Origin of the sequence: Acinetobacter variabilis (assembly GCF_000369625.1) — a bacterium.
Classification (GTDB): Bacteria; Pseudomonadota; Gammaproteobacteria; order Pseudomonadales; family Moraxellaceae; genus Acinetobacter; species Acinetobacter variabilis.
Genome location: NZ_KB850117.1, coordinates 57,672 through 115,342, shown reverse-complemented (window position 1 = coordinate 115,342; position 57,671 = coordinate 57,672). Strand labels below are relative to the sequence as shown.

Sequence of the window (57,671 nt, the reverse complement as noted above, 5' to 3'; positions counted from 1 at the left end):
CAAAACGACCGAAACCAATCATCAATACTTTTCCAGAAAGCCCTTCGGCAATACGGATATTTTCTAAAGAAGTTTGTTCTGTAGTTTGGGTAAAACGTTTAAATAAAAAGCCAATAATCGGGGTCAAAATCATCGATAAGACTACAATCGCAGTCAGGTTTGAGCGTTCAACAGCACTAATGACTTGAGCACTCATGGCGGCAGTAAAGAGTACAAAAGCAAACTCACCCCCTTGAGCCATCAGTAATGCGCGATCGAATGCTTCGGAGTGTGAACTTTTGGTCATGCGTGCAATCAGGTAAATCATGGATGCTTTGACAAACATCAGCAGAAGTACAGCACTTAAGATTAACACCCAGTTATTTTTTACGACGTTAAGGTCTAGTGACATGCCTACACCTAGAAAAAATAATCCGAGCAATATGCCACGAAACGGTTCAATATCTGCTTCAATCTGATGGCGAAAAGTGGATTCGGAGAGTAATACCCCTGCAAGGAATGCCCCCATTGCCATCGATAAGCCAGTGACTTGCATCAGTAATGCTGCGCCGAGCACCACCAAGAGTGCTGCTGCAGTCATGACTTCACGGGCTTTGGCTGCAGCTAATAAGCGAAATAAAGGATTAAGCAACCAATAGCCTGCAGCGATTAAACCTGCAATTGAAATTAAACCAATTCCGATGCTCTGCAAACGCGTAGAAGTACTTTCAACAACATGATTCGGTGCGATAAAAGCGACAATTGCCAATAAAGGGACAATCAACAAGTCTTCAAACAGCAGAATCGAGACAATTTTTTGTCCTCGTGGTTGAGCAATGTCTCCACGATCTCCCAAAAGTTGCATTACAATTGCAGTTGAGGTGAGTACAAAGCCTGCAGCACACACAAAACTCACTTGCCAAGAATAGCCATAGACCAAGCCTACAGCCGTTAGCCCTAATGAACAGGCACTAATTTGTAATGTACCTAATCCAAAAATTTCTTTTCTTAAATTCCATAAATACAATGGACGCATTTCTAGTCCAATCACAAACAGATACATCACAATACCAAGCTCAGCGATATGCAAAATAGACGCAGAATCGTAGAAAAATGCCAGTCCAAATGGACCAATAATTAATCCTGCAATTAAATATCCCAATACCGAGCTTAATCCTAGGCGCTTGATTAAGGGGACTGCGATCACTGCAGCCGTGAGCAATATGACAGGGGATAAAAGGCTGATAGATGTGGCTTCTGCACTCATATATTTCTCAGATTTTGTATTGGGGCTGTTGACATTGCAAGTATAGAATTTACCCGATAAAGGTAGCCAAATATATATATACAGGCTTCAAGCTAATGCAACTGCAGAGCCTGTAAATAATTTTGTGTAATTGCTTTTCATAAATTTAAAGGTGATCACTTAGAACCTATCCAGAATATTTTCTATGCAAAAGGGCTTTGTTGCACAAAGATTTAAAAGACAGCACCTGCTTATCTGAACAGAACTCAAGTGACAACTTGGGTATGAGGACGACCTAATTCTGTAAATCTGTTTAATACTGCTATGCGTGCATGAATCTCATTGACCTGACTAGGAAAACTCCTTGCTGTTAATTTATCGCCTAATCATTTGATGCAATGCATCTTGGTTTCGACCAAACTTCGACGATGATAACCAGACCATTTTTTCCAAAGCATTCTTCCTAAACGTTTCACTGTTTTTAATAATTCATTTCGCTCTAAAGATCTCAATTTCTGATCTTCCCATGGTTTTGCATTTTTTCTTGGTGGAATGACCGCATGTGCATCTCGATCTAAAATGACTTGTCTGCATTACTTGGTGTCATAAGAGCCTTCGGTATAGACAGAGTCAATCCGTTCATCTTATGGAGTTTGATCAAGTAAATCACCGAGTACTTGTGAATTGCTCACATTATTTGTAGTGAGCTGTACTGCACGTATTTGCAAGGTGTCGGCATCAATACCAATATGAAGCTTACGCCATTGGCGACGATATTCAGGTCCATGTTTCTTACGTTTCCATTCACCTTCACCTAGAAACTTCAAACCAGTTGAGTCTACGAGTAGATGTAGCCCATCGCTACTTTTTTGATAGCTAATCGCAATATCAATATGTTTTTGTCTTCGACAAAGCGTGCTGTACGAATATCGCTGATATTCGGAGCAGCTCATTTACACAGTTTAATCAAACTTTGAACAAAACCTGTGACCATGCGTAAAGAGAGTCTGAATAGAGATTTGATCATTAAACAGCATTGAATAGCGGTATCAGAGTAAGTTTGATTTCGACCTTGCTTGCCTTATGGTTGTGCATACCACTGAGTGTTTGGATCAAACCAAATGGAAATATTACCTCGGTTAATGAGGGCACGATTGTAGGAAGACCAGTTAGTTGTACGATAGATTTTAGGAGCAGGTTTATTCATATTGAAATTATAGGACTGAATAATCTTTCTAGGCTAGGTTTATGCAACAAAGCCCTTTAGAGTTGAAGTAACAAATCAAATTTAAATCAGATTTGAAAAATAATTACGGTAGTTGCTGTCCTGTGGTAATAATTCTAATAAACGCTGTACAGCATCAATACGATCATGTGTTTGCCCAATAATCCGTAATAATTGATCGGTATCCTTTATTTGATAAATCAACTGGCTTAAACGGGCATCAAAACAATGTCTCCAAGTACTGAGTAAAGGGCTTTCTGATTTAGATAAAAAGCTACCTTTATATAGCGAGAATGTACTCGAAATAAGATTTGCATTTAATGATTGTTCAGCACGTAAAAAATCACATTGGACTTCACAGGTAAGCCTATAAATGCGAGCCTCAATTGAATGAGGTAATAGGCTACGAAGTTGTGAAAGCTCAGCCTTTAAGGTTTTTAGGCTGACATTACGCTCACCATAAAGGGCATAGTGTAACTCTTCTAAACCAATGCCGTACGGATACAAAGCTAAAATGCAAAGTATTTCAATTTGACGGTGAGTCAAGTTCAAAGTATGCCCATTAAATTGAACCCAGGGCGAACCTAGCGCTTTAATGTATAAAAAATTTTTCTGTTCAAATTTTATTGCTCGCTGTATTAAGTCTGCACAGCGTTCCACAGCAAGAATGCCTAGAGGGGTATGTTTTTTATATTTTGTGGAAAGATTGATAATGCCATGAAATTGACCTGAAGTCGGATCCCAGATAGGTGCTGCATAACAGACCCAATCACGAACGCTGTCCATTTGGTTTTCATGAGAATATACACAACTTGATGTTTGACTATTTAATGTCATACCAATCGCATTGGTCCCAACCGCCTGCGTTGACCAATGGCCACCTTCAATAAAATGTACCTGTTCAGCAGAAGAAAGCATCGCGGAACTACTCCAGGTCCATAACAGAGTACCATGGTGATCTGTAAGACCAATTGCCATATCGGAATCATTAGCAATTCTTAATAAATCGGCATAATTATGCTGAATAGAGCGGCGGAATAGGGAAGTCTGATCTTCTTGAGGCAAAGCCAAAACGGGTGCAGCCTGAACAATATGCTGATTAATTAAATGTGTTGTTTGCAGCTTTTTTGCTAGTGCTGTATTGAACAGGTTCATATCATATTCCTTTATGATTAGACTGTAATATCTTTAAACTTCAGAAATCAATTTCCAGATCTATACTCATTCAATCTTTTCTTACGTGTACCAAATCATTTTTCTTGGATTCGTTAAATAACCTTTTTTGGGTTTTACCAGCCTTTTAACTACTTTAAAAGTGTTGTTATGGACTGGAAATGACTATTTTTATCTGAAGTGTTAATAAAAGTAACCATTATGTTGATAAATAGGATCCTTTAAATGATGAAAATGTCATTCACGCACGTAGGGCACAGGTACAGCCTCACCATAATACTGGCGGTCAGCAAAATAACTCGATCGCACTAATGGTGCACTCCAAATATTCTTAAACTCTAAGTGCTCTCCATGAGTTTGATAATGTTTAAACTCTTGCAATGTAACAAAACGATGAATTGGCGCATGTGATTTGGATGGCTGTAGGTATTGGCCGATTGTGACATAATCAATTTGATAATCTTTCAAATCATTTAATAACGCAATAACCTCAGCTTCAATCTCTCCTAAACCCACCATCAAACCACATTTCGTTGGGATATCAGGGCAGTAGTGTTTAAATTTCTTAAGTAAATTCAATGAATGCTGATAGTCAGCGCCTGGTCGCATGGCTTTATACAGGCGTGGCACGGTTTCAATATTGTGATTAAAGACATCAGGTGGATTTTTGCTCAAAATTTTAAGTGCAATATCTGCGCGACCACGAAAATCAGGAACCAAAACTTCAATCAAAGTGCCTGGACTAGTTTGACGAATTTCTCGAATGCAATCTGCAAAATGCTGTGCACCGCCATCTTTTAAATCATCTCGGTCAACGGAAGTAATCACAACATACTTTAAGTTTAGATTCTTCACTGTTTCAGCCAAATGCAGTGGCTCGTTAATATCTAAGGCATTAGGACGGCCATGCGAGACATCACAGAATGGACAGCGTCGAGTACAGATATCACCCATAATCATGAATGTTGCTGTTCCACTACCGAAACATTGCGGCAAGTTAGGACAAGCCGCTTCTTCGCAAACGGTATGTAGTTTTTGTTGTCTTAATAAATCCTTAATGATTTGGACTTCCTCAGGTTGACTAATTTTAGTCCGGATCCATTCTGGCTTTTTCGGTATCGTTTCCGTTGGAACAACTTTAATTGGAATACGCGCCATTTTTTTAGCGCCACGTAGCTTCTTTCCAGTTAATACTGGGTTATTTAAATCCATTTCAAACACTCCGTCGTTTAAAATAATTAATATTGAGCCTGATATTAAATAAGCTGCTTTAAATGCATTAATAATATTAAAACAGGGCAAAAAACTTATCATATAAAACAAAGGTTGGTTAAAGGTTTGTTTTTGTATATAGCTGAATAATATTAAAAAATTTACAAATTTTTTAATATTATAAACCACTGTTTTTAATGTTTATCTTATGTTTTTATGCATTATATTTTTTTAGTCTAATATGAAATTAAATAAAAATATTCTTATATAAATATACGATTTAAAAATCCAGTTATTCAATTTGGGATTTTCTTTTAAGCGTAGTTAATAAGGAATAAATATATGCAATTAACGGAAGAGCAATTGCTAGCAGCATACAAAAGAATGCGCGACATTCGTGAATTTGAGGATCGACTTCACGATGAAAACAATACAGGTGATATCCCAGGTTTCATCCATCTTTATAGCGGTGAGGAAGCTGTTGCCGTAGGGATCTGTGAAAATTTAACAGATAAGGACTTCATTACCTCAACACATCGTGGTCACGGACATTGTATTGCAAAGGGCTGTGACATTCACGCCATGATGCTAGAAATTTTTGGCAAAGATGATGGTTTGTGTCGTGGTAAAGGCGGCTCAATGCACATTGCGGACTTAGATAAAGGCATGCTCGGTGCAAACGGTATTGTGGGTGGTGGTCCACCTTTGGCTATTGGGGCAGCTTTAAGTGCTAAAACACTCAAAAATGGTGGGATTGGTCTATCTTTTACCGGTGATGGTGGTTCAAATCAGGGCTTAACTTTTGAAGCCATTAATATGGCTGTTGTGTTAAAGCTTCCTGTCATTTTTGTTTTTGAAAATAACGGTTTTGGTGAAGGTACTGCACATGATTATGCCGTAGGCAGTAAAGATATTGCAGGCCGAGCAGCAGGTTTTGGCTTACCCGCTGAAAAAGTAGATGGAACAGACTTTTTTGCTGTGTATGAAGTTGCACAAAAAGCCATTGAACGTGCCCGCCGTGGTGAAGGTCCGAGTGTGATTGAAACGGTAACCAACCGTTTTTATGGACATTTTGAAGGTGATCCGGGACTTATTCGTTCCAAAGAAGAACTGGATTATGTCAAAGAACATAAGGATCCATTGAAAATATTCCGTGAAAAAGTTAAAGGCAAAATTGAGGAAGCCAAACTCGATGCGATTGACGCCCAGTCTAAAGCCAATGTAGACGATGCCGTTGCAAAAGCACGCGCAGCTAAGTACCCAGAAGTCTCTCAGTTACTTACTGATGTTTATGTCTCTTACTAAAGGAATAGTAGAAAAATGCCAAATAAAAGTTATCGAAACGCGATTAAAGAAGCAATTGAATTAGAAATGCGCCGAGACCCAAGTGTCATTGTGGTCGGTGAAGATGTTCGTGGTGGGCATGGTGGCAAAAATACCGATGACAATAAACTGGAAGGTTTTGGCGGTGTACTTGGTGTAACCAAAGGCTTATGGACTGAATTTGGTTCTGAACGAGTCATTGATACTCCAATTACAGAATCAGCGATTATTGGTATGGCGGCAGGTGCTGCTGCAACGGGTTTAAGACCTGTGGCAGATTTAATGTTTATGGATTTTTACGGCGTGTGTTATGACATGCTGTATAACCAAGCAGCTAAATTTCGCTACATGTTTGGTGGCAAAGCCAAAGCGCCACTCGTTGTACGAGGCATGATCGGTGCAGGTTTTTCTGCCGCAGCACAGCATTCTCAGTCGCCATATAACGTGTTTGCCTCAGTACCTGGCTTAAAAGTGGTGGTGCCTTCGAGCGCCTATGATGTGAAAGGGTTATTGATTCAAGCCATTCGAGATGATGACCCAGTAGTCTTTTGTGAACACAAGTTATTGTACGACATTAAGGGCGAAGTACCAGATGAGGCCTACACTATTCCTTTTGGTGTCGCAAATTACACACGTGAAGGTACTGATATCACCATTATTGCCTTAAGCCTGATGGTGCATCGTGCCAATGAAGTTGCTGACAAGCTCGCAAAAGAAGGCATTTCGGTTGAAGTGGTTGACCCTCGAACCATTTCTCCATTAGACGAAGATGGCATTTTAGAGTCAGTGGCTTCAACAGGTCGCGTAGTTATTGTGGATGAATCAGCAGCGCGTTGTGGTTTCGGACATGATGTGGCTGCCCTCATTGCACAGAAGGGCTTTCATTATCTTAAAGCACCAATCGAGTTAGTCACTCCACCACACTCACCCGTACCATTTTCACCAGTATTAGAAAAAGAATGGCTACCAAGTGTAGAACGCATCGAACAGGCTGTACGCAAGACGTTGGAGGCTTAGGATGAGCGAAATTAAAACTTTAGAAATCCCAAAATGGGGTTTGTCCATGGAAGAGGGTACGATTGCCCAATGGCTGATTCAGGAAGGTACCCAATTTAGTAAAGGACAGGAAATTTGTGAAATTGAAACCACAAAAATCGTCAATGTATTGGAAGCACCTTTTGATGGCCTGCTACGAAAAATTATTGCTAACGATGGTGACACACTGGTCGTAGGTGGAATCATTGCAATCTGTGCAGACGCTCAAGTTTCTGATGCAGAAGTTGAAGCATTTGCACAGTCTTTAGGTGGAACACCTGCTGTAACTGAAAATAAAGCGGTAGCAGCGGTTCCTGAAAAAGTCGATGTGGCTCAAGTTGAAACCAAAGTACAAGCTGCTCCTAAACAGAACAGTGTTGGTAATGGATCAAAAGCGGTGACTCAGGGCGGATATTCTATTCCTGATGAGTTACAAGGCTACCAACAAAGCGATGATATTTTTGCAACGCCACATGCCTTGAAATTGGCTGAAAAGCATAATGTAAACTTGGCTCAGATTACAGGTTCTGGACGTGAAGGCCGTATCAGTGTTCAAGATATTCAGGCCGCAGTTCAAGCTGCTGGTGGTTCTTGGCCAGATGTACGTCATCAAGCCAGCACGAAAGCCGCAAAATCTAAAGCAGATGATAGTGATGTTCTAGCAACACCTGTTGCTCGCCGTTTGGCAAAACAATGGGGTATTAATTTGCATGATTGTCGTGCATCGGGTTCACGTGGACGAGTCTGTAAGGAAGATGTTGAAGCTGTATATCAACGTGAAAACCCTGTACAAGCTCAACATACTGAGTACGCGCATCCAACAGAGTCAGCAAAATTCACCACCATAGCTATGAATGGTATGCGTAAAGCAATCGCTGCACGGCTACAAGCGGCAAAACGCAATGCACCACATTTTCGCTTAACGATAGACTTAAATGTTGAGTCGGTTCAGGCTTTGCGTCAGCAAATTAACAGTACTGTACCGCAAGTCAAACTGTCCATTAACGATATGCTGATTAAAGCTGCTGCTGCTGCACTGATTAAAGTTCCACAAGTTAATGTTCAGTTTGATGAAGAGAATCAGCAGATTTTACAGTTTGAACAAGCTGATATTTCGGTTGCTGTGGCCATCGAAAATGGACTGATCACACCAATCATTAAAGCAGCGAACCGTAAATCTTTGGCGCAAATTTCCAATGATATGCGTGATCTGGCAACACGTGCCAAAACTGGAAAATTAGCACCTGATGAGTTTCAAGGCGGTAGTTTCAGTATTTCCAATTTGGGAATGCTGGGTATTCAACAATTTGATGCCATTATTAACCCACCTCAAGGTGCAATTCTGGCCTTAGGTATAGCAGAGAAACGTGCTGTCGTTGAAAATGATGAGATTGTTGTTCGTGAAATGGTGACCGCAACATTGTCTTGTGATCATCGTGTCATTGATGGTGCGTTGGGTGCTCAATTCCTATCGGTATTGAAGCAGTTTGTCGATAATCCTGCATTAATTTTGGTGTAGGAGGAATAGTCATGTCAGATACACAATTTGATCTTGTGGTTATTGGTGCTGGTCCTGGAGGATATGTCGCTGCGATTCGCGCAGCGCAACTGGGATTAAAAACTGCAATCGTTGAAAAACAACACTTAGGTGGAGTGTGTCTTAATTGGGGATGTATTCCAACCAAGGCTTTATTGAGCGGAGCTGCGCTTGCACAGCACTTCAAACACGCAGAGCAGTTTGGCTTTACGCTTAACGCGGTTGATTTTGACATTCAAAAACTGGTCCATCATAGCAGACAGGTTTCTGAGCAACTGGTGCAAGGTATCGGTCAACTATTGAAAAAAAATCAAATCACTGTTTTTAACGCAGCAGCCCAGTTTATTGCCAAAGAGCAATTAGAGCTTACAGATGCGAATGGTCAAAAACAGCAGATTTCTGCACCGCATATTATTGTCGCAACAGGCGCACGTGCGGCCAATTTGCCTCATATTCCTGTAGATGGCCATCAGGTCTGGAGTTATAAAGAGGCTTTAGTTCCAGAGCAATTACCAAAGTCTTTACTGGTCATTGGTTCGGGTGCTATAGGCAGTGAGTTTGCAAGCCTATACCAAGACTTAGGCTGCCAAGTCACCTTGGTTGATATTGCCAAGCAGATTCTCCCTAGTGAAGACATTGAAGTTGCGAAGTATGTACAAAAGCAATTTGAACAGCAGGGGATGCAGGTTTTAACCGAAGCAACGGTAAAAAAAATAGAAACTGATCAGGCTCAAGTGCATTGTCATATTGAAACTTTAGCAGGTGTGCAAATCATTAGCGTTGAAAAGGTGCTTTCAGCTATTGGCGTGAAACCGAATGCGGAAAATCTTGGCCTAGACGATTTGGGTGTTGAATTTGAAAATGGTTTTATCAAAGTTGACTCATGGTGTAAAACCAATGTCGTGGGTGTTTATGCAATTGGCGATGTCGCAGGTGCACCCTGTTTGGCACACAAAGCCAGTCATGAAGCCATTCTTTGTGTGGAGAAAATTGCAGGCCTAAGTCATGCACATGTTTTAGATCGTACACAAATTCCTGGCTGTATTTTTACTCATCCGCAAGTGGCCAGTATTGGTTTGACAGAACAGAAAGCGAAAGCTGCGGGCTTGAATATCAATGTGGGTAAGTTCCCTTTACAAGCCAATGGTAAGGCATTGGCTTTGGGCGATAGCGCAGGATTTGTTAAAACCATTTTTAGTCAGGAAACGGGGGAATTGTTGGGTGCTCACATGGTCGGACATGAAGTCACCGAACACATTCAAGGTTTTGCTATAGCAAAATACCTAGAAGCTACGGATGAAAGCTTAGCACAGGTCATTTTCCCTCATCCTACTTTATCTGAGGCGATGCATGAGTCGGTATTGTCGGCAATGCAACGTGCAATTCATATTTAAGGAGTCGCAACATGCCTAGAGGTTTAAACAATAAAGTTGCATTAATTACGGGTGCAGCACAAGGAATTGGACATGGTATTGCCTTACGTTTGGCACAAGAAGGTGTTCATATTGCATTGGTCGATCTTCATCAAGAAAAGCTAAATACTGTTCAACAAGAGATCGAAGCCTTTGGCGTAAAAGCCACCACATTTATTGCAGATATTTCAGATCCAATACAAGTCAGTCATGCAATTGATCATGCAGAATCGACACTTAATGGCTTTGATATCATGATCAATAATGCAGGGATTGCACAAGTTAAAGCGTTGGCAGAAGTAACGCCGAGTGAATTTAACCAAATCATGAACATCAATGTCGGTGGTGTACTTTGGGGGATTCAAGCCGCAGCAAATAAATTTAAACAACGCCAACAGGCTGGAAAAATTATTAATGCCTGCTCAATCGCAGGTCATGAGGGTTTTGCTCTCCTCGGTGTTTATTCAGCAACTAAATTTGCAGTTCGTGCATTGACACAAGCTGCAGCTAAAGAATATGCCAGTGCTGACATTACTGTAAATAGTTATTGTCCGGGTGTTGTTGGTACAGATATGTGGGTCGAAATAGATGAGCGTTTCTCTGAAATTACAGGCGCACCAGTTGGTCAAACGTATAAAAAATATGTAGATGGTATTGCTTTAGGACGTGCTGAAACACCAGATGACGTGGCTGCATTAGTTGCATTTTTAGCCAGCGAGGATGCAAACTACATTACAGGGCAGTCTATTTTGACAGATGGTGGAATGGTGTACCGTTAATATCAACATAAGGAATACATAATGAAAGCAGCTCGTTTTTATGACCGAGGGGATATTCGGATTGAAGATATTCCTGAACCGAAAGTAGTTCCAGGCACAGTTGGAATTCAAGTTGCATGGTGCGGTATTTGCGGTACAGATTTACATGAATTCATGGAAGGCCCTATTTTTATTCCACCTTGTGGTCATCCACATCCAATTTCAGGAGAATCTGCACCTGTAACAATGGGACATGAATTTTCAGGCGTAGTTTATGCAGTTGGTGAGGGAGTAGATGATATTCAAATTGGGCAACATGTCGTAGTTGAACCCTACATTATTGCGGATGATGTACCGACTGGGCCGAATGATAAATATCATTTATCAAAAAATATGAACTTTATTGGTTTAGGCGGACGCGGCGGCGGTCTTTCTGAAAAAATTGCGGTTCAGCGCCGTTGGGTACATCCTATCTCAAATGATATTCCCTTAGACCAAGCAGCATTGATAGAACCTTTGTCCGTTGGTCATCATGCCTATGTACGAAGTGGTGCAAAAGCTGGTGATATCGCACTGGTTGGTGGAGCAGGCCCAATAGGTTTACTCTTATCAGCCATTTTAAAGGCTAAAGGTCTCACGGTGATCATCACTGAACTGAGTGCAAAACGTAAAGAAAAAGCGATAGAAGCGGGCGTTGCAGATTATGTACTAGACCCATCACAAGTTGATGTAGTTGCCGAAGTAATGAAAATTACGGAAGACCACGGTGTTGATGTCGCTTTTGAATGTAGTAGTGTTAATAAAGTCATGGATACACTGGTGACGGCGATAAAACCAACAGGGCTAGTCGTCATTGTTTCTATTTGGAGCCATCCTGCCACAATTAATGTGCATAGTGTGGTCATGAAAGAGCTCGATATTCGTGGCACGATTGCTTATGTCAATGACCATCAGGAAACCATCCGTTTAGTCGAGCAAGGTAAGATTAATCTGGAACCTTTTATTACCCAACGTATTGCATTAGATGATCTTGTTTCTAAAGGCTTTGAAACATTGATTCATAATAATGAGTCTGCTGTAAAAATTATTGTTCATCCGTAGTAACGCCTAATTTCAAAGACAAATTTGAATAAGCTAGAGATAAACTCTATGTAGCTATTTTTAATATTTATAGCGATAGGAAATGAGTCTGTATTTACAAACTCATTCTCATAATAGTGATTGGAAAACTCTATTTTTTAAGAAGAAATTGACAACACATAATGTATAATTTAATTTATATCAATATTAATGAATTTAATACCGAAATTCGTCTACTTAACTTATGTTTACCTAAAGTCTAGTTCATCAATTAAATAGTTAATATTTCATTAATAACCAATGAATTACAAGATAATTTATTTGAATGTAAAAAACTTGATTCATGAACTTGTGAATTTTGACCATTTTAGAATACATATAGCTAAACGATTCCTATTGGTAGATAAACTCAATGCTAGAAATTTTATAGTCAAGCCCAATAGATTTATGCACCTTGCGCAGTAGTACTACTCATGTCTTAAATAAGTTTACAGAATTAGGCCGACCTCACACCCAAGTTGTCACTTAAATTTAAGTAATTTACGAAAATTCTATTTTAAGTCTTTATGCAACAAAGCCGGTTTATTTACGAATAGGAAATGTCTACAGAATCTATTTTATTTATGCAACTTCACTAAAATACTCTTTATACCCTTATAATTTCTGTATTAAAAAGATATACGAAGAGAATCACGGATGGCGACAACGATCGCAAAATCAGGCTCCACAAACTTAGCCAATATCATTTACCAACAAATCAAAGACGATATTTTTAGTTTTCAACTTAAACCAGGACAACGCTTCACTGAAACGGATATTGCTGAAAAATATCAAGTGAGTCGCACGCCTATTCGTCAAGTCCTCTATCGTTTAGAGCAAGAAGGTTATGTGAATGTGCATTTTCGCAGTGGTTGGGAAATTAAACCCTTAGACTTTAATTTCTATCAAGAGTTGTTTGATTTACGCATGATCTTGGAAAAAGAGGCAGTCAAACGCTTATGTATGCTGGATCATGAACAGTCGTTAGAACTACAAAAGCTCAAACAACTCTGGTTGGTCGAACCAAGAGCCTATAATCAGAACATTAAAGAATTGGTATTACAAAGTGAAGATTTTCACTGTGCTTTAGTGCGGGCTGCAGGGAACAACCAAATTGCGAAGATCCATCACGAGATCAGCGAGAAGATTCGAATTGTACTGAGTTTGGGTGCCATGCGTGAATTTGATATTCAACATGCCTATGAAGATCACGGGGCAATTTTACGACGTATTCTAAATCGTGATGCTGAGGGTGCAATTCATCTCGCTGAACATCATGTCCTGCATAGTATCGAAGATGTAAAAAATATTACCTTGCATATGATTTCTAATCTTTAATTAAAACTTATAAATAGATGAATTTGAATACCAATTCCCAAAGTTGGCATTTTTTTTGCTTGTAATACCACCATCTTGTATACAAGAGTGTATTCAACTCTAAGCTGATGCTTATTTGAATATATATGCTTATATTTGGTGCACAAATCAAATGAATAATGCACCCAAAGTATTCTAATTTTATTTATGCATTTTTTTTGTGCATAAAGCCGAGGGTGGTTGTAGTGAGTTTGCGTTTAGTTGTATTGATGAGTGGTGTTGGCGTGAGTACGTTAGTGATGGCTGATGAGGTGAATCGTTTAGATACCATCACCGTGACTGCAACGGGCACAACCGAATCAGAATCCTCATCCAAATCAATCACTAAATTTCAGCATGAATTATTGGATGTCCCATTTAATAAAACACATTTAGCTGAAGACATTTTAAAACAGCAGGATATTCAACGGATTGATCAAGCATTGAATTTGGTCAGTGGGGTATCGAACAATAATAGCTATGGCGGTGGTTTTTGGGATAATTATTCATTCCGTGGTTTTGAAGGTAATCCAAATACAGGCGTGGAATATATCCGCAATGGCCTAAGTGTGAACCGTGGCATATCTGCACCACGTGATATGGTCAATATTGCATCTTTGGATTTTTTAAAGGGGCCAAATGCGGCTCTGTATGGAAGGGGTGAAATTGGCGGTGCATTAAACGTCACCACAAAAAAACCAAGCTGGCAAAGTGCGACAGCACTTAATCTACGTGCTTCAAGTCAAGAAGAATATCGCATTAGTGCTGAACATACTGCACCGATTACTGAACAAGTGGCGTATCGCTTAGGAATTGCCGTAGAGGATAATCAATCCTTCCGTGATCATGTTAGCTCAGAACGGTTATTTGTTGCACCACAACTCACTTGGAAAATCTCACCAGACACACAACTTGATCTGGATACTGAATTTAGTCAGCATCTTGGCACCTTTGATCGTGGGCTGACTGCGGTCAATAATCAAATCACCATGGACAAGCACACCTTTACCGGTGAACCGCATGATGGTGATATGCGTGTCAAAGACAATTTATATCAACTGCGTTTAGCACATCGCTTCAATGATACTTGGAAAATGAATGGTGCACTCAGTTATAAAGATGCACAAATGGTCGGTTTTTCCACTGAACCACGTAAGATTCAAGCCGATTTACGCACTTTAGAACGCCAACGTCGCTATCGTGACTATCAGACCGAAGATGTGATGGCGCAGGTCGAGGCTTTAGGACAGTTCGAAACGCAAGCTTTGGTACATGAGTTGGTCCTTGGTCTTGAAGTGGGTCGTTTTCACTTTATGCAACAGCAGTACCGTCTGAATCATTCTGCGAGCAACCCGAATTGGATCGATATTTATCGTCCAGTCTATGGGCAGTTTAATCCTGATATGCCACTGCATACCAACAGTGATGAGAACCAGCGTTATGTTGCGGTAAATGTTCAAGACCAAATGTTCTTCAATGATCAATGGAATCTACTCATGGGATTACGTTGGGATCGTGTTGAGCAAGATTTTCAGAATCACATGAAAGGCTTAGAGGATCAAACCACGCATGCGCAATTGAGCCCACGCATCGGGATTAACTACCGTCCAAGTGCAACATGGTCTCTCTATGCCAATTATGGCGAAGCCTTTTCCATGAACAATGGCATGAGTCGAACTTTAGAAACCTTTGAACCTGAAACAGCCAAAAGCTATGAAGTGGGTGCCAAATGGCAATGCTCAGATACCGATGCTTTGAGCTTGGCGTGGTTTGATATGCGTAAAAACAATGTGTTGATGACCGATGCCATCGATCCTAACTATGAGGCGGCGGTAGGTGAAATTTCAAGCCGTGGGATTGAATTCGATCTGAGCGTTCAATTGCATGATCAACTTAAGCTTTCTGCTAATTACGCATGGGTCAATGCTGAGGTAAGTAAGGATGAGCTGATTTCGAGTGGTGCGCCTCTGACTAATGTACCAGAACATTCTGCCAATCTAAATGTAGCGTATGACCCTTGGCAAAATGCAGGCCTGATGGCGAATCTCAGTTATGTCGGCTCACGCAGTGGCGACAGTCCAAGCAATGTCATGAATGGTTTCCGTTTACCAGCCTATCAGGTGGTGGATGTTGGCGCTTATTACCAAGCCAATCCACAACTGCGTTATCAGTTGAATATTCACAACCTATTTAATGAACACTATTACCGTTCGAGTTACAGCCATTTATGGGTGCAGACGGGTGAGCCAATCAAGGCATCAATGTCTGTGCAATGGGCATTCTAATGCGCAGCCATATCTTTATTTTGGGGATGGTGACAAGTGTATTGATGGGTTGTCAGTCTCCAAAACCACCACAAGATAATGTTGTATCCGCCTCAGCCAATCAACGTTGCGTTGTAGACAGTTCAGCGACAAAGGTCTGTGTTGATCAACCTGCACAGCGTATTGTTTCGCTATTTGAGTCGGGCTTAGATGGTTTATATATGTTGGGACAAGGACCGAAAGTGGTCGGTATTCCTGCAGAAATTTATCTTCAACCTTTGTTGTTTGATGCCTATTCCAAAATGGATGCCCGCATTGCCCAGAAACAACTTGCGACACCCTCACAAGGCTCTAATGCCACCAATATTGAAAGCTTAATGGCACTGAAGCCTGACTTGGTAGTCTTGGTCAGTGGGCAAACCCAAACCATTGAATTATTGAGGCAGTTTGGCATTGCGGTGTATGTAATGGAATCGGGAACATTTAAACAAGTTAAAGAAGAACTTGCTGAAATTGCCGTACTGACCGGTGCAGAACAACGGTCGCAGGAGATTTTACAGTTTGCCGATAATATTGTGGCAGAAGTGGCTGAGAAAACCTCAAGACAGCCTGAGCGACAATCGATTTACTATGCTTGGTCAGGGGGGCGGATTTATTCCACTTCGGGGCGTAAATCCATCACCAATGATTTTATTGAATTGGCAGGGGCATACAACATTGTTGAAACTGAGACCAATCAACCGAATGTGAATCCAGAAACGCTGATTGAATGGAATCCGGACAATATTGTGCTGTGGAATACTAATCCAGAACTGATTTATCAGCGTGAAGAATTAAAAGGTTTAAACGCAGTCAAACAACAAAAGGTTTTTAATTTAACGCCTGCATTTATTTATAACCCACATACCATCAAAATTATTGTGACCGCTATTCATCTTAATCACAGTATTTATCCAGAACAATCGGACTTACCTGTAGATACATTGAAACTGAGAATATTAAGCAAGCTGTATGGCGCAAGTTTGGCAAAGGAGCTGATGTAATGACACTGCAATCCTTAAAATATACCTGGTTTTATCCAGTGCCATTGCTCCTGATTTTTTTATCGCTCTTAATTGGACCGAGCCAAAGTCTAAATGCATGGGATTATGTGCTGTGGTGTGTGCAATTTTTATTTGGTACACCTTATTACGATGCGGAACAATTTCTATTGATGCAAAACATTCTAGTCAATGTCCGTATGCCACGTATTTTACTGACCTTTATGGTCGGTGCAGCCTTAGCCACTGCGGGGAATGGTTTACAAGCTTTATTTAGAAATCCATTAGTCGATTCGTATGTTTTAGGGATTTCCTCAGGTGCAGCTTTTGGTGCCGCCTTAGCACTGACTTTAAGTTGGCTTTCGCCGAATTTATCCGCATTTATTTTTGGTGTCTGTGCTGTGGCATTGACCTACTTATTTGCCCAACAAAAACATGAAAGCCAAACTGCGCTGGTGATGGTGATTTTATCAGGGATGATCGTATCGGGTCTATTTTTGGCAGGTTTAACCATTATTCAGTACCTCAGTGATCCATTTAAACTGCAAGCCATTGTGCAATGGACCATGGGTAATCTACATCAAGCCTCGTGGCAAAAAGTGCAATATGCAATCATTCCGATTTGTATCGCTTTAGCTGGTTTATACGCCATGCGCTGGCGTTTAAACCTAATGGCTTTGGGTGCAGAAGAGGCACAGGCAGTGGGGGTGAATCCACGTTGGGAACAACTGTGTTTGATTGTGTTTGTGACCTTATGTACCTCAACTTCTGTAGCGGCCGCAGGCATTATTAGTCTGTATGGCCTGTTTATGCCGCATATCGTGCGGATGTTAGTTGGCCCTGATCATCGTTATAGCATTCCGGCCAATATGCTGTTGGGCGGTAGTTTCTTACTGTTGATTGATAACTTTTCACGGGTACTGTTGACCTTTGAAATTCCAATTGGAATTTTCACCATGCTATTGGGAGCACCATTTTTCCTATTATTAATGAAAACACAACGGACGGCTTGGGCATGATTCGCATTGAACAATTGAACTATGCCTATGGGCATAAACAGGTGTTAAAAAATATTGACTTAGCATTTCCCAAAAACCAGTTTTCAGTGATTTTAGGACGCAATGGCTGTGGTAAATCGACACTGTTTAAATTAATGGCAGGTTTAGAGCCAATCGAGCAGGGGTGTGTCTGTTATGCCGGTCGATCACTTGCAAGCTTTAAAGGTAAAGAACGTGCAGCCTTACTCGGGTTTTTACCACAATTTCATAAAACCGTATTTCCATTTTTGGTGAAAGATGTAGTGATCACGGGTCGGGCAGCCTTTAGTCGTTTTCGACCGAGTGCTGAAGATTGGGCACGCGTTGATCAAGCCTTAATTGATTTGGATATTGAGCACTTGAAAGAGCGTCCATATACCGAACTGTCAGGTGGTGAACGGCAATTAGTGATGATTGCGCGGATTTTGGTGCAAGCACCACAAGTGATTTTATTGGATGAACCGACCAATCATTTAGATGTCTATTATCAAAGCTATTTGATGAAAAAATTACGCCAATTGTCACGACAGAATTTCACTGTGATTGCGATTATGCATGATCCGAATTTGGCATTTTTATTTGCCGATGAATTGTTCTTTATGCGAGAGCATCAAGTGATTCGACCGGATAACAAAGCACGAATCACTGATCCCAAATTTTTAAAAAGTGTCTACGATGTGGAATTCCATGAAGCCATGATCAAAGACAAAACCATTGTTATTCCGGATCATTCTTGGCTATGAACATGAATTTAGATTATCAATTGTTGCAACCACAAGATCATCAACAGGCGATTGAGTTTGCGCTGTACAGCCGTCAACTCTTATTTCCAGAGCTCTATCAGGCAAAAATTCCCCAAGATATTAAGCATTTTGAGAAATATTATATCGAGAGTACTTTGGGTTGTTTTATTGTGGTGAAGGATCGAAATCGAATTATTGGCACTGTGGCATATCGTACTTATGACTATCGCTTTGATTTGGATATTCCACAGAATGCAGTGGAAGTGGTGAAGCTATTTGTGTTACCTGAGTATCGTCGTCAAGGCATTGCCACCAAGTTATGCAAGATGTTGTTTAAGCACGCAAAACAGCAGAAAATTGAAACGCTGTATTTACATACACATCCATTCTTACCAGCAGCGGAGCAGTTTTGGCAGTTACAGGGGTACGAAGTGATTAAACGTGAATGGCTAAAAAATTACGATACGATTCATATGCGATTATAATAAATTAAACAATTACATACAGTTTTAAAAGTCATTTTAAATTAGTAAAGTTTGACAACGAGGATTAATTAAATTTAACCTATATCAATTTTCATGAACTTAATTAGACTTCTTGCGTTAGTCAAAATTTAAACAGCCCAAAGCTACATTTTATAAGGTTTTAGCCAATTCAAAAATTAGGTAAAACGATACTTTCGCAAGAGGTCTATGAACTTAAAGTATCATGTACTCAATTTAACATAATCAATATTATACGAAATGAGAGTTTGTTAGAACCCATTTAAAGTGTCTATATTCTCACCAATAAAAATGTCTAGTTTATGGTGATTTAAACATCATGAACTGGATATGAAATATAGATGCTGATCACTATGTCTGACAAAGAAATTCAATGTCTTGCAGTTCTGCAAGACGTTCGAGATCATCGCATTATTCAAGTCTATGCTTTAGAATTTTTAAATCTTTTGACTTTCAAATCACTCGTTTGATTAAATTTTTAATTATTAGAATTTTTCAAGAATCGTATTACATTAAGTGCAAAGTGACTCTATTTTAAAATATGGTTTGAATCCTACTTTAAGATCTCGAGCTGAGATGCTAATATTTATTAAGTTATTTCTAATAGAAGTATACAAATGAAGGGCAAAATAAGCATTCTTATCATAATAATAATTATATTAGCTTTAGCCATTAAGATAGAAAATGACAGGAAAAAACAAAGGATTAATGAGTCGATTCTGAATGACAAAAATACTCGAGTACCTTAACCAAATAGCTGACCTACTCCTTGAACAATAGGCCTCTTGCGAAAGTATCGTTTTACCTAATTTTTGAATTGGCTAAAACCTTATAAAATGTAGCTTTGGGCTGTTTAAATTTTGACTAACGCAAGAAGTCTAATCATGATATTAGTTACTACTTTTGATGATTTTTAAGAAGATGTGTAATGTGGGATACCTTAGAGCATTTCAAGACATTAAAAACTATTGAAGTGGGTTAAGCCATTTTTTGCGCCAAAACAATCAAATAAACATCCATTTTTAAGGGAGTTTTAAGGTTAAAAATTTAAATTAATCAAATCTCATCTTAACTGAATCACTTCTATGTCCCCCGATCGTTCACTCTACAAAGGTACTTCCGGAACACAACGTATTTTCAATGCTACTCGTTATTCCGCGACCGGCCTTAAAACAGCCTTCCGAACTGAAGCAGCCTTTCGGCAGATCGTGCTGATTAACCTGATTTTGATTCCTCTTAGTTTTTGGATATCACAGAGTCTAGCTGAGCAAGCACTCATGGTGGCTGTGTGCCTGCTAGCACTGATTGTTGAACTGATTAACTCAGCAATTGAGGCAGTAGTGGATCGTATTTCCATAGAACAGCATGAGTTATCCAAAAATGCTAAGGATATGGGCAGTGCCGCCCAGTTTGTCGCACTCATTTTAATTACCGTAACTTGGGGCATCATTTTAATCGGTCATTCGTTTTGATCTCATTTCTGCTACAACGACAAGAATGGAATATTTAAAATGTCGTCCGAACGATCTCGTTTTTTACTGAATCAAATATTGCTACTGAGTTTCAGTTTTTTGCTTCTCTGGAATTTTTTTGATGTGGGTGGAGTCATTGATTTAAAACTAATCTATCCATTTATCGATGGTCAGGGACAATTTCCCCTCCGGCAAGATTGGGCACTGGCAGAGTTAAATCATCGTTATATCAAAGATCTGTTAATTCTAGTTTATATAGTGCTATTCATTGGTTGGATGGTCGCACTAAAATGGCAATCTTGGCATAAGAGACGTTGGGAATTAGGTTATTTCTTTATAATGGTAGTGCTTACAACTGGGATAATCGGAATTATCAAATCCCAGTCAGTTCATGCCTGTCCTTGGGATATGGTAACACCTACATCTAATGGGTTTTTATGGGATTTCAGTGCTACCGCTGGACATTGTTTTCCTGGTGGACATGCATCTAGTGGTTTTGCATTAATGACAGGCTATTTTGTTTATCGCACTGTAAACCGTCAGCGGGCTTATTTTTTTCTAATCGCTGCAGCGATCTTAGGCTTCGCTATGGGCTGGGCACAAATGATGCGGGGGGCACATTTCCTGAGTCACAACCTGTGGACTGGCTGGGTGATTTGGTGCATTAATATCATTGGTTATGTTTTATTTAGCCACAAAATACCAGTTGAAAAAAACGCTTCCTTGCTCGCTAGCATCAAACAGCCTTAATACCTAAAAGACAAAAGTCTATCTATTTAGGCTTCGACCAAGGCAAATTTCACTTGTACACACAGACCACCTAAGCTGCTACTTTTTGAAAATTCTAAAGTACCGCCCAAACGTTCAGTTGCTTTATCCACAATTGATAGACCTAAGCCACTACCAATTTCAGCATGGTTATGAACCCGATAGAATCTCTGACGAATTTGGTTAAATTGCGCTGGATCAATCCCTGCTCCACTATCTTCTATCTGTAGAATCGCCTGTTGACCTTGCTGCAATATCGATACATTGATCACGCCATGCTCTGGGCTGTATTTAATTGCATTATCAATCAGGTTATAAATAATCGAGTGTAGGGCTGAAGCCTGGCCCTGAATCAACAATTCTTGCTGTTGTTCTACTCCTAAATCAATTTCTTTTTGTAGTGCCAGCTGGATCAACTGCTCAATGCAGGCGACTGTCATTTGATTCAGAGACAGGGATTGTACAGGCTCAGTTAAACCTTCTGTGACATCCTGTTTAGCCAAACTTAACAGTTGATTTACCAGATGTTGCATCCTTAAGATGCCCAGACTCAAATTGTGCAAGGCATCACTTTGTGGAAATTGCTGTAATAAGATCTGTAACTGTAAATTCAAAGCTGTCAATGGTGTACGTAGTTCATGTGCAGAGTCTACTACAAATTGACGCTGCTCTTGTTGGGCTAAGGAAATACGGCCAAATAGGTAATTCATTTCCTGAATGGTCGGTTCTAGCTCCAAAGGATATTCTTTCATTTCAATTGGTTTTAATTCTTGAGCCTTACGGCTGGCCAATTCTGTTTTAAAATCAATAAGAGGCTGAAAACTTCTCCGAATTACCCAGCTTAAACCGAATATAGCAAAAGGAAGAAATAGTACATAAGGGAGAAACATATTCACTGCGAGCTCCAATGCTAGATCTTGCCGGACATTTTTTTGCTGGCTTACTTGGATCTGTAATTGGTCTCCAGGAATGATATAAGTTAGCCAGGTCCCGTATGGGGTTTGATGTGTATAGAATCCTGCTTTCTTGACCGATGCAACCAAAACATCCTGTGGATGTAATGTAGTATCTGTATAAGACCAAATATCTACAAATAAATCTTCTTCACTATACTGTTTTCCTAAATCAATCTCGCTTTGTAGCGGTTCAGGATGATTTTCTGCAATGCGCTCTGCGAGACTTTGCATCTGTTTGTCCAAGACTTCATTAATTTCTTCAAGTGCAATCCGGTATGCCGCAAAGATTAGTACACAGCCTAATACTACGCTAAACAATGAAATATAAATAATTAGACGTTTTTGCAAGGAATAGCGTTTTTTCATCATGCTTTACCCTAAGCGATATCCTAGTCCACGAATCGTCCGGATAAAGTCTTTCCCTAATTTGGCCCGCAGATGATGAATATAGACTTCCACAGTATTACTACTTACATCACTATCGAAATCATAAAGTTTGTCTTCTAAATCATTTTTAGAAAAAATTTTGTTTGGATACGTTAATAGTGCGGTGAGAATAGACCATTCTCGATTAGATAATTCTATAGCCTGTCCGTTAAATAATGCGATGTGTTGCTCAATATCCAATTCCAAACCACTGTGTAATAACTTCTTATTAGTATCTTTCTCAATATTTATACTTCCACTTCGACGCATTAAAGCGTGAATACGTGCCAGTAGCTCGTCAAATTCATAAGGTTTAATTAAGTAATCATCTGCCCCATCATTCAGTCCATCTACCCGGTTTTGTAGCTGATCTCGAGCAGAAATAATCAGGACAGGTAAACTTGGGAACTTTTGACGGATATTTTTAAGTACCAGCATACCATCCATCATTGGCAAACCCAGATCTAGCAGGACAATATTATAATTTTGCTGTTGTAGCTGTTTTAAGCCATCAATGCCATTGTTGACCCAGTGCACATCAAATTGATGGAGCTTGAGCAATGTTTTAGTTGACTCGGCAATCATGAAGTCATCTTCAATAATCAATATTTTATGCATCTCAAGCTCTGTTCTTTAATGATGATGAGCATTGTGCAAGCATATCATTTTTAGCTTCAATCACTTGCGTTTTTATACCCAGCAAACTCAATAAACTCGGGAACAGATTATCCTGACTGTGCATCTTACCGGTTTGTGCTTTGAGACAGTTGACCTGCTGGGTATTGTACTGTTGCCAATACTCTGAAAACCACATCAACATTGGAACATGGGTCTGTTGCGTTGGTGCTATGCTATAAGGGGCACCGTGCAGATATAGACCATGTTCTCCGGTAGATTCACCATGATCAGACAGATACCAGAAACCAGTTTGATATTGTTTTTGATCCTGCAATGTTTTGATCATCTGAGCAAGGACATAATCTGTATAGACAATAGAATTATCATAGCTATTTTTTAGCTCATCGGCGCTACAGCCCTGAATGGCATTGGTATTACAGGTTGGTTGGAAAGGTTGGTATGGTGATTTGGAGCGTTTGAAATAAGCCGGACCGTGGCTGCCCATTTGGTGCAGAACGATCAACTGTGGTTTTTGATTATTTTTATCGAGATGTGACAAATAATCTTTCAGACTATCTACCAATATTTCATCAAAACATTCACCTTCAGCATCACACCACTTTTGTTTTAGTTGAGTGGGAATTTGATAATTTTGAATCCGGTTACAGGCACCTTTACAGCCAGAATTATTATCAATCCAAGTCACTTGATAACCAGCACGCTGAGCAATATCTAGTAATCCTTCACGATGGCTAGCCAACTGTTCATCATAGTTTTGACGTGTCATCCCTGAAAACATACAAGGTACTGAAACAGCTGTGGCAGTTCCGCAAGAACTGACTTGATTAAAATTTATCACCTGCAGTTTGCTCAGTTCAGGATTTGTATTACGTGCATAGCCATTTAGAGCAAAGCTCTCAGCACGTGCAGTTTCCCCTACTACCAGCACCATCAATTTAGGTTTGCTTTGCATTTGAGTCTGCTGAAGTAGATGTGCATCTTCACCAAAGGTCACCAATGGCAAATTTGCTTTAGGGGCTTTTTTCTTATAATAGGATAATGTAGATGCAATACTGTTTTGTGGGGAGATCATCCCTTTCAGGTCACGATGCTCACGAAAGATGGCAGCATAATCGACATAAAAACAGAATAATAAGCTGAGTATTAATCCGAGTGAAAGTACACTGCTCAAACTTTTATGCAACAATTGACGCCCCAATGATACAGGCTGAATTTTAAGTATCCACACGATAAAGAGTGGGAAAATGACAAATACCAATGTCCAGATAATTAATCGTATTGACCAAAGATCCCGAATTTCACGAACATCAGTTTGTAACATATTCTGGATCTGGTCTGGGGTAATGACTATACCTAGACTATTAACAAAATAAGCACTAAAGCCACCCAGAATGATCAGAATACTGGCTAGTATTTTGGCATTCCACTTCCAGATAAGCCATTGTAATAACAGATAATAAAAGCCAATAACAACCAAGACTGTCGTAGCTAATAATGCCCATGCTTTGAAATTGCTATGGGGCGTCAGTTGATGAATGTTTTGATAAAAAGAAAAATTCAAAACTAATCCCAACCAAATAGCAAGCATCAGATTAAATCTTGCTAAACGAATTGGTTTGATTTGAAGAAGGCTTGGAAAAGAAGTCAGTTTAAGCATTTTTTAAGTTCGAAGACTTTAATATGCTTTAGCCTAAAATTTGAATCTTAAAAATGACTTAAAATAATCTGAGAACTACACAAACTCAGACATATTAGACCTCTTGCGAAAGTATCGTTTTACCTAATTTTTGAATTGGCTAAAACCTTATAAAATGTAGCTTTGGGCTGTTTAAATTTTGACTAACGCAAGAAGTCTACTATGTCTGATAAAGAGATTCAAAGTCTTGCAGTTCTGTAAGACGTTTGAGATCATCGTATTATCCAGGTCCGTGCTGCTGAAATCCTGAATCTTTCTACCCGTCAAATTACCCGGTTATTGCAGAAGCTTAATCAAGATGGGGTTTCAGGTCTGGCGCATGCCAGTCGTGGTCAACCTGGCCATCGTCGCCATGACGTCCTGTTAAAATCAAAATGTCTTTCCATTATTTCTGAACATCTGCTGGGCTTTGGACCTAAATTGGCGCATGAGAAGCTCAGCAGCATATTTGACCCGAATATCCCGGTAGAAACGGTTCGTTCGGCGCTGGATGACGCCCAATGACCTGTGGATCGAGATCAGCGCATGAAACGTCCGTACCAGCCACGCTATAACCGTGATTGCTTCGGTGAGCTGATCTAGATTGATGGCTCATACCATGACTGGTTTGAAGGTCGAGCTGTAAAATGCTGCTTGCTGGTTTATATCGATGATGCCGCTGGAAAGCTGTTGCATCTGTGCTTTTGTGAGGCTGAAACGACCTTTGATTACATGCTTTCAACCCGAGCCTACATTGAACAATACGGCAAACCTCTGGCCTTTTATAGCGACAAACATTTGGTATTCAGAGTTAAGCAGAAATCCAAGCAGGACAGCCAGATCACGCAATTTAACCGGATTCTGGATGAGTTAAACATTGATATTATCTTTGGCAACTCACCACAGGCCAAAGGTCGCGTAGAACGCGCGAATAGAGCCCTTCAAAACCGTTTGATCAAGGAGATACGTCTGGGAAGGCATCAGTTCGATTGCCGAAGCGAATGCCTGGCTACCCTGCTTCATTGAGCAGTTTAATTAGAAGTTTGTTAAATGTGCGCGAAACTCAAAGAACCTGCATCAGCCATTAATCGAATCTGATCTTGAACTGGATGATATTTTTACTTGGCGTGAACCCCGTAGAGTTACGAATAGCCTGACCATTACTTATGATAAATGCGTATATCTCCTAGAGAAGACAGAAGAAAATCAGAGGCTGATCAGTAAATATCTTGAGTTTCTGGAATACCCGGAGGTACTGTAGCCATCATGTGTGATGGTCGAAAGCTCAACTACAGCCTCTTCGATAAAGTAAGTCAGCTGAATCAGTGAGAGATTGTTGAGAATAAACGGTTAGGTTCAGTCCTGGCGCATATTTAACATCAACATGAAAAATTGGAAAAACAAAATAAACGTTCTCGTCTCAAGAAAAGTATGCCGAGTCGTAAAGCTCAGAAAGCTGTTATTGAACAAAGAAATCTCAATCCTGTGCTTGACTCTTGGGGGGGGTAAAAAACAGGGCATTTTAATTGGTGAATAACATACAAATCTACTCTACACTTTTTTAGCACTCCTTTGACCCTGAAGTAAAGGAAAAAAGCCTAGATTTAAGCATAATAGCTATTTCGTTTCTTAGAAAATCGTTCAAGCTGCTTTAAGAACCCTTCAAAATAGTCTCTCTGTTTTTCATCCGTTCTAAAACCTGCATATAAGGTTCGGCGTAATCCTTCAGGTGAAACACATTCTAGACGTCGTGACGTGACCCAGCCTTTCGCTTCATATTCATTCACTACCCAATCAGGTAGCGCTGCAATACCACGTCCGCTCGCCACAAGCTGAATCAGCATTTGGGTTAAGTCAGTGGTTCGAATGTTTTTAGGTTGAATATTTGCAGGAATAAATAGTTTCGACATGATATCTAAACGATGTTTATCCACTGGATAAGTAATCAGTGTTTCTTCAGCTAACTCTTTAGCGGTAATTTGCTCTACACGTACCAATGGATGGGTTGTTGATAAAACAAGTCGCGATTCATATTCAAATACCGGAAAGTATTCAACACCTTTTAAAGCGATTGGATCTGCTGTAATCAGTAAGTCAAATTCGCCATTTTGCAATAACTCATGTGGATTCGCTTCAAATCCTGATGCGAAGTCTAAATCGACATCTGGATATTGAATACGATACTGATTTAATAGTGGCATAAGCCAATCGAAACAACTATGGCATTCAGAAGAAAATGTGATTCGACCTGTTTGACCATGTAGAATTCTACTGATATCAGCTTGTGCGATTTGTACTTGTGGCAAAATCTCATCTGCTAGTTTTAGTAGACGTTGACCAACATTAGAAAAAGTAATAGGTCGAGTCTTGCGGTTCACGACCTCAACACCCATCCACTGATCAAGCTCACGTAGCTGATGAGATACCGCTGAAGGTGTAATGCAAAGATCGCTCGCAGCTGCGACTAAAGAACCATGTTCTCTTAAAGCTGAAAGCATTCTTAAGTGTTTTAATTCGATCATCTTGGGAGAAACTCAAATCATTGTCCTTGTAAGGATACATTAAAAGCAAAGATTAAAAGCCCACATGAAGCAGGCTATTTAACATGATGAATGATCATTGCGTAATATCAAATGAATCCTTTCACAAGGAAAAAGCATCCAACAATGACCAATAAAACGGCAAAGCATTTCTTCAACATTACTGGCGATAAGGCATGTGCAGCCTTCGCACCAAATTTTGCAGTGATGAAACTCATGATACTGATGCCAATGAAGGCATAAATATGAACATAACCAATAGTATTCGGCACATTGATTTCAGCATTCATGCCAAAAATCATAAATCCTAATGCACCTGCAACCGCAATCGGTAACCCACACGCCGCAGATGTTCCAACAGCCTTCTGCATGACCACACCATAGCGATTCAGATATGGAACTGTCAGACTTCCACCACCAATACCAAAGATTGCTGATGCAACCCCAATCACACTACCTGCAGCAACTTGTTGACCTGATGAGGGTAACGTTTTCGTTGGGTCAATTGCTTTTTTGGCACCTGTAAACATCGTATATGCGACCCAAATCAGAAATAAGCCAACAATGATTTGTAGATGTAATCCTGATATCAAACCAGCAATACCTGCCCCAAAAAAACAACCAATTGCCATAGGTGGCGCTAGATTTTTAAAAACAGGCCAAATCACAGCACCAGTTTTATGATGCGCAATCAATGAGCTAATCGAGGTTACAACAATGGTTGCCAAAGATGTGCCTAATGCGAGGTGCATAACCACATCGGGGTCATAGCCCATTTGGGTAAAGACAATAAAAAGCAGTGGTACAATAATCGTACCACCGCCGACGCCAAACAGCCCTGCCGCAAAACCAGCAAAAGCACCGATGATTAAAAAGGTTATAAGTTCCACAATAGACTAACTTTTAAAAAGATGAAGGAATTAAGGCATTGGGTTAAACGTGTTCCAATTGACCCACTTGATGATAAGCACGGTTAAAATACACCAGACTTTCTTCTTGATCGCTTTGTTGAACTTTAAGAACACGACACATGAAAACACTGTGTGTACCGACTTGCTGAATATTTTGAATCTCACAGTCAAAACTGACCAAGGCATCTTTCAAAATAGGTGAACCAGTTTCCATCGTACTCCAATCACCGAGTTTGAAACGATCTTCTGAGCTGAATTTACTTGAAGCAAAAGCATTTGAAAGCTGTTCATGCTGAGTACTTAGTACGTTTACAGCCAAGACTTTATTTTCAACAAAATGGGCATGTGAACGGGAGGATTGATTCATACAGACTAATAACATTGGCGGTGTATCCGTCACGCTACATACGGCAGATGCAGTAAATCCATGCATACCTGTTTCACCCAAAGTCGTAATAACATTCACTGCTGTGGTGAGTAAAGACATTGCATTTCTAAAGTCTGTTGCTTCAATCATCTCTTTCATCTCAAATGTACATATCACGTGCTCGTGCATAAAGCTGGACAAATGACCTTGCAATGATTTGTTCTGCTTCGCACGAGACTACGTTTGATTAAGCTTCTAGCTCTTTACGAACAATGGCAGCACCTGCGCTTAAAGCTTCAAGTTTGCCACGTGCCACTTGGCGAGATAGCGGTGTCATACCACAGTTAGTTGAAGGATACAGTTTATCTGCATCAACAAATTGCAATGCTTTGCGTAGCGTATTTGCTACTTCCTCTGCAGTTTCCACTTGAGTGGTTGCCACATCAATGGCACCCACCATCACTTTCTTACCACGGATCAATTCGATTAAATCCATTGGTACACGTGAGTTTTGGCATTCAAGTGAAATAATATCGAGCTTAGATTGTTGTAGTTTCGGGAATGACTCTTCGTATTGACGCCATTCATTACCTAAAGTTTGTTTCCAATCTGTATTGGCTTTAATGCCGTAACCATAGCAAATATGAACTGCAGTTTCACATTTTAGACCTTCAAGTGCACGTTCTAAGGTTGGTACACCCCAGTCATTCACTTCATCAAAGAATACGTTAAACGCAGGTTCATCAAATTGAATAATGTCTACGCCTGCTGCTTCAAGTTCTAAAGCTTCTTGGTTCAAAATTTTGGCAAATTCCCAAGCCAGTTTTTCACGGCTCTTGTAGTGTCCGTCAAAAAGTGTATCAATCATGGTCATTGGACCAGGCAACGCCCATTTAATTGGCTGACTGGTTTGGCTGCGTAAAAATTTCGCATCGTCTACAAACACTGCTTTTTTACGAGAAACTTCACCCACAACTGAAGGTACACTTGCATCATAACGATTACGAATACGCATGGTTTCACGCTTTTCGAAATCTACACCTTCAAGATGTTCAATAAACGTGGTTACAAAGTGCTGACGGGTTTGCTCACCATCACTCACGATATCGATACCTGCAGTGACTTGCTCATGTAATGATAATTTCAAAGCATCACGTTTAGCTTCTAATAATTCTTCGCCTTCAAGCTTCCATGCAGACCATAATTTTTCAGGTTCAGCTAACCAAGACGGTTTTGGCAAGCTACCCGCAGTTGAAGTTGGGAGTAAAAGTTTCGGTTGTGTAAGCGCCATGTCTAATCTTCTTTCTCTAAAATTCGTCAGTCTGTGTGTCAATTCGATGTCTTAAGCAGCTGTTTCGACCTTAAAGTTTGCTGCCCATTCATTTAAAATATCTTGATATGGTTTGATGAAGTTTTCTTCTGTCCATTTACCTTGCTTAACCGCTAACTCACCACGTTCAACACGGTCATAAACGATACGTGTCAGTGAGTAATCGCCATAGCTCAAGCTTGGTTGATACTCCACACCTGCCGGAGAGTTGGTGTTGTAAATTTCAGGACGATAAATTTTTTGGAAGCTTTCCATGGTTGCAATCGCGCTGATCAATTCAAAATCAGTATAATCACGAACTAAGTCGCCAGCGAAATAGAATGCTAATGGTGCATTACCACCTTCTGGTTTGAAGTAACGTACACGTAAGCCCATTTTGGCGAAATATTCATCGGTACGTGAATATTCATCATTGGTATATTCCTCACCTAAAATAGGATGTACGTTTGCCGTACGGTAATAGGTTTTAGAGGTTGAAACACTTAAACAAATCACAGGTGGCTTGGTAAATTCTGCCTTAAATACATCTGAATTCACCAAATGTTGATACAATTTACCATGTAGATCTCCAAAATCTTCAGGTTTTTCACCTACACCACAACCCAATTGAGGCAATACTACGCTGAAGTCGTAATCACGCACATAAGATGAGAAGCTATTGCCGATCATGCCTTCAATACGCTCCCCTGTTTTATGGTCAATCACTACACTTTTCAGTGTTTCAATAAATGGAAAGGTTTGGCCATTGCCTTCGATATCAATTTCAGCAGAAATGATGTCGATCTCAAGTGAGTAGCGATCACCTTTCGGGTTATCAACGGTCGCCAAGCTATTAAAACGGTTGTTGATCATCGCAAGGGTACGACGCAAGTTTTCTTCACGGCTTTCTCCACGTGCCAAATTGGCAAAATTTGTGGTTAAACGTGTGCTTTCTGCTGGCGTGTAGTTTTCATCAAAACGGATACGTTTAATTGAACACTCAAATGCTGTACTCATGGAGATTACCACCTAAAAATTTTATAAAAAGCTAAATTTCTGAATGGCTGTATTTAAACGTGAATAAGAAAGTGAGTAAAACGATATAAATTCAGCTTAAGATGAGAAATACTCATCTTAATAAATTAAAGATGCTGAGGATTTTTAGTTATTCAGTAAGCTAAGAGCATATTCTGGTCCAATTGGACACTTAATAGTATATCGTACTGGACATAGATTCTTCTTTTAATTGGATACTCTGATTTTCAGATACTCTTTGTATCTAAAACGAAATTTAAATGAAAAAGTAAAATAAGTCCTATGAAAAAAAGCAGTTATTGCACTGAGTTGCTTAAGTATATTTATGACAGGCTGTTCCTCGCTTCTTAATCCAAGTATTCACAATTCACTAAAAGAAGTGAGAACATCGAACTTCCTAAAAAATGAAGATAAAACAAAAACCATTGGTGGGATTGATGCAAACAGTAATGGTGTTCGAGATGATATTGAGGGATACATAAATCTCAAATATGGAAATAACCCCAAATTTGTTAGCGTATATATGCAGTATGCAAAAGAATTACGAACAAAGCTGACGTTGGCTAGTGATGATCGTGAAGCCTATCGTAGAGCATCACACAAAGTCAGCAGGCAAATGATTTGTGCTTCGAAAATTGACTATGAAGTTGAGCCTGAAAAAATGTATCGGGACACAATGATCATCTATGCTCTGTCGGTGAATACTAAGCAGCGCAAGGCTGAAAGTAATCGTATTAGCTCATTGGTGAGTGGCATGGTCTTCATATTGCCAACTGAGGAACATTGCAAAAATTAACGATTTATTAAAATGTCCAAGTTAAAGAAGAATGGGTGTCCAAATACTTATTGATTTTGCAAGCTAAGCGGCTATCTAAAATCTTTATCTGAAATTGGTAATGTTTTTTGCAACTCTACCAAAGATAATAAATCTCCAACTATCAAGTATGTGTAAATAACATAACGATCAGCTTTTTGCCTAGAAGTAATAATATTATGAGAACCTTTCTGAGCAGCTTTGAAAATAGCATCTAACCGTTCACCCAAATATTTCATCTGTGAACCAACGATTTCCTCAAATCTTTTAGAGTCTGACTGCTCATCAACATATGTAATAATTCGATTTATATAATTTAGGACTTACGCACTATTATTTATAGATTTTCTGTGGCAGCAGATGATTCTTATCGAGAATAAATTCATCAATAAAGTTCTTGATAATTGGTCTAAATAATTTCTTCTGCCAACGATATACATTTTCAAAGATCCGCTCAAACTGGTTCTTTTGTATCTCAACATAGGCCATCAAGGCTGAGAAAATATGATTCAAAATCAGCTTGGATCGTCTTACTTGAAACTTTTCAATATGACAAACCTGTTTAATTACTCGATGATATTGTTCTATTTTCCAATGACTTGAATGTAATTCATAAAAACCATCAAAGGACAATAAATCATCTTCATCTTGATGCACAATATAAAATCTCTGCTGTTCTTTTAACTGAGTCTTAAATAATTGTACAAAGCCAACATCTTTGAGCCAGACCACTTGACCCTGATGAAAATTCGGCAATAAACGGAGTTGAAACCATTGTCCTTTTTCAGGGGAAACCTTACGGTTACTGTCGACACCAAACATAAATCGAATACCATGTTTTCTTATGGTTTTTAGATTTTCAGTCGATGAATACCAACTATCACCTGTAATGAATTGAATCTTTGCACCCCAATCGAGTACTTCACTTAACATCTCCATAAAGTAATCATTCTTGGTTTTACTTTCTGACTTATCATAAATTCGAAAATTAATTGGAATATTTTTGCCATGTTGATCTGTCGCATACAAGGTAATGAGATTAATACCCTTGACGGATCGGTGGTGTTTACCTGACCAAAAATAGCTAACTAAGTCCATATGTTGACTATATGGCTTATCTAAAACAGTATCATCAATACTGACTATAAGTTTATTATTATCAATGTGTTGAATTGCTTCTTGATATAGATCGCGAGCTGTGTAGTCTTCACGCTCCAAAAAGCGATTTACACTGTCATGCGAGATATTATAAGTCTCGGCAAGTTGTGTGCAGCTAATAGAGTTTGGTTCTGTCATGAGAAAGCCCATATAAATGGGTAATGTACAAGTTGCTGTAGAAGCATGTTTAGTTCGTCTGATCACAGATACGTTATAAAGTAGTTTGAGACTTTTTTAAATCCCTCAATGCGTAAGTCCTATAATTATCCACACCTAATTTAATAATTTTAGTTTTACCATTATCTAAATTAATAGTCTTATCCTCTCTAGCAGGATAAATCACATCAGCAGTATCTTGTAATATTCGCCTACAACTATGAACGGCATTTGACCAATCCTCTGAATTTTCGGACGTTAAATTCTCATAAACAGATGCAAATTTTTGTGCTGATAATGGTACTTTGGTAATCGAATTCATTTAGCAATCTTGCCAATCTACTCGCCTTTAATGCGCAATTAGATAAAGAAGAGGTACTTAACTCAATATTACTAATAATTTCTTCAATTAATTTTAAAGCTTCATTCAATGACTCTTGATTAACTTGCAATGTTCTGATTCCAAAGCATTATTGTAGTTATTCTCTTATATACTTTAGTTCTTATTAAATTTCAATTAGTGAATTTCTTTCATCTTAACCTTAGAAAATATCAGTATATCAAATCCTTACTATCTAATTAAATCGTTAAAATATAGGGTTTAGATTTAAACCCATATAACTATGTCAAACAAACTTGAACGTCAGAAATTGACTCTCCCAGCAGGTCACGACAAGCTTCTGCTTCACTCCTGCTGTGCACCATGCTCGGGTGAAGTGATGGAAACCCTAATTGAATCAGGCATCGACTTTTCGATCTTTTTTTATAATCCCAATATTCACCCTGTCAAGGAATATGAAATCCGTAAGGAAGAAAATATTCGCTTTGCAGAAAAACATAATATTCCTTTTATTGACTGTGATTACGATACAGACAATTGGTTTGCACGTGCCAAAGGCATGGAAAATGAGCCAGAGAAAGGTATTCGCTGTACCATGTGTTTTGATATGCGCTTTGAACGGACTGCCCTTTATGCAGCTGAAAATGACTTCAGCCTAATTAGTAGCTCATTGGGTATTTCTCGTTGGAAAGATATGAAGCAGATCAATGATTGTGGGCATCGTTCTGCTTCACATTATGAAGGTATCACCTATTGGGACTACAACTGGCGTAAAAATGGTGGTGCTGTTCGTATGCTTGAAATCAGCAAAAAGGAAGAATTCTACCAACAAGAATATTGTGGCTGTGTATACTCCTTACGTGATACCAACCGTTGGCGTATGAGCCAAGGTCGTGATCGCATCAAATTGGGCGTGAAATTTTATTCGAATGCCATGGATGATGAAAGCTAAGCTTCGGTCGCCAGATACCAATTTTTCCAGGAACTGGTTCCACGGACTTCAATGGGTACAGTTGGAATCAGTTTTTCTTTTAGAACGTCAGTCTGTCCCACGGCTTTGGCAAGTCGGGCTTTCACAGAATGAATGCATTCACGATCTCCAAACTCACAGCGATCCAATGTCGTACCACCACAAGGACCATTCGCCAATCCTTTGGGGCAAGTTTCAGGGCAAATATATAAAGTATCTCCTAACCTACATTGACCACAACTTTCACAACCCACGACCCCTTGCTTAGAGATAAATTCAGTTTTTAACAATGCTTTTGCTGCAGGCGTATTTTCCCAGAGTGAGGCTTTAAAAATAAAATGCCCCACACCTTTGGCAATTTTGGACTCAAATAGAGCCTTGTGCATGAAATGCAATTGCTGATATTTAATAAGCTGGCTAGAGGATGGTTGGCGGGAATAATAAGCTAATTGTGGCACGAGTTCCTTTTTAGTCTCCACTTGCCACAGTGCATTCCAGAGTGCTTCGAGTTCCTGTAAACCATAATGTCGATATTGTTCAATATATTTTTCTAAAAGCTTTTGCTCTTCAGGCTTATGGCATGCTGAAAGATGCACACCTGCAAAACCCAAATACTTACACATCAATATTTGTATAGCACAACGTTTATAAGCATTCTCAGTTCGTCCATCCTGTTCTTCCTGAGCCAACACTCGTAACATGTGTGGTGTAATCACAATTCCTGCGATCTTATGTTTCACCATAAAATTGGCACGTGCCAAACTAAGTGGCATAACACAAGCAAGTATATTTTGTGGGTATCGATGACGATTTAAAAAAGCCTTGGCTTGTTTTAAAGCCTCCATATCGTAACCCAACTGGGTAACGATAAAGTCTGCTCCTGCTTTAATCTTTTTGTGAAGTTTTAAATATTGTGCATCACGTTCAGCTTCAGCATATTTAAAGGGATTAAAAGCTACACCAATATGAAATCCACCATAACACTTTGCGGCCATGACCGCATTTACAGACTCTAAATATCGGGTGCGATTCGTTCCATCTTGACCATTTGTATGCCCTTTTAACTTATCACCTGTGAGAAGCAGTAAATTTCTTTGTCCCGAAGCTTGAGTTAATTTTAAGAAGGTCTCAAAATCAGTAATATCCCGACCTTTCCCTGAATAATGGATGATTTTTTCCACTGATGAAGGAAATGTCTTCGCACATTCAAGTGGTGGCAAATCACTATCGGCATGCACTCGATCTGCCAAAGTGATCGCACATGGAAATTCTGCTAAAGACATTGGTACGGCAATGCCCTTAGCAGAACTTAAATATTCCAACAAAATACAAAACTGATTGTGCTTAAAATGGGAAGCAAGCTGTGACATAAAATAAAGTTCAAATAAAAATGATTAAAGCAGGTCGCAATTATATTCGACCTAATAGAATCAGCCCGATTAATCTTAAATAGGCTGATATAGAAAATTTTAGTCAATAATTATGCAATGAATCTATTCACTACATTCAATCAGGCAACTTTCTCATTAGATTCTCGCTCTAATGTGAAATGAAATGCCTATTTTTCAAGAATATTTTGATACGACTTAATGAAGTTCTCTTCTATCCATTTACCTTGCTTAAGATTCAATTGAACACGTTCAACACCTTCATAAACTTTACGAGTTAAGAGAAATCATCATTGTGAACAGACTATTTCTCTAAGTTGATTCATCACAACATGTAATTTATAGCCATAGAACCGGCCCATTGAGCTTTTACCACGAGATGCAATTTTAGATAATGATTTATGGCGGTGAATAGGTTTGTGCAACAAAGCCTATTCTAATTAAAACTTGGATTTCATAACCATTAATTTACAGTACAACTATCAATAAAATCGCCCCACCATTGCATTATTTCCATACGCTGATTAAAATATTCTGCATGATTATAACTTGCACGGGTTTTATTTTTATCAGTATGAGATAGCTGTGCTTCAATCCAATTTGATTGAAATAAACCGGATTCATTTAATATGGTACTAAATGTTGAGCGCAAACCATGAGATGATAGTTCATTTTTAGTATATCCCATCTTTCTAATAATTAAGTTCAGGGTATTAAAATGAATGGGTTTATTATTATTTCTTGGACTGGAAAAAACATATTTGTCTCCATGAGACCAGATTAGTGCAGATCTTACAACTTCAAGTGCTTGATCGGATAGTGGAACTAAAAATTCAGGAATATCATGACCTAAAATAACTTTTCTTCTATATTGTTTAATATGTAAGGCTGGTATTTTCCATATTTTTTTATCTAGATCGAAGTGATGCGGTTCACAAAGCAGTAATTCCCCACCTCGTACGCCTGTATATAACTTAAATAATAGGGCTTTTTTAATAATAGGATCTGTATTAACCTGCTTTAATCTAGCTAAAAAGCTAGATAGTTCATCTGAGTTTAAATACGGATAATTTTTTTTAATTTTATTATTGATTAATATTTTATGAAGTCCATGTGCAATATTATATTCACAATACCCCATCGCTACCGCATAATCATAAATCTGATTTAAATAACTATAGGCTTTCTTTACAGGTTCTTTTACATTTCTAGATTCTATATTTTTAATAATCTTAACTAGATCATATCTTTTAATTTCCATAAATGGCATTAGTCCAATATTTGGATAAACATCCTGATCTAAACATTTTTTTGCGAGCTGAATTACACCGCATCGTGGTTCATCTTTAAAGGAATTTTTAATTTTAAATTCTAACCACTCTTCACAAATATCCTGAAAAGTTTTGATGTATTTTTTATGCAGTGGTTTATTTTCATAATTATTAAATTTATATTCATCCCGGACTGATCTGGCCTCTTTCAAGGACATTACCGGATATTCACCCAACTTCATGCGAGGACGTTTATTTGTCCCTGCAAGTGAATAGCGGTAACTCCAAGATTTACGTCCGTTTGGTTCTACCTTCAAACTTAAGCCGTCATCATCTGCCAGAAAATAGATTTTTTCCTTTGGTTTAGCTTGACGTACCTTAATTTCAGTAAGACTCATGAATTTTTAACCTAACCACAAATGGCACTGCTCAATTCAATTATAGCAAATTTAAGCGATATTCATATGATGCGTATCATACGCATCACATATTTTTATAAGTAATTGTTAAATAAAATTTATATTTAGATTGGTTATTCCCTAGTAACCAATTAATTAACCATTGATTTTGCAAGTCTTAAATTGGCATTTGAAGTGCAACCCCATGTTATGACTATTCACATTTCTGCTCCATGATTCATGGTTACTTATTAGTAATGTTATTATGTCAGGAGCGATACAAGAATTAGGGTAACCTTATTATGGAAATAGCGAATACGAAATTACTAGCTGGCGCTTTGATAGCCCTAACTTTAACTATAGTTAGCCCTGTCGTACTTGCAAATGATAACAATGATATACGAAAGACTATTGTAGTTAAGTTTGCTAAAAAAGCTTACTCTGCAAATTATTATGGAAGGATAGATGGATACAAGTATGATTCCTACAAATTTTATGCTAAAAAAGGGCAAAAGTTAAAAGTGAAGTTGACTGGAGGAAATGTTGAAGCTTACTTATGGGGTAATCAATTAAAAGACTCCATCAATCTTGGAGAATATTCTCCAGAGCTTGATGATAATGGTATTTATATTTTACCTGCTTCAGGTGAGTATGAAATTAGAGTATTACAACCTAGATCACAGGCAAGAAAAGATAAAAAACCTCAATACTGGATGAGTATTGGCATTAAATAAAGACTTGCTAGATTTTTTTAAGCTTTTATACCAGGGTTCAAAAACTATTGCCAGTTAAACGGGGCGTGATTTTTATTCATATGTTTTTATATTAGTAAAAATGATATAGATACGTAATTCATGGAGATCGTTTCAATTTAGCAATTTCTAAATACATTTTGTCATTGGCATGTTGAATCCGTTCATTTGAGGGGTCGTATTGCTTCTGGACTTCACCTAAGAAAGGAGATTCTTCACATAATTCAAAGTACCTTTCCATCGGTGTTTTATCTTTCAAAGCTGAATGTGGTCTCATCCAGTTATAGTAATGCTGCCATTCTGCCAGTTTGCTCTGAATTTCCTCTGAATCGATATCTACAGTAGCGTAGAACTCAGATTCATCAGTCTTTTGTGAGCGCTACCTTGCCATTCAGATAAGGTGAACCCGGTTTATTCGGCTTAAATTTGATCCCATACTGCATCATTTTTTCTGTACTTTTTCAGCAAAAAATTCTCGTCCACGATCGGTCCGTATTCGCTGTATGGGAAAAGGCATTTCTTCAATTACACAGTTAAAAAGTCGAGTGTATTCGCAGCTGTTCGGCGTTTATATATCCTTAAAACGCGATATCGTGTGCAGTCATCGATAGATGTGTACTGATATAGTCCAGGACCCAGTTTACAGGTATCCATTTGAATTCTATCGCCTGGTAATGGACGTTCATAACAAATGTAATCTACTTTACGACGGAATTTTTTAATCGGTTTGACTTAATGGGTGGATAGTACTTTATGGATAGTCGCCAAGGACAACGAGACTCCGTGCAGCTCATTAATTCGGTTTGCAAACGTCGAGCACCAAGATTTCTAGCTGAGCGCATTTCCAATATTAAAGCTTCTAGCTCAGCATTGATTTTAGTATTTGGCGATTTTAAGGGACATTTACTATGACTACTTAATCCATCAATACCTTGTTCAGAATATCGTTTCCACCACTTGCGTAAAGTTGGTCTAGAAATGCCACATCTCCGACAAACCAGGCCAGCATTATTGGTCTCTTCAAATAATTTAACCCATACGAGGCTTTGTTGAATTTCTCTGTTCATAGACACCCATTATATTGAAGTGATGTCTATGAATCACACAGATTATCATAAGACTTTTGCAACTGTCGCACCTCATGTTTGAATTCACCCGTTAACAGAGTGCGAATTAGTCCTTGATTATGTTTGACCACATTTCAAGGAATAGTGTCCAACTTTCGGTATGCAGATTATGGTGTGGGGTTCTCTTAAAGTTTAAACCTTATTATTTTACTTCAGTAATGCTGATTGGCTGGTCTTTTACAAATTCAACAACCCCTTCACCACGTTTAAAGTGAATTGAAACTCCATTATTATTAGCTAAACGAATACCACTACCAGCAACTGTTTGCTTTAAACGATATACCATGCCTGAGTTATCAGTCATTAAAGCAGTTTCAAAGTTATCCGATGATTTCAGAAAAATTAATAAACCATTTGGACCAGAAAATTTAAGGACCTGCGTATCAGCTGAAGTATTTCTTGTAGCCTTATCTTGTAAAGTTTCAGTCTTTGGACTCGAAGTACACCCAGTCATTGCTAAAACTAACAAAGTTAAACTTAAAAAATATTTCATTTAAATACCTTTTTCATCTGTAAATCATAGGTATATTTATACTAATTGTTATAATTTAATAATAAAACAGATATTACTTTTTTTTACATAAAAAAGCCATAAATCGCATTTTGAACCTCACCGGATTTATCAGAGACTTTTTTATTTAAGTTAGGCCACCTGACCTAACGGGTTAATCTTATCATAGTACATTGCTTCAAACTCAAAAGGCGATACATAACCCGGTGCACTGTGTACACGCTTTTTATTGAACCAATCTACCCAGTTTAGTGTCGCAAGTTGTACATCTGCTAAACCTTGCCAATCTGCTTTTAAATATTCAATCATCTCTGTTTTGTATAAGCCATTCACCGTTTCAGCCAGAGCATTATCGTATGAGTCCCCGTTGTACCGATTGATGCTCGTAAATTTGCAGCTTCTAAACGATTGGTATAGCGAATAGAAAGATATTGAACACCTCTATCGGAATGATGAATCACATTCTTTGGCATGCCTCGATCATGTAATGCTTGCTCAAGTGCATCGAGCACCATATCTGTATTCATCCGTGTCGATACTTTCCATCCAACAATTGCTCGTGAGAACACATCAATAATAAAGGCAGTATAGACCCAGCCTGAATTTGTTTGAATATAGGTAAAGTCAGCAACACACAAGTGATTAGGCTGATCAGCATTAAAATTACGTTTCACTAAATCATCTGCTCGTTTTTGGTCATCTCGGCTACGGGTGGTTTGTTTTTTCTTACCTCGCCAAACACCTTGTATCCCTAGCTTCTGCATCAATCGAGCAACAGTACAGCGTGCAATAATATAGCCTTCACGTTTCAGTTTTTGCCAGATCTTACGTACACCATACCGACCTGAACTTTCTTTCCAAATTCGTTGAATTTGTTCAGCATGATGCTCATCATGTAGATCTCGTTTCGCTCGCTGTTCTGGATTGTCCGCGAGATCTAAAGTTCGGTAATAGGTTGAAGCTGCGATCGGTAAAATCCTACAAATCGCATCAACACCATATCGATCTTTATTGTTATGGATAAAATCCACCATTATTTGTGTGGGCGGTCGAGCTCCGCCTGGGCGAAAAAAGCGGCTGCTTTACGTAGAATTTCATTGGCACGCTTTAATTCTTTAATTTCACGTTCCATTTGCTTCATTTTTTCTTGATCAGATATCTGTTGTACTTTAATAAGATTTTGCTGATCTAAATGCTTTTGATGCCAGGCACGAAGTGTTTCAGGAGTACAACCAATCTTAGGCGCAATTGCTGTGATTGCAGCCCAATTCGATGGATAATCTTTTTCAGATTCAATCAATAATTGAACCGCTCTTTCTCTGATTTCAGGGGTATATTTTAATTTCGTCATCGAACCTTGCGAAGCAGTGCTTCTCACTCAGAATATTGACTCTCCGACAAACCCGGTACGGTTCAGTTTGATATAGCTGTAACTATTCAATTGCATAAACAAAAATAAGTAGGAGATGCTTCTCATTTTTCCCTATTAATAAACTTGATCTCTGCTTTGTTGCGGTGAAACACCTGTCATGGCTTTATATGCCCGAGTAAAAGCACTATGTTCAGAATATCCAAGCATTAATGCAATATCAGCAATTTGTATATCTGTATTTTTTAAATATGAGTCTGCCAGTTCTTGGCGGACTATATTAAGTTCATTGCGAAAATTTGTATTGGCATTTTGAAGCTTTCGTTGAAGTGTACGAGGTGAACGACAAAGTTTTTCTGCAATAAGTTCTATTGTTGGTTCACCATGTGGCAATTGATGTGCGATAGCTTTACGCACTGCCTCAATTATTGGTTCTTCCTTGGGCAATTGCTCCAATAGCTGGTTTGCATGCTGTTCTATAATTGTTAATAGACTTGGGTCTAAGGTCTTTATTGGGAGCTCTAGAGTTTCTTTACTAATTCGTATCACAGTTTCAGATTGATTAAATAAAACTGGACAACCAAAATATTGCTCGTACTGCATCAAATCATCAGGACAATCATGCATAAATTGTACAAATATAGGTGTAATATTTTTCTGAACGGAACTTCTACAGAACTGCATAATGACAGTAATACCTGTTTCATCAACCAATAAATCTGGTTTGTATAAGGTGGTGTCCCAAACTAATTCCACCCAATCTGGACCTTCTCGTGTAATCATTGGAATCACATCGAATATTAACCTTTGATATTTTTCCAGTTTTTCTAAAGCCGAAGCAAGATTGTCGCAAGCTAATAATACATAGCCCAAAACGCCAAGATGCCTTGGAGTAATCTTTTGTCCAAGATGTAAACCTAACATTGGATCAGCTAGGGCGATTGCAGCACGTGAAAGTAATTGTTCCCATAATTCAATAGAAATACCTTTTAAAGCGTTTGTAAGAGGTTGTGGGCAAGGATATTTTAAGATTTCGTCTGGGATTATTTTTTTTGCTTCAAGATAGTCATAGAGTACATGCACGTATGTTTCAGGAATCATTTTTCTATAGATTGGTTTGCTCATTAATTAACCTGAGTTTCTAGCTTTATGGCGTGAAGTATCAAGTAGGCTGTCATTAAGAGTCAAGCTAACAGCTTCATTTTCATTCAATATCTTTTGCATCATTCGTTGCAGTAATGAACGGTATCTGTTGTTTCAATGGAGTGCAAAATGGCAGTAAAAAATACTAAGAAGCCAGAAATCAATGAAATACAATTTAAATCTGGAAACTCTTATTGCAGTGGAACGCTTTATAAACCCACTACAAATGGACCATATCCGATCATTGTGATGGGACATGGCCTAGGCTCAGTCCGTGTGATGCGCTTGCCTGCTTATGCTGAAAGATTTGTTGAGGCAGGATATGGATGCTTGCTTTTTGATTATCGTCACTTTGGTACAAGTGGTGGTGAACCTCGCCAGTTATTGGATATCAATAAGCAATTGGAGGACTGGCGTTCAGCCTTGAGTTTTGTTCGTACTCAGAAAGATGTTGTTCAATCTAAAATTGTGATTTGGGGGACATCATTTGGTGGTGGGCATGTTCTTACTACTGCTGCAAATGATCATTCAATTGCAGCAGTAATATCTCAATGCCCATTTACAGATGGTTTAGCTTCTAGCTTAGCAACCAGTCCAATCAGCTCAATTAAAGTTACTGCACTTGCTTTAACAGATCGAATAGGTGCTATTTTTGGTGCAAAACCTATTATGGTTGCATCGGCTGGGAAACCGCACAGTGCGGCATTAATGACAGCCAAAGATTGTGAGGATGGATATCTACAGCTTGTACCTGAAAATTCAGAATTTCGAAATTATGTAGCAGCCCGATTTGCGCTCGATCTACTGACATATTTTCCGGGTAAATTCACCTCAAAAATTCAATGCCCAGTGCTATTTTGTGTGTGTGAAACAGATAGCGTTGCTCCAGCAAAAACCACCTTAAAACATGCTCAAAAAACACCACAAAAAGAAATCAAAATCTATTCAGAAGGTCATTTTGATATTTATGTGAATCAAGGCTTTGAAAAAGTCATTCACGATCAAATTGATTTTCTTAACCGGACTGTTTCAGCAAATTAAAAAAGGAATTGATTATGGCAAAATATGACTTAGATGGATTGGTAATTTTAATTACTGGCTCTACAGGTGGTTTAGGTTCAGCTTTGGCAACTGCTTTTGCAGCGAAAGGAGCTAAATTGGCCTTATTGGATATTAATTTAGAAGCAGCAGACAAACAGGCTACATCACTTGGCGGAGATACCATTGCCAAGGCATGGCAAGCCGATGTTTGTTCAATGGAAAGTCTTCAGAATGCTATTAATAGCGCTGCAGTACATTTTGGCCGGATTGATGTAGTGATTGCCAATGCTGGTATTACCTGTTTTGAACCAATTGAAAGTGCAAGTCCAGAACGGTTTGATCGAGTGATGGATATTAATTTAAATGGTGTATGGCGAACATTTAAAGCAGGTTTGCCTTACGTGCAAAAGCAGCAAGGTTATTTACTAGCAATCTCTTCATTGGCTGCCTTTTTCCATTCACCGTTACAGTCATCTTATTGTGCAAGCAAAGCTGGTGTTTGGGCTTTAAGCAACAGTATTCGTATGGAGCTTAAACATCTTAATGTCGGAGTTGGCAGTGTCCATCCTACTTTCTTTCATACGCCGTTGATGGATCAAACTTTTGATGATCCGGCCGGTCTGAAACTTTGGGGCGGTAACCAAACAGGCTTATGGAAAATGGTTGCACTTGAAGAAGTGGTCAATGCAATTGTTGATGCTGTAGAAAATCGCCGTGAATTTGTCGTAGTTCTGAAGAAAAATGGATTTGTTGCTCGTACACCTGGGCTTTTCCGTGGATTTATAGAACGAGTTGGGTTTAAAAACGAGGACGTCATTGAAGCGATTCGGCTTGCAGCATTAAAAAAATGATTTTATATAACAAAATCATAGATTATTTTTTAGAGAATAGTCTGTGATTTTCTATTGTGTATGCAACTCAAACCCATATATGTTGTCTTAAAAAAAATCCGTCGACATAAGTTTGGTTTATAAGTAAGGATACTCGCATGTACATGCCGACATTAGCTGATATATTTGACGGTCTCACCATTGAAACACCGTATACACCGCCAAAACATTGGTTACAGGGAAGAACTGCCTACGGTGGTTTTTCAGCAGCATTGGCTTTGCAGATTGCATTAAAGGAATTTCCAGAGGGGCTTCCTCCACTAAAAAGTGCGCAAATTGCGTTTATTGGCCCGGTCACTGAAAATGTGACATTTCATGCTGAAATTTTACGTCAAGGAAAGTCCGCGACACAGATTGCTGTTGATGCGCGTGTTCATGATGCACTCGTGCTCAGAACAGGTTTTATTTTTGCTGCGCCCAGAAAAAGTACAATTCAGCACAATCATATTAAAATGCCACAGGTAGACCGTCCTGAAGCATATTTACCTCCACCTGAGGAAATGTTTGTTCCAGATTTTTTCGATAATTTTGGTGTACGGTTTGTCAGTCAATCTACACCGGTATCTAACTCCGAAACGCCAGAATTACTGGCTTGGGTACATCTAAAGGACGCAACTTCTATATCACCTGAAATTGCATTACTACTTATCGGAGATTGTCTCCCACCAGCATCAATGGCTTGTTTCAAGACTCCAGCACCTATTAGCTCAATGAATTGGGCTGTCGATTTTGCACAATCTGCTAAACATAGCGAATGGTATCTTTTGAAGTCATTTAGCTTGATTTCTGATCAAGGATATTCTTATCAAATGATGCATGTGTGGAATGAAAAGGGGGAGTTGGTTTTATCTGGAACTCAAACTGTTGCCATTTTTGCTTGAGTTTTATTTATTTAGTTTTAATGATGAATGTAATCAAAGTAATTTTTTATTGAAAATAATGATACTTTACATAAATCATTCGATGAGCTCTTTATAGTTGCTACTGGCTTTGTTGCACAAACCTATCTCTAAGGCCTATTCCACAATATAATTTTCAAATGAATAAGCCTACACCTAAAATTTATCGTACAACCAATTGGTCTTCATATAACCGAGCACGCATTCATCGCGGAAACATTGCCATTTGGTTTGATTCAGCCACCGAATGGTATGCTCCGTATCGGTAAACACGGGCGAAATTAAATATACTCCGACGCAGCCATCCAATGCTGTTTAATAATCAAATCACTTTTTAATCTGTCTTTACGTATGGTCACAGGCTTTGTGCAAAGTCTGATTAAACTCTCTGGCTTAAATGGGACGGCCCAGATTATTCGACCATATGCAGAAGACAAAAGCATATTGATATTGCGATTAGCTATCAAAAAACTTGTGATGCACTATATCTACTCGTTGACTCTACTGGCTTGAGTTTTTTAGGTGAAAGTGAATGGAAACGTAAGAAGCATCAGCCTGAATATCGACGACAATGACGTAAACTGCACATAGGTATAGATGCTGAAACACTGCAAATACGTGCAGTTCAGCTTACAACAAATAATGTCAGTGACTCACAGGTTCTTGGTGATTTACTTGATCAAATTCCACAAGATGAGCGGATTGACTCTGTTTATACTGAAGGCTCTTATGACACCAAGCAATGCCATCAGGTCATTGCAGATCGGCAAGCGCATGCGGTGATTCCACCTAGAAAAATGCGAAACCATGGAAAGATACAAAGAGTAGCTCGCTAGAGCGAAATGAATTACTCCGAACAGTTAATCTAGCGAAGCAGTGCTTCTTGTATCTTGATTGATATAGTGATTAGCTACCACTATACGCAAATTGTAGAGTTTGGAGTGCTGCTAAAATCTTAAATTTGAATCTGAGATAAAACCTACAATTTGCCCTTATCCCTCATACAACTCTGAACGGTAACTAAGCACTTTGATGCTGTATTCACAAGGTAAGATGATGGTTAATGGGATAAAAATCATAGCTTAAACTCAAGGAATATCACCATGATTATGCTAGGTATTGATGTCAGTAAAACCAAAATAGATTGTTGCATTTTCCCTCAAGGTTTGACTGGAAAAAGAAAAAATAAAATATTTACCAATACAGAAAGTGGCTTTGGCAGTCTGCTCAAATGGCTCATCACTCTTAAAATTGAACCTGATCAAGTGGCAGCAATCATGGAAGCGACTTCGGTTTATCATGAGAATTTGGGATATTATCTATATGATGCAGGTGTAAAGGTTTGTGTGGCTAATCCTTCACGAGTAAGAGCCTTTGCCAAAGGCATGTCCATGCTAAATAAAACGGATAAAGCTGATAGTGAAGCTCTTTCACGTTATGGTTACACCGCAAAGTTAATCATATGGCAGCCTGAACCTGAAAATGTCAGATTATTAAAAGCTTTACTAGGCAGACGAGATGTCTATCTAGGTAGTCTATTGCAGGAAAAGAATCGACTTGAAAAGGCGCAGTCCACTCATACCTCCGTTGTTGTGATCAAATTACTTGAAGAGAATATTGAGTATTTAAATCAGCAACTTGAAAATATTGATAAGTTAATAAATAATCACACAGATCAAGATCCAACATTGAAACAGGATTTGAAATTACTGCAAACTATTCCGTCAATCGGTGAACGATCAGGCTTATTACTGTTGGGGTTATTTCATTCGCACAAGTTTGAAAAAGCAAGTCAAGCTGCTGCATATGTAGGTTTGGTTCCAGTACATCAGTTGTCTGGCAGTTCAGTCAACAAGCAAAGTCACTTATCAAAAGCAGGTGACAGTAAAATACGCTCAGTATTGTATATGTCGGCATTAACAGCGATTAAATATAATCCACACATTGAAGCTTTATATCAACGATTATTAAGCCAGGGTAAAAATAAAATGTGTGCTTTAGGTGCTGCAATGCGCAAGCTTATACATCTGTGTTATGGCGTTTTAAAACATCAGACTGCCTATCAAAGAGATTATTTAGTGGTCGAATAATCTCAAAACCTGATTGACTACCAAGACGGTATCTCAGGTAGACACTATGGAAAAATGGTCAGGCTATCATCGGCGAAGTTTAGTTGAAACTAAGATGCGCTGCATTAAATTATTAGGAGATAAACTCAGTACAAGGAGTTTTGATAGCCAAGTCAATGAGCTTCATGCACGTGTAGCAGTCCTTAATAGATTTACGGAATTAGGTCGACCACTTACCCAAGTTACGCCTTAAATTTGGCTCAATTAGGGGCGCTTTGCCTTTCAAATATTTGTGCAATAAAGCCGTTGGAAAGTAACCTTGAAACAAGTTATAAGCTTCTTTTTAATAAATTACTGAGTATTTGTATAAATATTCAACATCTGATTTTTTAAACCAGATATTGAATTAAAATAAAAACCAATAAACAAGAATAAACATCATTGGTATTTATATTTTAATTATGTTCATTTACAATAAAAATTACTAAGTCAATACATATTTAGTCTAAAATATCCATCAATCAAAAATGTGTGATAGCTTCGAACGTTAATCTTTGCATACTTGTAATTTTGAGTATTACTTCAATTCTCTAAGCTAATTCTTTACAAGTGTTCCTATCACCATAATTGTTATTCTTGTCTTCGCTATAAAGCGATCCAAACCTGCCCTCCATGGTCATAATCGCATGAACAAATTTTTAAAATACCTATTGGTATTCATCGTTCTGTTTATTATTGCAGCACTAATCTTTTTATTTAGACCTATCGCGTCTAAGAAAATTCAAAACACCAGCAATGAGCCTGTCGTTGACGCAGTCTTAGTTGGTGGTGGCATCATGAGTGCAACCCTAGGCACATATCTTAGTGAACTTGAGCCAAACTGGCAAATTCGCATGTATGAACGCCTAGACAAAGTTGCACAAGAAAGCTCTAACGGCTTCAATAATGCAGGCACAGGTCACTCTGGCTTTATGGAAATGAACTACACCTCTGAAAAAGATGGGAAAATGGACATTACCAAAGCTGTAAAAGTGGCTGAACAATTTGAAGTTGCAAAACAGTTCTGGTCTTATCAAGTCAAAGAAGGTGTTTTGGGACGACCAAATAGTTTCATCAACCCTGTACCGCATATTGCTTTCGTTTGGGGTGATAACGTGAATTTCCTCGAAAAACGTTACGCTGCAATGGTTAAAAACCCAATGTTTTATGGCATGAAATTCTCTGAGAATCCTGCTGAAATTAAACAATGGGCACCATTGGTGATGAATGGCCGTGATGCTGCACAAAAAGTAGCTGCAACACGCATGGATGTAGGTTCGGATGTGAACTATGGTTCAATCACCACTCAATTGGTCGATCACCTTAAAAAACAACCTAATTTCCAGTTACAAACATCGACTGAAGTGACTGGCATTAGCCAAAACGATGATAAAACGTGGACTGTTGCATTTAAAAACCTCACTACAGGGAAAACAGATCACGTGAAAACGCGATTTGTCTTTATTGGTGCAGGCGGTGCAGCGGTTAAACTTTTACAAATGACAGGCTTACCAGAAGCGAAGCAATATGCTGGCTTCCCTGTAGGTGGCGTGTTCTTAATGACCGACAACCCAAAAGTCACTGAAGGTCATACTGCAAAAGTTTATGGTCGTGCTGAATTAGGCGCACCGCCAATGTCTGTTCCACATATTGATACACGTTATATCGACGGTAAAAAATATGTGTTGTTTGGTCCATTTGCAACTTATTCAAACAAGTTCTTAAAACAAGGTTCTCAGCTTGATTTATTGAAATCAACCACTAAGAACAACGTTTTACCAATGACCGCTGTAGGTATGGAAAATCTTGATTTGGTGAAATATTTAGTTAGCCAAGTCATGATGACCGATGAAGACCGTTTTAATGAGTTGAAAAAATACTATCCTGATGCAAAACCAGAAGACTGGCGCATGAATCAAGGTGGTCAACGTGTTCAAATCATTAAGAAAGAACCAGGCAAACCTGCAAGCTTGCAATTTGGTACCGAGATTTTTGCATCACAAGATGGTGCTGTGACTGCCCTATTAGGTGCGTCTCCTGGTGCTTCAACTTCCCCTTATATTATGTTGAGCTTGCTTGAAAAAGCATTCCCTCAGCAAGTAGCAGGTAAATGGAATCCGAAATTACATGAAATTGTAAAATCGTACCAACAAGAACTCAGCACTAATCCTGTGCTTCTTGACCAAGTTCGCCAATACACCAGCACAACCCTTGGTTTGAAATATACACCTATGGCTAAAGCTGCAAATGACGAAACTATTGCGGTAGCAAAAGCACAGTAATCTGCTTTAAACCCTAAAAAGGATGGACTTTGCGCCATCCTTTTTTAATTCATATTTGAAACTATTCTATTTATGTCGCTTTTCCATTCCGATGCTTTTTTGGCTTTTCGTTCACGTGATTTTTCACTTCTGAGTGTCAATCAGTTGTGCTTAATTCTAACCATCATGATTCAAGAAGTCGTCATTGCCTATAGTATCTATCAACTCACTCAAAATCCACTCAGCCTTGGCATGATTGCCTTAATTGAGTTACTCCCCTTTATTTGCCTCTCCCTGATCAGTGGCGACTGGGCTGATCGCTATAACCGACAAAAAATTGTGCAGTGGAGTTTTAGCTGTAGCACTTTAATTCCATTATTATTTATTGTTCTTTTTTCTCAGTATCAACAACAGCACATTCAACAAAATACACTTTTATGCGGCATTTATAGCCTCATCTTTTGCTTAGGCATACTTAGAGGCATTTACAGCCCATCATTTAATTCATTACGCCCTTTTCTAACCCCCGAGTCAGCCTATAGCAATGCAGCCACATGGACCGCGCTCATTTGGCAAATAGGCGGCATTTTAGCACCTTTATGCGCAGGACTTTTACTCGGCCAACTTGGGCTTGAAAAAACCTTCTTTATTGTTTTTTTCTTGTGTTGCGTGGGTAGCATCTGCTTATTCGGATTAAGTCCTCGTCAATTCCCTAGCCCCCATAAACAGCATTTAAGCAAAAGTTTGAAAGAAGCCTATTTGTTTATTTTTAAACATCCACTAATGTTTTGGAGTATGTTGCTGGATCTCGGCGCCATGCTTTTTTGTAGTGTCATTATCTTACTGCCTATTTTTGCACACGATATCCTGCATCTTGGTTTTGAAGGCTTAGGTATACTCAGAGCTGCACCAGCTATTGGCGCCTGTATCATGATGTTGATGTTGACCTGTTATTCTCCGATGCAAAATGCATGGAGAAATATGCTCTATAGTAGTTTTGCAATTGCTTTGTGTGCTTTAGCCTTTGCACTATCCTCTCATGTTTGGCTCTCAGTCTTCTTCCTTGTTTTAATCGGTGCCTTTGATAGCATCAGCATGGTCATTCGACAAACTTTATTACAGCAACTCCCCCCAAAAGCACTATTAGGGCGTGTAGCGGCTTTAAATGGCATATTAGTCACTTCAGGCAATCAGCTCGGTGCCCTACACATGAGCTTGATGACGCGCTATTTTTCTGTGGTGCCAGCAGTACTTATTGGAGGGACGCTGTGTTTAATAATCTGTGGTCTAAGCTCTACTCGTACGCGACATTTATTTAAGCCATCTCCAACACTAAAAAAAACATGCCACAGTGGCAAAAAGTGAATAACATGTTAAGCTTCAAATCCTCTTTTAATATGATGTGAGTTTTCAATAGAGCAAATTATGAAACAGATTTTCCCCTTTTCACATATTCTCTATACCAAACTCTATTCTTTCGTACTATCAGTGCTGTTGGCTTATTGCCTATTCAATGCAATTTATACGTTCATTATTGGTGGAACTGGTTTTTATTTATTTGCAACTTTTATTTTAGCTTTTCAATGTAATTTCGCGTTACGCACTTCTCTGCATGACCGTATTTACACCAGTTTAGGGTTAGTTTTGCTTATTATTGGGTTATTGTATACACATGGAATTCACTTTCTAAACCATTTAAAAACAATTGTATTGGTTCCTGCTTTTATTTTAACTGCCTTTGGAATAGATAATTTATATAGAAAGCCAAATAGACTTAGTTGTCTTAAAGTTGGACTGATCCTCGGCCTATTACTATTAGCTTATATTCAATATTATGATTTAGTAGAACTGCAAAATTATTATGACTCTTTACATAATGATGAGACTTGGCAGCAATTTGGCGCATTATAACAGCTGGCACAAAAAATTCGGTGGGTGAAAAATTTACAATCCTAATTCTGATTTATCGTGTTATTACATAGGAAAACTGCCTTTAAAAGGCGGGTCTTGCTAGTCTGGAATTGCAGACGAAAGGGAATAAAATGCCTGTATATCAGATTCTAGAAATTGATCATTTTCAGCATCATAAACAAAAGATTTTCCTTCTAATAAGTATTGGCCATCTTGCTCATTAAGAAAATTTTAAAGTTATTTGCTTGATCAGGGAAAATTTGTTCTCCGTCAAAAAAGATCATAACAATCTCGAACGGCTTTGTTGCACAAAGCTGTTCTTAAGGGCTTTTTCAGCAATATAATTTTCAAATGAAGAAGCATACACACAAAATCTACCGCACAACCAATTGGCCCGCATATAACCGAGCACTCATGAGTCGCGGAAATATTGCCATTTGGTTTGATCCTGCTACGCAATGGTATGCGCCATCAAAAGGCAAACAAGGACGAAATCAAATCTACTCCGACGCAGCCATCCAATGCTGCTTAATGATTAAATCCTTATTCCGTCTGTCTTTACGTATGGTCACAGGCTTTGTGCAAAGTCTGATTAAACTTTGCGGATGAGCAGCCCCGAATATCAGTGATATTCGTACACCATGCTTTGTAGAAGACAAAAGCATATTGATATTGCAATCTTGGAGAATATTCTCCAGAGCTTGATAATAATGGTATTTATATTTTACCTGCTTCAGGTGAATATGAAATTAGAGTATTACAACCTAGATCACAGGCAAGAAAAGATAAAAAACCTCAATACTGGATGAGTATTGACATTAAATAAAGACTTGCTAGATTTTTTTAAGCTTTTATACCAGGGTTCAAAAACTATTGCCAGTTAAACGGGGCGTGATTTTTACTTATATGTGTTTATGTTAGTAAAATGATGTAGATCACTTGTTCAATCCCCCGAGGAATAATTTAATCTTGCTGTGCGTTAGTCACTTTTCTTTCAAAAGTTGATTATATCTTTCAACGTAACCGTCGTGATATTCAAGCCCTTTTGATAGGAATTTGCAGTGAAAGAATAGGCGAAACTTGTCTTAAATAATGGTAATTCCTTATCTTTAAAATAAAGAACGCCCGATGAAATTCATTAGGCGTTTAATTTAAATAAGTGTCAGCTTATTTTATAACTAGATGTACTTGTCAATGACGATTCTTTTTCTCAATTGCCTTAAAAAACAATCTTGCTATTTTTGACTTTTCACACCATTTTGTTCAATTTGTACTGCGGCTTGCCAGCTAGGTAGTTGGCTTAAACCTGCTACATAACGTTGGATATGCGGATAATTTTCACCTTGTCCCATATGATAAACTAAAGCATGTAGTCCAAAGCCCATCATAAAGTCAGCACCGGTTAAACGGTCTGCCACTAAAAATTCTTTATCTTTTAAATATTCATTTAAATAGCTAAATACTTTATCAAACTCAACTTGAGTATAATTTTCTAGAAATACCAACTTCGTACCCTGCTTGGTTTCTAGCGCATTAAACGTTTTTAACAAAAATGGCAGCATGGCAGAGCTTTCTGAGAAATGAATCCACTGTAGATAATCGACATAGGTAGGTTCATCCATATCTGGTGCTAAATGCGGCGCAAGTTTCTGAATTAATAACTCAACGATTGCGCCTGACTCTGCAATAACTTTGCCATCCCATTTCAATACTGGAGATTTCCCTAAAGGATGGATGGTTTTTAAAGATTCAGGGGCCAAATGCGTGCTTGAGTCACGATAATAGCGTTTCAGCTCATAGGGCTGCTTGATTTCTTCAAGTAACCACAAAATGCGAAAAGAACGTGATTGATCTAAATGATGTAGTGTAATCATGATAATTCCTATTTTTTTAAATTTTTACAACCACTTTGCCAAAGTTTTCGCCTTTCAACATACCATTGAAAGCATTAATCGTGTTATCTAAACCTTGCACTATATGCTCTTTATATTTGATTTTTCCGTCTTTCAACCATTCAGACATTTGCTGATAGAATTCCGGATACTGACTGCCATAATCATCAAAAATAATAAAGCCTTGCATGCGAATACGCTTTCTTAAAAGGGTGGAAATAAAGCCCGGTAAACGGTCTAGCTCTTGTGCTTGCTCGGTAGAGTTATATTGGGAAACCACACCACACACCGGTACACGTGCCGCAGAGTTAAGCAATGGCCATACCGCATCAAACACTTTACCCCCTACATTCTCATAATAAATATCAATACCGTTGGGAACTGCTTGTTGTAATTGTTCTGCAAAATTTTCATCATGATGATTGATACAAGCATCGAAGCCGAGCTCTTCTACTGCATAACGACATTTTTCAGACCCACCTGCGATGCCAACCACGCGACAACCTTTAATTTTGCCAATCTGTCCAACCGTAGCACCAACAGGTCCCGTTGCAGCTGCAACGACTAAAGTTTCACCGGCTTTAGGCTGACCAATGTCCAACAGCCCCATATAAGCAGTAAATCCTGGCATTCCCAAAATACCCAGTGCCCAAGATGGATGTTCAGGTTGCATACCTAAGCTTTGACATGCAGTCCCATTAGAAATTGCGTAGCCCTGCCAGCCATTTCCTGAAAGAACCCACTCGCCTTCTTTGAATTTTGGGTTTTTAGAGGCTACCACTTGACTGACTGTTCCACCGACCATCACTTCGCCAATTTCAACCGGTGCTGCATATGAAGGAGCATCACTCATGCGACCACGCATATAAGGATCGAGTGACAAGTAAATGGTCTTTAACAACATTTCGCCTTGTTTAAGTTCATTGAGCTCAACTTGCTCAATACGAAAATCGCTGTGTTTTGGCTCACCGACTGGCCGTTTAGCTAAAACGATATGTTGATTAATAACTGTTTTCACACATATAACTCCATGTTTTATTTAGAAGTATTTCTATTCACAATCAAAAATTAGGATTAAAATTTCTTTACATCCATTGTAGATGAGTTATAATAGAAAACAATACGACCGGTCTATTTTTTTACAATAGAGTAAATAATTAATATGAAGCCTAATCCTATTAAAAAGTCTGAAGCGAAGCGCTTACACATTCTTAATACCAGTTCAGACCTGATTTTGCATAAAGGTTTTACTGGTGTAGGATTACAGGAAATTTTACAGAGCTGTGAGATCCCTAAAGGCTCGTTTTATCATTATTTCCAATCCAAGGAGGCTTTCGGATGTGAATTGGTACAACATTATGTGGATAATTACCAAGTCCGTTTAAATGATGTATGGCGTAGCGATAAATCCCCTTATCAAAAGCTGATTGAGTATTTTAATTTATGGATAGAAGATCCTGAAACAAAGTGTGGTTGGGCGGATAGCTGTTTAATTGTGAAACTTGCCGCAGAAGTTGCCGATCTATCTGAAGATATGCGCTCCATTATGTCCGCTGGCGTCGATGATGTAATCCAACGGATTGCTGCTTTAATTGATTTGGGAAAACAGGATCAGTCTATCCAAGCAGATACTGAGGCCTCGACGTTGGCACAAGTACTTTACCAAATGTGGTTAGGTGCAGCATTACTGAGTAAGTTGCAAAAAGATAAAACGCCATTACATCAAGCTCTGAGAGCAACTAAATTTCTATTAAAAAGTGAAGATTCATAAAATTAAATTAAATATCAACAACATAATTAATGATTTATGATAGCAACCCAATGATTACTTATTCATGTATTGCTATTAGATCGATTTACAGTCAATGAGTATAGCGCGCAATGAATTCTCCTTCTAAAGCCCTCATGACTCGTATTTTAGTCGGATATTTAGGCTTATATCTCACACTATTACTAGTACTCACTTTATTAAAGCCAATTACTCAGCATCAAAGTTTCCCGATGATGGTGTTGATTGAAGTCATAGTATTAGTGCCAGTAACGCAACTGATTTCTTTCCCACTGGCAGGTTGGCTCATTACACAGCTAAAAAATTTTAAGAATTTGTTTTAACAAAAAATTGTGCTGGCAACAGCAATCCTAAGCTCTTATTTTGCCAACCACAAAGGTTGGCAAAATAACTCACTTAGTCGAGATTAATCTGCGTAAGCTGGATAATCAATATAGCCTTTTTCCGTCCCACCATACATAGTGCTTGCATCTACTGCATTCAATGGCCAGCCATTAGCGATGCGATCGGGTAAATCTGGATTCGCAATAAATGGACGTCCAAATGCAATTAAATCGGCCAGACCTACCTCTAAAATTCGAGTCCCTCTTTCTGCCGTATATCGACCTGCATAAATAATCCGACCACTAAAAGTGTCTCTGACATCTCTACGAAAATCATGAGGAAGTTCTGGTGCATTATCCCAATCAGCTTCTGCAATCGATAAATAGGCAATCCCAACTTCTTCAAGTATTTTTATGGCTTCAATATAAGTCACATGTGGATCATCTTCAACCAACCCTATGTAAACACGATCTTCCTCTGTACTTTCAAATAGCGGGGCAAAACGCACTCCTAAACGATCTGCACCAACCACCTCAGCAACTGCCTCTACTACTTCACGTAAAAAACGCAAACGATTGTTTAGTGATCCACCATATTCATCTTCACGGTGGTTACTATGTGCAGAGATAAATTGATTCACCAAATAACCATTTGCACAATGAATTTCAACCCCATCAAAACCAGCAGCAAGGCATTGCGTGCTGCTTGAGCATAGAGTTGCACTAATTCTTTAACTTCTGCATTGCTTAAAGCACGTGGCATTGAAGGATCAGCCAAGGTCCCAGCATTAGGCCCGGTCTCAATAAAGACTTTAACATTACTATCAGCCCTGATAGCAGAGGGTGCGACCGGTGATGCATGATCGGGTTGCAAAGATGTATGTGAAACACGCCCAACATGCCAAAGCTGTGCAAAAATAATGCCTCCTTTAGCATGCACTGCTTCCGTCACTTTACGCCATCCAGCAATCTGTTCAGGGCTGTAAATACCGGGAGTCCAAGCATAGCCTTGACCACGTGGCTCGATTTGCGTACCTTCGATGACCATAAATCCTGCCCCGGCACGCTGTTGATAATAGGTTGCCATTAATTCATTTGGAATATTACCTGGCTGAGTACTGCGCGACCGCGTTAATGGTGGCAATACAATACGGTTTTGCAAAACATAAGGGCCTAAGCTTAAATTTTGAAAAAGTTTGCTGGTCTTCATTTCATTGTATCCAAGTAATCATGACTAAATTGATCTAAACTAAAAAAATACCCTTCCTTCCTGTATATAGAAAAATAAAGGAAGAAAAGCTATTCACTCAGGCCCTTCACCATTAAATGAGGGTTATTTTGCTTATTGCGCCAGTTGCTCAGAATCAGAAGTTTTATTCACTGCTAAGCACCACAACACACACTAGCTACTCTTTATTTCAACAATTGAAGTAATGCTGTAGCGGTTGCAGCAGAAGAGGCTGGATTTTGTCCAGTAACCAGCAAGCCATCTACTTGAACATATACTTGCCAATCATCCACTTTAGAATAATGACCACCGTTTTGTTTAAGCATGTCTTCGACTAAAAATGGTACAATTTCAGTCAAACCTACAGCGGCCTCCTCAGTATTGGTGAAACCAGTCACTAATTTACCGCTAACTAAAGGCGCTCCATTACTCGCTTTCACATGACGAAGAACACCCGGGGCATGACACACTGCTGCAACAGGTTTGCCAGACTGAATCGCCTGTTCAATCAGAGAAATTGAAATCGGATCTTCTGCTAAATCCCACAATGGGCCATGCCCGCCTGGATAAAACACTGCATCATAATCAGCTACAGAAATTTCGCTAAGTTTATGCGTCTGTGCCAATGCTTGCATTGCAGTTGGATCTGCTTCAAAACGATGAGTGGTTTCAGTTTGAGCATCGGCTAAATTACTTTTCGGATCTAGTGGTGGCTGCCCACCTTGAGGCGACGCCAGCGTAACTTCAGCACCAGAGTCAATAAAGGTGTAATACGGTGCAGCAAGTTCCTCTAGCCAGAAACCTGTTTTCTTACCAGTATTGCCAAGTTGATCATGTGAGGTTAAAACGATTAAAATTTTCATGTTATTTCT

At 38.8% G+C, this 57,671-nt stretch carries 46 protein-coding genes, 13 pseudogenes and 1 other annotated feature (1 of these 60 only partly in view); of the genes and pseudogenes, 32 read left to right on the top strand and 27 right to left on the bottom strand.

What is annotated here, in order from left to right:
- The 4 genes and pseudogenes from F897_RS16520 to lipA form a co-directional block, all read right to left on the bottom strand.
- Window positions 1-1,246, bottom strand: the 5' portion of a protein-coding gene (locus F897_RS16520) for a monovalent cation:proton antiporter-2 (CPA2) family protein (protein WP_005237644.1). It extends 566 nt beyond the left edge of the window; 1,246 of the gene's 1,812 nt are visible here — the first part of the coding sequence; its start codon is at window positions 1,244-1,246; the stop codon falls past the left edge of the window.
- Between the two features lie 245 nt (window positions 1,247-1,491).
- A pseudogene (locus tag F897_RS16515) lies at window positions 1,492-2,432 on the bottom strand (IS5 family transposase).
- A gap of 81 nt (window positions 2,433-2,513) precedes the next feature.
- Window positions 2,514-3,605: a sigma-54-dependent transcriptional regulator family protein gene (locus tag F897_RS16510; protein WP_004812193.1), complete on the bottom strand. Its 1,092-nt coding sequence runs from the start codon at window positions 3,603-3,605 to the stop codon at window positions 2,514-2,516.
- Between the two features lie 255 nt (window positions 3,606-3,860).
- Window positions 3,861-4,835, bottom strand: a complete 975-nt coding sequence (lipA, locus tag F897_RS16505) for a lipoyl synthase (RefSeq protein ID WP_005237641.1) — start codon at window positions 4,833-4,835, stop codon at window positions 3,861-3,863.
- A gap of 342 nt (window positions 4,836-5,177) precedes the next feature.
- Between lipA and F897_RS16500 the strand changes: the two genes are divergently transcribed.
- From F897_RS16500 to F897_RS16430, 15 genes and pseudogenes are all read left to right on the top strand, one after another.
- Window positions 5,178-6,140 carry a thiamine pyrophosphate-dependent dehydrogenase E1 component subunit alpha gene (locus F897_RS16500; RefSeq protein WP_005237630.1) on the top strand — a complete coding sequence of 321 codons (963 nt, stop codon included), beginning with the start codon at window positions 5,178-5,180 and terminating at the stop codon, window positions 6,138-6,140.
- Between the two features lie 15 nt (window positions 6,141-6,155).
- Entirely contained in the window at window positions 6,156-7,175 is a 1,020-nt protein-coding gene (locus F897_RS16495; protein ID WP_004979604.1) for an alpha-ketoacid dehydrogenase subunit beta, read from the top strand.
- A gap of 1 nt (window position 7,176) precedes the next feature.
- Complete coding sequence (locus F897_RS16490; RefSeq protein WP_005237628.1) at window positions 7,177-8,712, top strand: 2-oxo acid dehydrogenase subunit E2; 1,536 nt, start codon at window positions 7,177-7,179, stop codon at window positions 8,710-8,712.
- A gap of 11 nt (window positions 8,713-8,723) precedes the next feature.
- Window positions 8,724-10,124: a dihydrolipoyl dehydrogenase gene (gene lpdA, locus F897_RS16485; protein WP_005237625.1), complete on the top strand. Its 1,401-nt coding sequence runs from the start codon at window positions 8,724-8,726 to the stop codon at window positions 10,122-10,124.
- An 11-nt stretch (window positions 10,125-10,135) separates the two neighbouring features.
- Window positions 10,136-10,921: an acetoin reductase gene (locus tag F897_RS16480; RefSeq protein ID WP_005237624.1), complete on the top strand. Its 786-nt coding sequence runs from the start codon at window positions 10,136-10,138 to the stop codon at window positions 10,919-10,921.
- Window positions 10,922-10,942: 21 nt separating this feature from the next.
- Window positions 10,943-12,001 carry a 2,3-butanediol dehydrogenase gene (locus F897_RS16475; RefSeq protein WP_005237619.1) on the top strand — a complete coding sequence of 353 codons (1,059 nt, stop codon included), beginning with the start codon at window positions 10,943-10,945 and terminating at the stop codon, window positions 11,999-12,001.
- 675 nt (window positions 12,002-12,676) lie between these two features.
- Window positions 12,677-13,357, top strand: coding sequence for a GntR family transcriptional regulator (locus tag F897_RS16470; RefSeq protein WP_004812178.1), 681 nt, complete (start codon window positions 12,677-12,679; stop codon window positions 13,355-13,357).
- Window positions 13,358-13,605: 248 nt separating this feature from the next.
- The gene (locus F897_RS16465) at window positions 13,606-15,660 is read left to right on the top strand and encodes a TonB-dependent receptor (protein ID WP_034581447.1); all 2,055 of its coding nucleotides are present in this window, start codon (window positions 13,606-13,608) and stop codon (window positions 15,658-15,660) included.
- A gap of 26 nt (window positions 15,661-15,686) precedes the next feature.
- Window positions 15,687-16,682, top strand: coding sequence for an ABC transporter substrate-binding protein (locus F897_RS16460; protein WP_420864487.1), 996 nt, complete (start codon window positions 15,687-15,689; stop codon window positions 16,680-16,682).
- Between the two features lie 5 nt (window positions 16,683-16,687).
- Window positions 16,688-17,698: a FecCD family ABC transporter permease gene (locus tag F897_RS16455; RefSeq protein ID WP_122959135.1), complete on the top strand. Its 1,011-nt coding sequence runs from the start codon at window positions 16,688-16,690 to the stop codon at window positions 17,696-17,698.
- Window positions 17,695-18,459, top strand: a complete 765-nt coding sequence (locus F897_RS16450) for an ABC transporter ATP-binding protein (protein ID WP_004812169.1) — start codon at window positions 17,695-17,697, stop codon at window positions 18,457-18,459. Before F897_RS16455 ends, F897_RS16450 begins: the two co-directional genes overlap by 4 nt.
- Window positions 18,456-18,944, top strand: coding sequence for a GNAT family N-acetyltransferase (locus F897_RS16445; RefSeq protein WP_005237613.1), 489 nt, complete (start codon window positions 18,456-18,458; stop codon window positions 18,942-18,944). The genes F897_RS16450 and F897_RS16445 overlap by 4 nt, the downstream gene beginning before the upstream one ends.
- A 359-nt stretch (window positions 18,945-19,303) precedes the next feature.
- A pseudogene (locus F897_RS18240) lies at window positions 19,304-19,443 on the top strand (ISNCY family transposase); the annotation flags it as partial.
- Between the two features lie 604 nt (window positions 19,444-20,047).
- Window positions 20,048-20,434, top strand: coding sequence for a diacylglycerol kinase (locus tag F897_RS16435; protein ID WP_004780021.1), 387 nt, complete (start codon window positions 20,048-20,050; stop codon window positions 20,432-20,434).
- Window positions 20,435-20,473: 39 nt separating this feature from the next.
- Window positions 20,474-21,184 (top strand): phosphatase PAP2 family protein, encoded by a 711-nt coding sequence (locus F897_RS16430; RefSeq protein ID WP_005237612.1) that lies wholly within the window; start codon window positions 20,474-20,476, stop codon window positions 21,182-21,184.
- A 26-nt stretch (window positions 21,185-21,210) separates the two neighbouring features.
- Here F897_RS16430 and F897_RS16425 read toward each other — a convergent pair whose 3' ends face one another.
- Genes F897_RS16425 through F897_RS16415 form a run of 3 tightly spaced genes read right to left on the bottom strand, consistent with a single transcriptional unit; the run spans window position 21,211 to window position 24,880 of the window.
- Window positions 21,211-22,524 (bottom strand): ATP-binding protein, encoded by a 1,314-nt coding sequence (locus F897_RS16425; protein ID WP_171065480.1) that lies wholly within the window; start codon window positions 22,522-22,524, stop codon window positions 21,211-21,213.
- 6 nt (window positions 22,525-22,530) lie between these two features.
- Window positions 22,531-23,202, bottom strand: a complete 672-nt coding sequence (locus F897_RS16420) for a response regulator transcription factor (protein WP_004780026.1) — start codon at window positions 23,200-23,202, stop codon at window positions 22,531-22,533.
- 1 nt (window position 23,203) lies between these two features.
- Complete coding sequence (locus tag F897_RS16415) at window positions 23,204-24,880, bottom strand: phosphoethanolamine transferase (RefSeq protein WP_005237609.1); 1,677 nt, start codon at window positions 24,878-24,880, stop codon at window positions 23,204-23,206.
- A 258-nt stretch (window positions 24,881-25,138) separates the two neighbouring features.
- Between F897_RS16415 and F897_RS17330 the strand changes: the two are divergent.
- A pseudogene (locus F897_RS17330) lies at window positions 25,139-26,407 on the top strand (ISNCY family transposase).
- Window positions 26,408-26,502: 95 nt separating this feature from the next.
- Here the strand turns inward: F897_RS17330 and F897_RS16400 are convergent.
- The 5 genes from F897_RS16400 to F897_RS16380 form a co-directional block, all read right to left on the bottom strand.
- Window positions 26,503-27,420: a LysR family transcriptional regulator gene (locus F897_RS16400; RefSeq protein ID WP_004780028.1), complete on the bottom strand. Its 918-nt coding sequence runs from the start codon at window positions 27,418-27,420 to the stop codon at window positions 26,503-26,505.
- A gap of 107 nt (window positions 27,421-27,527) precedes the next feature.
- On the bottom strand, window positions 27,528-28,328 hold the full coding sequence (locus F897_RS16395; protein ID WP_005237608.1) for a sulfite exporter TauE/SafE family protein: 801 nt from the start codon (window positions 28,326-28,328) through the stop codon (window positions 27,528-27,530).
- 43 nt (window positions 28,329-28,371) lie between these two features.
- Window positions 28,372-28,866, bottom strand: coding sequence for a flavin reductase family protein (locus tag F897_RS16390; RefSeq protein WP_005237607.1), 495 nt, complete (start codon window positions 28,864-28,866; stop codon window positions 28,372-28,374).
- Window positions 28,867-28,963: 97 nt separating this feature from the next.
- A complete protein-coding gene (locus F897_RS16385) occupies window positions 28,964-30,007 on the bottom strand; it encodes a methionine synthase (protein ID WP_004281804.1) in 1,044 nt (347 codons plus the stop codon).
- A gap of 51 nt (window positions 30,008-30,058) precedes the next feature.
- Window positions 30,059-31,042, bottom strand: a complete 984-nt coding sequence (locus F897_RS16380; RefSeq protein WP_004647848.1) for a putative oxygenase MesX — start codon at window positions 31,040-31,042, stop codon at window positions 30,059-30,061.
- Window positions 31,043-31,385: 343 nt separating this feature from the next.
- On the opposite strand from F897_RS16380, the gene F897_RS18005 reads away from it, so the two are divergent.
- Window positions 31,386-31,856: a hypothetical protein gene (locus tag F897_RS18005; RefSeq protein WP_005237606.1), complete on the top strand. Its 471-nt coding sequence runs from the start codon at window positions 31,386-31,388 to the stop codon at window positions 31,854-31,856.
- Window positions 31,857-31,927: 71 nt separating this feature from the next.
- Here the strand turns inward: F897_RS18005 and F897_RS16365 are convergent, their stop codons facing one another.
- From F897_RS16365 to F897_RS16355, 3 genes are all read right to left on the bottom strand, one after another.
- The gene (locus F897_RS16365; protein ID WP_005237605.1) at window positions 31,928-32,113 is read right to left on the bottom strand and encodes a hypothetical protein; all 186 of its coding nucleotides are present in this window, start codon (window positions 32,111-32,113) and stop codon (window positions 31,928-31,930) included.
- Window positions 32,114-32,207: 94 nt separating this feature from the next.
- A complete protein-coding gene (locus F897_RS16360) occupies window positions 32,208-33,236 on the bottom strand; it encodes an IS701 family transposase (RefSeq protein WP_077067961.1) in 1,029 nt (342 codons plus the stop codon).
- A gap of 7 nt (window positions 33,237-33,243) precedes the next feature.
- Window positions 33,244-33,510, bottom strand: coding sequence for a hypothetical protein (locus F897_RS16355; protein WP_005237604.1), 267 nt, complete (start codon window positions 33,508-33,510; stop codon window positions 33,244-33,246).
- 301 nt (window positions 33,511-33,811) lie between these two features.
- Here F897_RS16355 and F897_RS16350 point away from each other — a divergent pair, with 301 nt between their 5' ends.
- Window positions 33,812-34,480: an epoxyqueuosine reductase QueH gene (locus F897_RS16350; protein WP_005237603.1), complete on the top strand. Its 669-nt coding sequence runs from the start codon at window positions 33,812-33,814 to the stop codon at window positions 34,478-34,480.
- Here F897_RS16350 and F897_RS16345 read toward each other — a convergent pair.
- The 4 genes and pseudogenes from F897_RS16345 to F897_RS16340 all read right to left on the bottom strand — a co-directional run bounded on the left by F897_RS16345 (window position 34,477) and on the right by F897_RS16340 (window position 37,555).
- The gene (locus F897_RS16345; RefSeq protein WP_004780039.1) at window positions 34,477-35,868 is read right to left on the bottom strand and encodes a methylenetetrahydrofolate reductase C-terminal domain-containing protein; all 1,392 of its coding nucleotides are present in this window, start codon (window positions 35,866-35,868) and stop codon (window positions 34,477-34,479) included. The two genes, F897_RS16350 and F897_RS16345, sit on opposite strands and share 4 nt — an antisense overlap.
- 188 nt (window positions 35,869-36,056) lie before the next feature.
- A pseudogene (locus F897_RS17605) lies at window positions 36,057-36,158 on the bottom strand (putative oxygenase MesX); the annotation flags it as partial.
- A 24-nt stretch (window positions 36,159-36,182) separates the two neighbouring features.
- A pseudogene (locus F897_RS17325) lies at window positions 36,183-36,299 on the bottom strand (transposase); the annotation flags it as partial.
- Window positions 36,300-36,349: 50 nt separating this feature from the next.
- Complete coding sequence (locus tag F897_RS16340; protein WP_005237602.1) at window positions 36,350-37,555, bottom strand: tyrosine-type recombinase/integrase; 1,206 nt, start codon at window positions 37,553-37,555, stop codon at window positions 36,350-36,352.
- 302 nt (window positions 37,556-37,857) lie between these two features.
- On the opposite strand from F897_RS16340, the gene F897_RS16335 reads away from it, so the two are divergent.
- The gene (locus F897_RS16335) at window positions 37,858-38,289 is read left to right on the top strand and encodes a PPC domain-containing protein (RefSeq protein ID WP_005237601.1); all 432 of its coding nucleotides are present in this window, start codon (window positions 37,858-37,860) and stop codon (window positions 38,287-38,289) included.
- Window positions 38,290-38,407: 118 nt separating this feature from the next.
- Here the strand turns inward: F897_RS16335 and F897_RS17320 are convergent.
- From F897_RS17320 to F897_RS16310, 4 genes and pseudogenes are all read right to left on the bottom strand, one after another.
- Window positions 38,408-39,374 (bottom strand): annotated as a pseudogene (locus tag F897_RS17320) (IS481 family transposase).
- Window positions 39,375-39,576: 202 nt separating this feature from the next.
- On the bottom strand, window positions 39,577-39,927 hold the full coding sequence (locus tag F897_RS16330; protein ID WP_005237600.1) for a hypothetical protein: 351 nt from the start codon (window positions 39,925-39,927) through the stop codon (window positions 39,577-39,579).
- A gap of 150 nt (window positions 39,928-40,077) precedes the next feature.
- Window positions 40,078-41,296 (bottom strand): annotated as a pseudogene (locus tag F897_RS17315) (IS3 family transposase).
- Window positions 40,905-41,021: a sequence feature (AL1L pseudoknot), on the bottom strand. It overlaps the preceding pseudogene by 117 nt.
- Before the next feature lie 135 nt (window positions 41,297-41,431).
- Window positions 41,432-42,439, bottom strand: a complete 1,008-nt coding sequence (locus tag F897_RS16310) for an AraC family transcriptional regulator (protein ID WP_005237596.1) — start codon at window positions 42,437-42,439, stop codon at window positions 41,432-41,434.
- Window positions 42,440-42,586: 147 nt separating this feature from the next.
- Here F897_RS16310 and F897_RS16305 point away from each other — a divergent pair, with 147 nt between their 5' ends.
- From F897_RS16305 to F897_RS18260, 11 genes and pseudogenes are all read left to right on the top strand, one after another.
- Window positions 42,587-43,498 carry an alpha/beta hydrolase gene (locus F897_RS16305; RefSeq protein WP_005237595.1) on the top strand — a complete coding sequence of 304 codons (912 nt, stop codon included), beginning with the start codon at window positions 42,587-42,589 and terminating at the stop codon, window positions 43,496-43,498.
- Window positions 43,499-43,512: 14 nt separating this feature from the next.
- Window positions 43,513-44,349, top strand: a complete 837-nt coding sequence (locus F897_RS16300) for an SDR family NAD(P)-dependent oxidoreductase (RefSeq protein WP_005237594.1) — start codon at window positions 43,513-43,515, stop codon at window positions 44,347-44,349.
- A 137-nt stretch (window positions 44,350-44,486) separates the two neighbouring features.
- Window positions 44,487-45,269 (top strand): thioesterase family protein, encoded by a 783-nt coding sequence (locus F897_RS16295; protein WP_005237593.1) that lies wholly within the window; start codon window positions 44,487-44,489, stop codon window positions 45,267-45,269.
- A 158-nt stretch (window positions 45,270-45,427) separates the two neighbouring features.
- Window positions 45,428-46,149, top strand: a pseudogene (locus tag F897_RS17310) (IS5 family transposase); the annotation flags it as partial.
- A 241-nt stretch (window positions 46,150-46,390) separates the two neighbouring features.
- A complete protein-coding gene (locus tag F897_RS16290; RefSeq protein ID WP_005237592.1) occupies window positions 46,391-47,377 on the top strand; it encodes an IS110 family RNA-guided transposase in 987 nt (328 codons plus the stop codon).
- A gap of 49 nt (window positions 47,378-47,426) precedes the next feature.
- Window positions 47,427-47,609, top strand: a pseudogene (locus F897_RS17305) (IS5/IS1182 family transposase); the annotation flags it as partial.
- A gap of 433 nt (window positions 47,610-48,042) precedes the next feature.
- Window positions 48,043-49,677 (top strand): malate dehydrogenase (quinone), encoded by a 1,635-nt coding sequence (gene mqo / locus F897_RS16285; protein ID WP_005237591.1) that lies wholly within the window; start codon window positions 48,043-48,045, stop codon window positions 49,675-49,677.
- A gap of 72 nt (window positions 49,678-49,749) precedes the next feature.
- Window positions 49,750-51,025: pseudogene (locus tag F897_RS16280) on the top strand (MFS transporter).
- Between the two features lie 56 nt (window positions 51,026-51,081).
- Window positions 51,082-51,567 (top strand): hypothetical protein, encoded by a 486-nt coding sequence (locus F897_RS16275; protein ID WP_005237587.1) that lies wholly within the window; start codon window positions 51,082-51,084, stop codon window positions 51,565-51,567.
- Window positions 51,568-51,918: 351 nt separating this feature from the next.
- A pseudogene (locus F897_RS17595) lies at window positions 51,919-52,247 on the top strand (transposase); the annotation flags it as partial.
- Window positions 52,244-52,393: pseudogene (locus tag F897_RS18260) on the top strand (PPC domain-containing protein); the annotation flags it as partial. The pseudogenes F897_RS17595 and F897_RS18260, both read left to right, overlap by 4 nt.
- 409 nt (window positions 52,394-52,802) lie before the next feature.
- Here the strand turns inward: F897_RS18260 and F897_RS16265 are convergent.
- Together F897_RS16265 and F897_RS16260 are read right to left on the bottom strand one after the other, a co-directional pair.
- Window positions 52,803-53,441 (bottom strand): glutathione S-transferase family protein, encoded by a 639-nt coding sequence (locus F897_RS16265; protein ID WP_005237585.1) that lies wholly within the window; start codon window positions 53,439-53,441, stop codon window positions 52,803-52,805.
- A 16-nt stretch (window positions 53,442-53,457) separates the two neighbouring features.
- Entirely contained in the window at window positions 53,458-54,477 is a 1,020-nt protein-coding gene (locus tag F897_RS16260) for an NADP-dependent oxidoreductase (RefSeq protein ID WP_005237584.1), read from the bottom strand.
- Between the two features lie 144 nt (window positions 54,478-54,621).
- Between F897_RS16260 and F897_RS16255 the strand changes: the two genes are divergently transcribed.
- A complete protein-coding gene (locus tag F897_RS16255) occupies window positions 54,622-55,230 on the top strand; it encodes a TetR/AcrR family transcriptional regulator (protein WP_004780079.1) in 609 nt (202 codons plus the stop codon).
- Window positions 55,231-55,340: 110 nt separating this feature from the next.
- Window positions 55,341-55,571, top strand: a complete 231-nt coding sequence (locus F897_RS16250) for a hypothetical protein (RefSeq protein WP_005237582.1) — start codon at window positions 55,341-55,343, stop codon at window positions 55,569-55,571.
- Window positions 55,572-55,654: 83 nt separating this feature from the next.
- Here the strand turns inward: F897_RS16250 and F897_RS16245 are convergent.
- Window positions 55,655-56,781 (bottom strand): annotated as a pseudogene (locus tag F897_RS16245) (alkene reductase).
- Between the two features lie 203 nt (window positions 56,782-56,984).
- Complete coding sequence (locus F897_RS16240) at window positions 56,985-57,662, bottom strand: type 1 glutamine amidotransferase domain-containing protein (protein ID WP_004780085.1); 678 nt, start codon at window positions 57,660-57,662, stop codon at window positions 56,985-56,987.
- Window positions 57,663-57,671: the final 9 nt, after the last annotated feature.

Excerpts from the sequence above, each read along its gene's own strand:
- F897_RS16510 (WP_004812193.1), bottom strand. The coding sequence starts at position 3,605 with ATGAACCTGTTCAATACAGCACTAGCAAAAAAGCTGCAAACAACACAT.
- lipA (WP_005237641.1), bottom strand. The coding sequence starts at position 4,835 with ATGGATTTAAATAACCCAGTATTAACTGGAAAGAAGCTACGTGGCGCT.
- F897_RS16500 (WP_005237630.1), top strand. The coding sequence starts at position 5,178 with ATGCAATTAACGGAAGAGCAATTGCTAGCAGCATACAAAAGAATGCGC.
- F897_RS16495 (WP_004979604.1), top strand. The coding sequence starts at position 6,156 with ATGCCAAATAAAAGTTATCGAAACGCGATTAAAGAAGCAATTGAATTA.
- F897_RS16490 (WP_005237628.1), top strand. The coding sequence starts at position 7,177 with ATGAGCGAAATTAAAACTTTAGAAATCCCAAAATGGGGTTTGTCCATG.
- lpdA (WP_005237625.1), top strand. The coding sequence starts at position 8,724 with ATGTCAGATACACAATTTGATCTTGTGGTTATTGGTGCTGGTCCTGGA.
- F897_RS16480 (WP_005237624.1), top strand. The coding sequence starts at position 10,136 with ATGCCTAGAGGTTTAAACAATAAAGTTGCATTAATTACGGGTGCAGCA.
- F897_RS16475 (WP_005237619.1), top strand. The coding sequence starts at position 10,943 with ATGAAAGCAGCTCGTTTTTATGACCGAGGGGATATTCGGATTGAAGAT.
- F897_RS16470 (WP_004812178.1), top strand. The coding sequence starts at position 12,677 with ATGGCGACAACGATCGCAAAATCAGGCTCCACAAACTTAGCCAATATC.
- F897_RS16465 (WP_034581447.1), top strand. The coding sequence starts at position 13,606 with ATGAGTGGTGTTGGCGTGAGTACGTTAGTGATGGCTGATGAGGTGAAT.
- F897_RS16460 (WP_420864487.1), top strand. The coding sequence starts at position 15,687 with ATGGTGACAAGTGTATTGATGGGTTGTCAGTCTCCAAAACCACCACAA.
- F897_RS16450 (WP_004812169.1), top strand. The coding sequence starts at position 17,695 with ATGATTCGCATTGAACAATTGAACTATGCCTATGGGCATAAACAGGTG.
- F897_RS16445 (WP_005237613.1), top strand. The coding sequence starts at position 18,456 with ATGAACATGAATTTAGATTATCAATTGTTGCAACCACAAGATCATCAA.
- F897_RS16435 (WP_004780021.1), top strand. The coding sequence starts at position 20,048 with ATGTCCCCCGATCGTTCACTCTACAAAGGTACTTCCGGAACACAACGT.
- F897_RS16430 (WP_005237612.1), top strand. The coding sequence starts at position 20,474 with ATGTCGTCCGAACGATCTCGTTTTTTACTGAATCAAATATTGCTACTG.
- F897_RS16425 (WP_171065480.1), bottom strand. The coding sequence starts at position 22,524 with ATGAAAAAACGCTATTCCTTGCAAAAACGTCTAATTATTTATATTTCA.
- F897_RS16420 (WP_004780026.1), bottom strand. The coding sequence starts at position 23,202 with ATGCATAAAATATTGATTATTGAAGATGACTTCATGATTGCCGAGTCA.
- F897_RS16415 (WP_005237609.1), bottom strand. The coding sequence starts at position 24,880 with ATGCTTAAACTGACTTCTTTTCCAAGCCTTCTTCAAATCAAACCAATT.
- F897_RS16400 (WP_004780028.1), bottom strand. The coding sequence starts at position 27,420 with ATGATCGAATTAAAACACTTAAGAATGCTTTCAGCTTTAAGAGAACAT.
- F897_RS16390 (WP_005237607.1), bottom strand. The coding sequence starts at position 28,866 with ATGATTGAAGCAACAGACTTTAGAAATGCAATGTCTTTACTCACCACA.
- F897_RS16385 (WP_004281804.1), bottom strand. The coding sequence starts at position 30,007 with ATGGCGCTTACACAACCGAAACTTTTACTCCCAACTTCAACTGCGGGT.
- F897_RS16380 (WP_004647848.1), bottom strand. The coding sequence starts at position 31,042 with ATGAGTACAGCATTTGAGTGTTCAATTAAACGTATCCGTTTTGATGAA.
- F897_RS18005 (WP_005237606.1), top strand. The coding sequence starts at position 31,386 with ATGACAGGCTGTTCCTCGCTTCTTAATCCAAGTATTCACAATTCACTA.
- F897_RS16365 (WP_005237605.1), bottom strand. The coding sequence starts at position 32,113 with ATGAAATATTTGGGTGAACGGTTAGATGCTATTTTCAAAGCTGCTCAG.
- F897_RS16355 (WP_005237604.1), bottom strand. The coding sequence starts at position 33,510 with ATGAATTCGATTACCAAAGTACCATTATCAGCACAAAAATTTGCATCT.
- F897_RS16350 (WP_005237603.1), top strand. The coding sequence starts at position 33,812 with ATGTCAAACAAACTTGAACGTCAGAAATTGACTCTCCCAGCAGGTCAC.
- F897_RS16345 (WP_004780039.1), bottom strand. The coding sequence starts at position 35,868 with ATGTCACAGCTTGCTTCCCATTTTAAGCACAATCAGTTTTGTATTTTG.
- F897_RS16340 (WP_005237602.1), bottom strand. The coding sequence starts at position 37,555 with ATGAGTCTTACTGAAATTAAGGTACGTCAAGCTAAACCAAAGGAAAAA.
- F897_RS16335 (WP_005237601.1), top strand. The coding sequence starts at position 37,858 with ATGGAAATAGCGAATACGAAATTACTAGCTGGCGCTTTGATAGCCCTA.
- F897_RS16330 (WP_005237600.1), bottom strand. The coding sequence starts at position 39,927 with ATGAAATATTTTTTAAGTTTAACTTTGTTAGTTTTAGCAATGACTGGG.
- F897_RS16310 (WP_005237596.1), bottom strand. The coding sequence starts at position 42,439 with ATGAGCAAACCAATCTATAGAAAAATGATTCCTGAAACATACGTGCAT.
- F897_RS16305 (WP_005237595.1), top strand. The coding sequence starts at position 42,587 with ATGGCAGTAAAAAATACTAAGAAGCCAGAAATCAATGAAATACAATTT.
- F897_RS16300 (WP_005237594.1), top strand. The coding sequence starts at position 43,513 with ATGGCAAAATATGACTTAGATGGATTGGTAATTTTAATTACTGGCTCT.
- F897_RS16295 (WP_005237593.1), top strand. The coding sequence starts at position 44,487 with ATGTACATGCCGACATTAGCTGATATATTTGACGGTCTCACCATTGAA.
- F897_RS16290 (WP_005237592.1), top strand. The coding sequence starts at position 46,391 with ATGATTATGCTAGGTATTGATGTCAGTAAAACCAAAATAGATTGTTGC.
- mqo (WP_005237591.1), top strand. The coding sequence starts at position 48,043 with ATGAACAAATTTTTAAAATACCTATTGGTATTCATCGTTCTGTTTATT.
- F897_RS16275 (WP_005237587.1), top strand. The coding sequence starts at position 51,082 with ATGAAACAGATTTTCCCCTTTTCACATATTCTCTATACCAAACTCTAT.
- F897_RS16265 (WP_005237585.1), bottom strand. The coding sequence starts at position 53,441 with ATGATTACACTACATCATTTAGATCAATCACGTTCTTTTCGCATTTTG.
- F897_RS16255 (WP_004780079.1), top strand. The coding sequence starts at position 54,622 with ATGAAGCCTAATCCTATTAAAAAGTCTGAAGCGAAGCGCTTACACATT.
- F897_RS16250 (WP_005237582.1), top strand. The coding sequence starts at position 55,341 with ATGAATTCTCCTTCTAAAGCCCTCATGACTCGTATTTTAGTCGGATAT.
- F897_RS16240 (WP_004780085.1), bottom strand. The coding sequence starts at position 57,662 with ATGAAAATTTTAATCGTTTTAACCTCACATGATCAACTTGGCAATACT.